Here is a 57,671-nt window from a genome sequence, read left to right as displayed (position 1 = left end):
TTGAAGCGATATTTTCCAAGTGTCAAACCACTATCTAAAAAAGAGAGATATCTACTTAAACAAACTCTGCCATTACTAAGTTATTTAAAAGGTTCATATTATATTGAAGTTGATGATTTTATGATGCTTCATCAATTCAGAGAGGGAATCTCTATTTATCATGTATTAGATACTGCAAAAACAGAATTTAAACTACCAACTACCAATAAATTTCTGGATATTAATATTTTGAAAAATATATATTTTTCAAATTTAATAGAGTCAATTGATATTATCAACTCTCAAGGACAATTTATGTTAAAGATTTTTAGTCCTGAAAAACAAATATATAGTTTTGAAGATACTAATATAGATGGACTTATTTTTAAGGCAATTAAGGGGCTGATGGAATCTAAATTAAGTTATAGCAGTATTGGTATAGGAAGAAGTAAAGTAGAGTCTTATGAAGATTTTTTGAATAAGCAAGGCAATGGTAGTGCATCTGTCTATTGCCAAGACAGTCTTGCTCAACATCTAGGGCTTGTACTTACCAAGGAGTGGGAAAAATGAATATTCAGCAATTTATACATGAAATAGTAATGACTATCCCTATAAGTCAACCTACGCAGATTGTTTATCAAGACGTGAACTTATATTTTGGGACTCTAGATTATTTCCGTTCCCAGAGAGTTGAAGAGGGGATAATTATTTTTTGGGAAGAACACAAATTGTTTGTCAGTCCTCTTTTCAATAAAAGAGATAAGATTTGTAGTCACTGTTTTTTGGAACACCGTAATCAATTTAAATTAGCTGATTCTTTTGGACAGGGAAATGAAGTTGTAGAGATTGATGGGAATAATTTATATGAAGAAAAGCTGCTTTATGTTATTTCTCAACTAATTCGGTTTAAATCCGAACCTCCTTTGTTTGATTACTTTGTCATTGATGATTATCAAATTTCCAGGCACCAGTTCTTTAGAATTACGAATTGTGATATTTGCATTTCTAATGATAAAAGATTTGACAACACCATCATTGACAGTAATCTTCAATGTCAGGCTTCTTCTTTACGGGAGAAATTAGGAGATTATTCTCGTTATATTCAACTAGATAATAAGGATACCGGACTTTTTAGGAGAGAATTAACAACCCTTTTAAAAAATGCAGTAACTGTTGAATTGCAGTACCCACTTTCTCAAAGTGAGATGATTTCAGGAATTGGGATTGATACTAGCTATAAGAAAGCCAGAGCAAAGGCGTTTTTGGAAGCCATGGAGCGGTATAGCGGAATAATCTCAAAGGGACAGAAACGTTTTCTTTTCTCTTTAAATGACCTTGGTAAAGAGGCAATGGATTACTTGAATCCAAATGAATATTTGCCTGTTCTTGGAAAAGAAAAGATAAATCGAGAAACAAAAATTCATTGGTTACCCGCTCATAACTATCAAACTCAGAAATCCACTTTAATACCTGAAGATTTTATCATTTACAAAACAGAGAGGAAACCTATAAGTCAAAAGTTAGTGAACATGAGTTCGAATGGACATGCTGTTGGGAATAGTTACAAAGAAGCTGTCATCTTTTCGCTTCTTGAAATGTACGAACGAGATTACTTTTTATTCCATTGGTATCAAAAGAGAGTTCCTAAAGAGGTCAATCAAGCAAGCATTTTCGATGCAGAGATAAACTACTACTTGATGTTGATCAAGAATTTAGGCTATGAGGTTTCAATTTATCAATTACTTTCCAGCAAAGTGATGAACATTTATTGGACATTTGCTCGTGGGCAAAATAGCAATAAATTTGCAACTTATTCAACAGCAGGGGCACATTTATTTGGAAAATCAGCCATTGTTTCAGCCCTAAAGGAGCTATATTTTGCACTCTATGCCTATGATCAAGATGTTGGGGATATTCAAGAAAAGGGCCATCGGATGCGTCCTCAGGATGTTACTACAGTGGCTGATCATGCAATCTATTACTCAGTAGAGGACAGAAGTCAGAACTTTGATTTCTTGAGGGAAGCAGAGATTATAGATTTTGAAGTTGAGAGTGACTATAGTATTGATATAGACACTTACTATTCAGTACTACTTGAGTTTACAAATCAAAAATTTGGAAATTTCTATATTGTAGAAAATACTCCGATTGGTTTAAAGGAAATTGGTTTATGCGAGGTGAAGGTTTTTGCTCCTGGGATGCAAGATATGAATTTTGGTTATGAAAATCTGTACATCAATTATCGAAGGATTCAAGTATCTAACTATCAGGAAATTCCAATACACCCCTTCCCCTAATATTCTAACTTAGAAAGGTAAAAAAATGAATTTAATTGAAATTGATAATTTAAGAAAGAGTTTTGGAACAAAGGATGTCTTGAAAGGACTGGATTTAGATTTAGAAACAGGGAAAGTCTACACTTTGCTTGGGAAAAATGGTGCAGGAAAGACAACTTTTATCAGTATTTTGCTCAGACTTATCAAGGAAGATGAGGGTCATGTGGCAACGAATCTAAATATCAAAAAAGAGGTTGGAGTTGTCTTTCAAGAGGATTATTTCCCAAAAGATATTACAGTTTCAGACTTAATTAAGCTACAGGCTTCATTTTTTCATAAGAAAGTTGATATTGATGAGCAACTGGAAAATATGGGATTGGAAAAGGAAAAAAATCAGAAAGCAGGGACACTCTCTGGTGGACAAAAAAGGAAGCTTTCCTTTTTATTAGCTATCTTACATGATCCTAAACTCTTGATTTTGGATGAGCCTACTGCAGGTATGGATTACGATAGCGTGGAAAAATTTGTACAGCAAATTAAAAAATTAAAAGCTGAAGGTAAGACGATTCTCTTAATTACGCATGACTTGTATCAAATTGAGTCATTCGCAGATTACATCTTGCTATTGAATGAAGGTATTTTTGAAGAAAACATTCTAGTTGATGATATGTTTGCAGAAGTACTGTATGAATTTCCAAGAGAAATGATAAAAAATGACGTTCCAAAAGAAAAGTTATTCTATGCAGATGGTCAAAGCATGGTTGTAAATACTTTCCACACTCAAGAATTGATTGCAGAGAATGGAATTATTAATTCAGAAAGCTTCAAACGTCGTAAGCAAGTCGTTGATATTTTCAAACGTATTTCATTTGTAGAAGGAGAAAAATAATGATTTCAATTGTACAACAGATAAAAAATAGCCTACAAAATAAGCGTTTTGTTATTTTTACTATTTTATTCCCGGTAGCATTTTACGTTTTTTTTATCAAGCAACTGAACTATGTAAATACAGAAGATAGTGGGATGATTGCTTTGTTTTCAGCTATGTTTGGAATTGCGGGAAGTGGCTTGAATACCTTTAGTCAAAAAGTTTCAAAAGAAAAAGGGTATTTCCGTATCATGGATAAAATCTCTCCATATTCTTACGCACACTATATGTTCGATAGTGTATTGGCGCAAACCATTTTAAATATTTTGATTTTATTCTTCATAACCTTGGCAGGGGTTTTAGCGGGGAATCTAAAAGTAACGGGTTCTTATCTTTCTATTGCTAGTTTATTACTCTATTTTGGTTTTTATTATATTGTAATTGGTTTTCTGTTGGGAACGATCTTTAATGACGAAACGCTGGCTTCTGCTTCCATGCCAATCTTTTTCGCCTTTATGATGTTGAATATTACACCAAATATCATGAGTGCAATGAAAATGCCAGGCATCATCGTAACAATCCAAAAATTCTTCCCTGGTTATTATTACAATGAGGTGCTTTTACATAAAACTGCTGAAAAGTTCTTACAAGCTTTTCTAGTGATTACGCTTTATTTTTTTATTGCTGGACTTGTGACAGTCATTGTAAATAAATTTTTACAAATAAATAAATAGGAGAGAGTAATGAGTAGACTTGCTGCAAATCAGTTATTTGCCCACTATGAGTGCTTGCATCATCAGCCAGAGCCAGGTTTTTCTGAGGAAAAAACAAAAAATTATGTAAAAGAGATTTTACGTAAAGCTAATCTTGAAAAAATTTCTGAAGGAAAATTAGGATTGATTTATCAATATAGAGGTCGAGAAGGGCAAGATAATCACTATGATCTAGCCTTTCGTTCAGAATTGGATGCTGTAGAAATTAACGAGAGTACTCAAATCTACTACCATGGGTGTGGGCATGATGCCCACACCAGCATTCAATTAGAACTTGCAACCTATGTAGCCAAAAACAAACCAAAATTAAATGTTCTGTTCATCTTTCAGGCTAGTGAGGAAAAGTACGGTGGCGCAAAAGAAGTTTGTAAATTTCTGAAAGAAAGTAAGATCTCAGTATCAAAAATTTATGCTCTCCATGTCACACCAGATTTATATTCTAATTATGTGTCAATTAAAAAGGGAGATGTTCTAGCAGCGGGGTTGAGTTGCCATTTAAAACTCTTATTAAAGGATAGTGGACATGTAAGCCATCAAGGAGAAAGAGCAGCAAATCTATTTGCTAAGTTGGTTTCATTGTCAGAGAAATTGAATGAACCGGATTTTCATTGCAAAATTACAAATTTTTCTTCCAATGGTTCTCACAATGTATCTCCAACAGAACTATCTTTTAATATTACTTTTAGAGGAAAAACTGCTGAAAAGTGCAAGCTTAAGCAGCAAACATTTTTGAAACAGTTGAATGTTGATTATCGAAATGAAGTCATTATGAACTATCCTGTGCTACACAATGATGCAAAGCTCTACAGCTGGGTTTATCGAAAATTGTCCCAAAGTAAAGTCATAAAGGTGCTGGAGACTCCCTTCTTATTTTCTTGTGATGACTTTTCATTTTATGGTAAGGAGCTGGATACAGAGACATGTTATTTCTTTATTGGTGCATATAACGAAGGGCATGCTATCCATTCACAGGAATTTGAGACTCCAAAAGCTACCTTGCTAAGAGGTTGGTATGTGATGATGTTATTGATTGAAAAGGAGAATGAACGAATCAATGGTTAAAAATATATATTATAGAAAAACAAACTTTCCAAATAGAGAATTTTCTAAGATTTTCCAAAAAGAGGTTTTTCAAACGTTACGCACTTATCAGTTTGAATACTCTCATTTAGTGGAACAGTTAGAATCGACCCATGAAACTGGAATCGAAGAACTAAATCAGGTGATTCAAGATTTTCCAGAAAGCAAAAATAAACAACAACTACTTAAATTTTCACATGATTTTTACAATAATCGCGGTGAGTTAGCCAATAAATATCATAAAATATCCTCACTGCTTCCGTCTAAACTGACCACTATCTTTGATTCTTATTTTGAATATCAAAGACAAACTGTCGAGAATGAAGACAAGGTTGAAAAGCTGGTTCATCAACAGTATCTAAATGAGAAACAGTTAATCATGGCAGGTTTATCTAAACATCCTGATTTTGTTAAAAATACGAAAATGATTGACCAAACTCTTTATCAAAAAATAAAAAAATTACTTAAAACAGATGTTGAAAAACACAATAAAAAGCAACGTCAAATGGATGTTTTTTTGTATAACTACTATACTCGCATCGCTACTAAAACAAGTCCACTAGGTTTATTGGGGACAACTGGTGTATACGGACGAGAGCCGTTTGATTTAAAGAAAAACATCGTTATGTCGGTGAATTCTTCTATTATTTTAAAACTATTTGATCGGATTTATCTAAATCCAAATTATCAGCCAAACTTAACATTTAAACTAAATGAGACTCTTATCCATAAAGATGGGAAATATTATATTACAGTATTTAATGATGTGGCAGGGAAAAGTCTCTATCGTAACCGCCAAGAATTAGTTACTCTTTCTGAAAATGAGAGTTTAAATGGGATTCTAACTCTATTTAAGGGCCAAAAAGTGTTAACAGGGCGCACTCTTCTGAAATACTTGTCACAAAATTCTCAAGAGGAATATCTACCAAAATTGTTGGAAAACAGTGTATTACTTCCAGCAGAACAGATTAATATTGTCGGAAAGCAAAGTATTTCAAAAGCCCTGCTTGAAAAATTAAAAGAGGTTTCCTCGGAATTATTCTCAGATGAGATTGCAATATTAGAAAAAGCAGTTGCCCTAGAAAATGAAGTATTTTCTTGGACGGCTTATGATCAATTGACGGAAGAAATTCACAATATTGTTCAAACTTACGGTATAGAAGGTTTTAATAAGTCTACTTACGTTTCAATTGATGCGGTTACATCGCAAAATGGCACTTATTTGGAAGAACAGGCCAAAGTTGTAAAAGAAAACCAGAGAATTATTGAAGACTTATCAAAATTTATTTCTATTTTTGATATTTCAACTCGTAGTAAATATCTAGCTTATGAAATGCTCAAAACAAATTACGGGGGAGAGTTTATTCCTCAAAATACGAGAGAAATAAGTAAATTTTTACGAGATTTGGCAGCAACACTTTTTCAAAGGGATGGCTATTGGATGGAATCTTTTGGATACTTAGGGACTTCCTACGACCATCAAATTGACAACCGGCTCTTGAAATTAAAGAAGAGTATAGTGCAGCAATTATTAGTACAAGATTTGGAAGATGGTTCGGATCTCTTGATTTCACATGAATTATTGAAAGATTCTACGACGCAATTAGAAAACCTAGTAGGTCAGAACCATAAGTCCCGTGGTTACTTTTTACAAGTGAGTCCAGAAAATAAAATTGTTTTCAACCATATCTATAAAGGCTATGGAGTCTATCGCAGAAGATTCAATCATTATCTTCCGACAGAAATGGAGCCTTATGGACTAGATGGAGAGTTAGTGGACATTCCGATGACGTTTGGCTTTAATGCAAATATTCGAGAAAGTACGGATAAAACCTTGCATTTGCCGTTGGGAGACTTGACTTTGACAAGTCCTAAACAGTTGACGTGGTTAGACTTGGGCTTTAGACTTTCAACAGGATCAAAAGAGATTGAAGTATTTGAGAAGACAACAGGAAATATTGTGTATCCGCATTTCTTAGGTAGTTTGATTACTGTTGCGCTTCCATCGTTAGTCGCAGTGTTTAATTCTATTACTCTTAATGATTCCATTTATTTTGATTTTGGGGAACTGTTATTAAGACAAAAGCTAGAAGAAAGTTCGCAAGAAAAGGTAGTATTACCTAGACTTTGCTTTGAAAATACAACTTTGATTTTATCTAGAAAAAAATGGTACCTCACTTGTAAGGCCCTACATGCGATTCTTGATAAAGATAGTTCAATGGGTAGAAAATGGCTAGAAGTAGTTGAATATTTTGAACAAGAAGGGTTACCGTTATCTTTCTTTATTAAAGATTTTTTTGAAAGCTACGATCAAGATTCAGAATTGTTAAAAACGAAACCACTCTACATTAATTTTGAATCTTTCTTGAGTTTTAAGGCTTTTGCTGGTTTGTTGAAAAAGAAGGATAAGATTTTAATTGAAGAAACTTTACCGGAATGTATTAATACGGAAACAGATACAATTATAGAATTGATTGTTGAAACAGATGACTAAGGAATTAGGAGGAAAACGTGGAATATAAATTATCAGTATTTATCAATAATTTGGCTTTTTCAAATATGTTAATCAGTAAAATATATTCTTTGCTAAATGAGAAAAGCATGAGCAATGTTTGGATAAAGAAATCTATTCAAAGAGGGCATCATATTGAATTATACAGTCAGAATCTAGCAGATTTGAAGGAACTAGAGAGTTTCTTAGCTGGAGCATTGGAAAACTATACACCTGTTAATATTGAAGAATCGAAATTGAAGAAACAAATTATGACTGTTTCAAGTGCTGAAAATACGGAAGCTAAATTAGATATACAGCCAGATGGAACACTATTGCTAGAAGAAATTGAGGCAGCTGCAGAAGAAAGTAGTCTGAGTTCTTTAGAAACAGAATTAGCTGTTGAAAAGAAGAAAATGGAGCTGATTCTCTATCTAGAAAAAATTGGCTTTTTCAATAAAAGTGAAAGCCAACAAAATATTCTATTGACAAAACTATTTCTGAATTTAGGACTGCTCTTTAATAATAATTTAAAAATGGGCTATCTATCAATGAAGTCCAACATTGTATTCTTTAATTTACAACTTAAAAACTTAAAGGATACAATGTCGCAAGAAAACTATGAACGTTATTACCAGTTAGTTAACTCCCTATCTTCAGACGAACAAAAGTTCATTCATGAAAAAATTGAAACCTTTCTAGCAGAAAACGAAGAATCTTATTTTAAAATATTTGTCGAAAAGCTTTACCAATTTTTCACCGATGAGTTGAAAAAGGGACACTTGTATTACCAAAACATGAGTGATGCAGAGAGCTTCCTTCAACAGGCGCGTGAGAGGGGGCAGTTAACAGAGTTCCATAAGAATTTCTTTACTAATCAAGAATTTTTATCACAACATTCATCACTTCCCTTTGTACTTTATCGATACACAGTTGATGTCCTCTATCAGGTTATGCCGCTACTAAACGTAAATCCGCTACGCAAACAAAAAATTACGAAAATGGTGTGTGACAAAGTTGAGACAGGTTACGGCATTACTTGGGAAGACAGTTATGCCATGATGCAAAAACTTTTTAAGAAGAAGGTATAGTAAATGCATATTCTAGTTGAAAATGGAGAAAAATATTTTTTCGATGGCACTCATTATAGAAAATTTGCCTCAAAAAATGCGGAAGTAAAACCACATAAAACAAATAATCAAAATCTCATCTATTCAGTGAAATCTCAAAATGTAAAATTTCCATCTCTTCATTTTGAGCTAGTGAATGTAGAAAACCTTGTTGAGATTCCTACATTAGATAAAAATGACTGTAAAAAAATAGTTGAATTCTTTGCCCAAAACATGTCAAAAATTTTTGACCAAGTAATGGCAGTTAGTCAAGAGTTAAATCAAATTGAAACTTCTACTTTTTCAGATGGGATTGATTCAACAAGCGGTAAATCAATAATAAAAGTATTAGCTGCTCAACTATTATGCTCCTATTTGAGAGAGCGAGGGATGAAAGTGCTAGTAAATTTTGAACAGCCTCCTGAAAGAAAAGGAATGTACGTAAAATTGAATTTTCTCAAAGGGAAAGACATTTATTGTGAGGTAGTACATGAAAACGAAATTAATTACCAATGATTCATTTTTTGATGAGAACCATTTGCAGATTTTGGAAGGTGGAAGGAAGTACGCTATCTTGGTGGTGGACCGTATCTTTTTCTTCACAAAGGAAGAGGGCTTTCTTGAGGACTTTTTATACACCGTTACTTTATATCAAGAGGCTAAAACAAAAAATTTACTGACCAGTATGTTTTCAGCAAAATACCAGAATAGTGAATCAGCAAAAAACTCGGCAAAAGCTCTCCTAGACCAACTTGTTTTTAAGACAGGACAGGTTGGGACATTAGATTTAGAACAACAAAAAGTATCTTATTTTCATATTAAAAAGAGGAGAAGTGCTCATACAAGAAGTCAGTTAGGATTTAACCAGCTATTGGCAAAAAAAGATATTGAGAGGTCAACTGGCTTTCGAGCAAAAACTATTGGAGACTTATCCAAGAATGCACAATGTTTTTTGGATACAACAGTGGCCTATCGTAAATTCTTTGATTTGGATTCAGATTATTTTCCAGGTGTAGGGATTGAATATGCTGTAACAGATAAATATATAGAGTGTGGTTATGGTCGTTCTTCATCATTTCAAGATTCGACCAACATTGCTCAGTTAGAAGCCATTGAGAGGTACTCCTCCCTGTATTATCCATACAAAACCAAGGATATATATGGGAAGTTTTCAGATTTACCAGATGCTGTTTATCCTGAGAAATTCATACTACCTTCCTCTGATAAAAATCCATTTATGCCTTATCGAAATAATTTGGAAATCTATTGGACAGAGGCAGAGTCTTTGAAAAAGAAGAAAACGGTATTGATTCCTGAACAATTAGCAGTATATGGCGATTCTTTCTTTAGAGATAAAAAGAAGCAACATCGCTTTATTTATGATAGTTCGAATGGTGTTGCTTTAGGAGGAACCTTTGAGGAAGCAATTCTGTATGGGATTTTGGAACTAATTGAGAGAGATAACTTTTTAACAACTTGGTATGGACGAATCCCAGTCGAAGAGGTAACAATAGAATCTCTGGGCTTGTCTGAGGATACTCTGAAGACAATTCGTTGTGCTCAACAAGATGGCTTTGATATCAGAGTTTTTGATATTTCAATGGAGTTAGGCGTTCCTTCCTTTTGGGCTTTGGTAAGAAGTTTGAAAGACCATAAGATGTATGCCTACACAGCAGCAGGAAGTAATCCTCTCCCTCACAAGGCAGCAGAATCAGCACTGTTAGAGGCGTTAGTTGGAATTAAAATTCACGATAATATCAATGCCGAATTTGGAATGAAGGTTCCTACCGAAGTTACTGAAATGGAAGACCATGTGAACTACTATTCTAGTAATCAGCACAAAACAGCATTCGATTTTTTAAAGGCATCTCATGTAACCGACTTATCACCACAAAAATATATTCAAGAAAATAATACAAAGTCATACTTGCGAGTATTGATTCAACGAGTACTAAAAAAATATGAAGATATTTACGTGGTCAATTTGACTTCAAAAGAAATGGAAGAACTTGGCATCTATACTGTGAAAGTAATTGTGCCAGGGTTACTCCCTATAACTTTTGGAGTACAAAATGAACGAGTTTCTATGAGTCGTATCAATCAAGAAAGGAGTAGGAGAGGTCTTGAGGAAGTGAGGCTAGTCAACCCATATCCCCATCCCTTCCCATAACAAAACATGAAAGAAATTGAAAAGTGGTTATCCTACCATATTTTTTGTCATAATCTGATGCACCACGACAGTATTATCTGCACTCTAAATAATTGGGCATCCAAAGAAGGGCTTACATGCTTTTTCTTCATTCGCTATTGGGAAGGTGGACCCCATATTCGTTTTCGGATAAAGACTGCAGAATCTTCCAATAAAGATTATTACCAAATCCTATCGGATTTATTAGACCCAGAACTCTCTAGTTCTAATGTAAATGTAACATTAACAAAAGAGCAATACTATAAGGGACATAAGTTAGACGGGGAAAAAATTCCGTTGAAAAATTTGCCTTGGTATAACAATAATTCTATTGTCTCAATACCGTATGTTCGAGAAAATGAGCGATACGGAGGCTATGAGGTAATAGAGAAAGCAGAGTCTGTTTTCTATCATTCTAGCCAATTAGTATCTACTATGTTGGAAGGCTGTATGAATTGTCACGTGATGATTCGAATGCTTTTTTACATCTATACTTATGAGCAAGTAAAGACAGCTATTACAGATAAGAAAATTGATTTTGACTTTGAACAATTTTATGCTAATTGTTTCTCTTATTGGAACAAATTGTATGACTTGAAGAATGAAAGTTATATTGCGGACATTATCACTTCCATAGAACATTCATTTGAAGGGAAAGAAGAAAAAATTAAGACAGTCTTCTCATTCATTAAACCAGAAATGAGGGATTCATTTATTACAAATTTAATTGAATATTTGGAGGAAGTCTATCAACTTAGAGGCAAGAAAATGATGCGGTCAGTTCTCTTTTCTCAGATGCACATGTTTGCAAACCGCCTTGGCATTCCTATTGAATATGAATGTGCCATCTATGGATACTATCACACGAAAACATCAACGGCAACTTCCCGGAAAGGAGTATAAATGAAAAAAGTATTGTTAAATGAAGAAATGTATTACACTCCTAATTTTGATTATGAGCAATTAAAAAATCGTCGAAAGAAATTTGCGACTAATCGTATTAATTGGTTTATGAACAATAGTCCAAAACAAGATTATCAATTTCCAAAAGATAATATTACAGACTTTGATAATAGGAAACAATATGATTACTACCAAGAAGATGTTAAAGAGGATCCAATTCGAAAATTATTTGAGAATCGACGGTCAACCCTTTTAAACTCTTTTGAGGGGAAATGGAATCGCGAAGAATTATTTGAGTTATTGACAATCGCTGTCGGCCCAAATCCACGAAAAAGGGTATATCATGGGGAGGATTTAATCCTAAGAAATTATCCTTCAGGAGGTGCGCTATTTCCAGTAAAACTCTATATTTTTGTCAAAGATGTTGAGGGAGTTGAAACAGGAGTTTATTACATCAGTCCTCAGTTGAAAAAATTAGTCAAAGTAGAAAATAAAAAAGAGATGATATGGGATAATCTCTTCCCGATGACTCTTTACAAACTAGATGCACTTAGTAACTCAACAGAAAAACTTAGTTTTGCTGTATTCATGGTAGTTGACTTTAAGGAATCATTTAAAAAATACGGTGAGTTGTCTGAGCGTTTAGCCTTCTTCGAAGCAGGACATGTCGGACAAAATCTGCAACTCGTTTCTAGCCACCTCAATAAAAAGTCACTTCCCGTTTGTGGTCTCTTTCCTGAAGAGGTTGAAAAACAAATTGGAATTCAAAACAGTGACACGGAATATTGTATCTATGGAATATTATTTGGATAAAAGGAAGGATAGAAAATATGCTTTTAAATCCATTTTTAACAGTCAACCATAAGCAAAGCACCTATTATTTTTCAGAGAAATATGCGCAAAAACAAAAACCATTTCTCACTTTGAAAACTACGAAAGGGCTGGATGAATTAGTAAAGAATAATCAGCTAAATCAAAAAATTAGCCAGCATCTCCAATATTCATTTGCGATTTCAGATAATCAAAAGGAATTCTTTTTCATACTGGAGGAGAACGTAGCACTTTGCTCTACGTTGGTCAATAAAACGATGTTAGCCAAGTTCTTAATGTTAAGATTACATGGTGCAACTATTGAACTACGAAACTATAGCCAGTTAGATTTAGAAGATTTAAAAAATATGCTTGAAGTACATTTAGGAACTGAAAGCCAGGTCGTTATTATTGTTTATGATAAAAATAGTCACCTTGAAGATATTCAGCCACTTACTAAGCGAGGCTTGGTTCTTCTCTTTGAAGTTTTTGACGGAGAATTATTAGGAGTTGGACCTTTTGTTGAAATGGATGCTGGTAAAATAGACTTAGGTTACTATCTGAAAGACAAAGCAATAAAAAAAAATGCTAAGAAAATAGAGGAGTACTGGGATCGGCCAATCGAAGAAGTGATATTAGATACCACACTCTCAGCAATTACAGATTATTTTTCTGACTATATTACAGCGTCTTCACCTTTTATGTATCGCAAAGTAGTATTGGGGCAAGATACACTTTATCTCTGCGAAAACTTTTTTTGTAATTAAATCTACAATGTAGTGACGATTGGATGCTAATTGCATTCTTCAAAATAACTCCAGACAGTGAGATGAGGAAAATCTTATTTTTCCTCTTTTTTCTGCCTCCTTTTACGAATAGAAAAGTAAGGAGGTGAAGATATGTATAACAAAGTCATTCTTATCGGTCGTTTGACGGCGGCTCCCGAGATGGTTAAGACCCCTTCGGATAAATCGGTCACTCACGTTACCCTAGCTGTCAATCGCCGTTTTAAATCTCAGGATGGCGAGCGTCAGGCCGACTTTGTCAATGTTGTCTTCTGGGGCAAGTTGGCTGAAAGCCTGGTCTCTTATGCAGGTAAGGGGAGTCTGGTTTCCCTAGATGGTGAAATCAGAACCCGCCATTATGAAAAAGACGGGCAAACCCGCTATGTGACTGAGGTCCTAGCCCAGTCCTTCCAACTGCTAGAAAGTCGAGCCCAGCGTGCCTTGCGGGAGAATCAAGGGACCAGCGACCTGGCCGATTTAGTTCTTGAAGAAGAAGAACTCCCTTTCTGATACCTCTATTTTTCTTTGTCCAACGTGAACCAAAAGTAATTTCCCACAATCATTCACGTGCTAATCATCGCCTGAGTTCGTCCATACTCGGGCGTTTTTTATTTAAAATGTCAGCCAAGCCCTAGCCAGAAAATGTTATAATGGAGGTAAATTAGGCCGAGGAGGCAAGGACATGCAAATTATTTTCAGCGACATTGATGGTACTCTTCTCAACCAAAATCATCAGGTAACTCCGGCAACGGCCCAGGCCATCAAGGCCTGCGTAGGTAAGGGACTCTATTTTGTGCCGGTATCTGCCCGTATGCCTGAGGCTATTCGCCCCATTATTGATAGCATTGGAATTCCCAGCCCCCTGATTGCCTACAACGGGGCTCTGATTCAAGCCCAGGATGGCACGATTGTTGATAGTAAGGTCATGGTCATGCCCGAGGTTCTCTCGGTTTGTCGCCTGGTGGAAGAATTGGGTCAGGATTTGGCTTGGAATATCTATAGCTACAAGGACTGGTACTCTTCCCAGCAGGCCCATGATTTGGTCCACAATGAAGAAGTGGTGGTTGGCTTAGAGTCGCAAATGGTAGATTTACAAGACCTAGCTGATCTCAAAGAGGCCCACAAGGTTCTGGTCATGTGTCCTCCAGCCAAGTCCGATGCCATCCTAGAAAAACTCAAGCAGTCCTATCCTGACCTGTCCATTGCCAAGTCCCTTCCTCATCTGATTGAAGTTATGGCGACAGGGATTGACAAGGGTCAGGCCGTCAAGACCCTGGTCGACTACTATCGTGTCCCAATAGCTGAGACCCTGGCCTTTGGCGATAACTACAATGATTTGGAGATGCTGGAAACCGTTGGGCAGGGCATCCTCATGGGTAATGCCCCTCAGGCCCTGCAGGAGCGAATCGGCAGGGTTACCTTGGACAATAATCACGATGGTATTGCCAAGGTTTTGGAGGAAGAGATTCTCCAAGCTTGAAGAGGCTACTGTCGATTTGTTGGCCACTCCGTTTAGCGATTCTTAATGACCAAACCCTAGAGTCTGCAGGACCTCTCTAGTCTCAATGAAAATCAAAAACTTTACCTGAGGTAGAGTTTTTTTCTTGACTAATTTTGACCAAATGATAGAATAGTAACTGTAGTTAGCACTCGGACGATTAGAGCGCTAAAAAATCTTTTGGAGGTAAGACAATGTTAAAACCATTAGGTGATCGGATTGTTGTAAAATTTGAAGAAGTAGAAGAGACCACAGCTAGCGGTTTCGTTTTGGCGGGTGCTTCCCACGAAGCTACTAAAACGGCGACTGTTTTGGCCGTTGGCCCTGGTTCAAGGACCCTGCATGGGGATTTGATTGCCCCAAGCGTAGCTCAAGGGGACAAGGTTCTGATCGAAAATGGCGCAGGTCTGGATGTCAAAGATGGAAACGATAAAGTTTCTATCGTCCGTGAAGCTGATATTTTAGCGATTCTTGGCTAATACTCAATGAAAATCAAAATTAACCGAGGCAACGAACCGAAGACAGTACTGGAGTACGGCAAGGTGAGTTAACGACAGTAAATTTTGATTTTCAAAGAGTATAAGGCCGCAAAGTCTCTAATAAAAAAAAGCCAGCCCTCTCTTGCTGGCTGACGAGAAATTTTTAGCTCAGCTGATTTGGTTAGGCTTGCTCGAAGGGAACTTTCCTTAGCTTGCTTTTGGGTCAAGAGATAAAGGCTCGAACTGAGCTTCTGGCCACTTTGACAAGCTAAGTAAAATTACAATAGATAAGAAAGATAGGTATAGATAAATGGCAAAAGATATTAAATTCTCAGCAGATGCCCGCTCTGCCATGGTGCGTGGGGTTGATGTTTTAGCAGATACGGTCAAGGTAACGCTTGGCCCTAAAGGTCGTAATGTTGTTTTGGAAAAATCCTTTGGCTCTCCATTGATTACCAACGATGGGGTCACTATCGCCAAGGAAATCGAATTGGAAGACCACTTTGAAAATATGGGAGCCAAACTGGTTTCAGAAGTTGCTTCTAAAACCAATGATATCGCTGGTGACGGTACCACAACCGCAACCGTCTTGACCCAAGCCATTGTCCGCGAAGGTTTGAAGAATGTCACAGCCGGTGCCAACCCAATCGGCATCCGTCGGGGAATCGAAAGAGCAGTTTCAACAGCTGTTGATGAACTCAAGGCTATCGCTCAACCCGTTGCTAATAAGGAAGCCATTGCTCAGGTCGCTGCCGTATCTTCTCGCTCCGAAAAGGTCGGTGAATACATCTCTGAAGCCATGGAAAAGGTTGGTAATGATGGGGTTATTACTATCGAAGAATCCCGTGGTATGGCAACTGAATTGGATGTTGTCGAAGGGATGCAATTCGACCGTGGCTACCTTTCTCAATACATGGTGACCGACAATGAAAAGATGGTCGCAGACCTAGACAATCCTTACATCTTGATTACAGATAAGAAGATTTCTAATATTCAAGATGTCCTCCCTCTCTTGGAAGAAGTGCTTAAGACCAGCCGTCCACTCTTGATTATTGCTGATGACGTTGCTGGTGAAGCCCTTCCAACCCTTGTTCTCAACAAGATTCGTGGTACCTTCAATGTCGTAGCCGTCAAGGCTCCTGGCTTTGGTGACCGTCGCAAGGCTATGTTGGAAGATATTGCTATTCTAACTGGTGGTACCGTGATTACCGAAGATCTTGGTTTGGAATTGAAAGATGCGACAATTGCTTCCCTCGGTCAAGCTGCTAAGATTACTATTGATAAAGATTCAACCGTTATCGTTGAAGGTGCTGGGTCAGCTGATACCATCGCTGAACGTGTCGCTGTCATCAAGTCGCAATTGGAAAGCACCACATCAGAATTTGACCGTGAAAAATTGCAAGAACGCCTAGCTAAATTGTCTGGTGGTGTTGCTGTCATCAAGGTAGGTGCTGCAACCGAAACCGAACTCAAGGAAATGAAACTCCGTATTGAAGATGCCCTCAATGCGACTCGTGCCGCTGTTGAAGAAGGTATCGTTGCCGGTGGTGGTACCGCTCTGGTTAATGTCATTGAAAAGGTTGCTGCCCTTGACTTGGATGGTGACCAAGCAACCGGTCGCAACATCGTCCTTCGTGCTTTGGAAGAACCTGTTCGCCAAATCGCTCGCAATGCTGGTTATGAAGGTTCAGTTATCATTGAAAAACTCAAAGCCAGCCAAGCAGGCACAGGGTTTAACGCTGCTGACGGTAGCTGGGTAGACATGGTTGAAGCTGGGATCATTGACCCCGTTAAGGTCAGCCGTTCAGCCCTGCAAAATGCCGCCTCTGTTGCCAGCTTGATTTTGACAACCGAAGCCGTCGTTGCCGACCATCCAGAAGAAAAAGCACCCGCAGCTCCAGCCATGGATCCTAGCATGATGGGTGGGATGATGTAAGAATATAAAGCCTTTCTAGCTAGCAGAGCTAGCTGAAAGCCTACGCTAGTCGCTATAGCGCACTAGCTATATTCTATACTAACTCAAAGGACAAAGTAAGGTCGACTTTGTCCTTTTTGTGTCGTAAGAAAAAAATTTCTAAAAGTTAAAAACTTTTGAAATTTAACGGCAAGCACGAGTGTGCCTCAGACTGAAGACAAAGTCGTTAGAAATTGATTTTCTAATGTCTTTTTTAGCTATCAAAGTTTTATAATAGATGTAAGAATAATCGGAGGTTGTCTCTATGTTTCACAAAGAAACCCCCAACTACAAAGGTGGTGAATAGACCTTGCTGTCTCTAGATGAACTTGTTCCTGAGGATCATTTACTGCGTCAAATTGATGAAACAATTGATTTCTCTTTTATCTATGACAAAGTCGAGACGACCTATAGTCAAGAAACAGGACGTCCTAGTTTAGATCCCGTTTTATTGGTCAAAATTCCTCTCATCCAGACCCTATTTGGTATCCGTTCTATGCGTCAAACCATCAAAGAAATTGACGTTAATATCGCTTATCGCTGGTTTTTGGGATTAGGTTTGGATGATAAAGTCCCTCACTTCACGACTTATGGCAAGAACTATTCCCGTCGTTTTGCGCCAGTTGGGCTTATCGAAGAAATTTTTGCTCCTATCCTTCAAGCCTGTCTAGATCAAGGCCTTATTGATACGAGCGAAATCTTCATAGACGGCACTCCTATCAAGGCAGCGGCTAACAGCCACAAGTATGTTAACCCAGAGGTGGCTGTCCAAGCTAAATTCATGTCAGAACAATTAGATAAGGAAATTGACCAAGACAGGAAAAAGCATGGGAAAAAGCTCCAAAATAAGAAAGTGTCGAAAACTGATTCAGAGAGTGGTTGGTTTCATAAAGGTGACCATAAGGAGGTTTTTGCCTACAATATCCAAGCGGGTTGTGATAAGTATGGTTGGGTATTAGGTTATACCGTGCAAGCTGGAAATACTCATGATAGCCAGGCCGATTTCTGAAGGCTGTCACTGCCAGTTTCCTAATTTTTTTTCGAAGCTGGCGGACTGAGCCTGGATGGTGATTTCTTCTCTGGTAAAGGGATGGACGAAGCTGAGTTTATGGGCGTGGAGCATGAGTCGCTTGGCAGGAATTTTGCTATAGAGGGGGTCGCCGATAATGGCATGGCCGTGGTGAGCCAGATGAACGCGAATTTGGTGGGTGCGACCAGTCTCCAGTTGGCAGTCGACTAGCGTGCAGGGACCCTTGGATCCGTTAAATTCTTTTAGCCTACGGATATGGGTGATGGCTTCTTGCCCCTTGTTGGTCACCAGTCGCTTCCTGCGGTCATGGCGGTCGCGACCAATCTTATCGCGGTAGGTGATGACTTTTTGGGCCAATCTTCCTTGAGCCAGGGCCCAGTATTGCCGAGAAATCTGCTTATCTTCCAATAGTCGGTTGAGAATGGGGAGGACAAAGGGATTTTTGGCAAAGAGAACTAGACCACTAGTCTCCTTATCCAGCCGATGAACCACGTAGCAGGTGTCGCCCACATAGGCTGAGACATGGTTGAGCAGGGCGATTTCATCAGGCTGATTGGCGTGGGTCTTCATGCCCTCAGGCTTATTGACGATGATGAGGTGCTGGTCCTCATAGAGGCAGTCCACTAAATTAGCCTGGCCCAGGAGAATCTTCTTTTTAGGATAGTTCTCGTCATCGAAAATCAGCTGAATAAGGTCACCCGCCCTCACCTGACTTTGCCAGTTGATGGCTTGATTGTTGACTAAGAGATGCTTCTTGGTTCTTAGAAAATGGCGGATTTTTCTGGGCACCAACCAGTGTTTTTCCAGCAGGTCCTTGACCGTACTTGTGGGAAAGGAAGGGGGCAGTTGAATGTGAAAGTCCATGCCTTCGATTTTAGCACAATTCAGGGTTTCTCTCTAGGTTTTTGAAAGAAACTTGCTATAATAAGGCTATGAAGTTTTTAGAAATGATCAAAGAAGGGGCTAAGAAGCTTGGCAACAAGCTTTTACGCTCACCTAAAAAAACGAAGCAGCCAAGGCCTCCTGAGAGGGCTTCTGCTGATAGTGATGAGCTGTCCCTGACCCAGAAGTTGGAGTCGGTTCCAGTACGTGAGTCTGCCTATCACCGCAGTCACGGGCCACATCATCAGAGCCATTTGGATAAGTTGGTTGAAAAATACCCCAAGCTGGCCTTCCTCAAGATTATCATTCCCGATAAACAGTCTTGGATTCGTCGCCTTTGGCGACGTTACAATATTGGTCGGATTCTAGCCATTGCGCTTGCCGGTTTTGTCCTCTTTACAGCGGCCTACCTCTTTTATTTGGCCAAGACGACCAATGTCTCAGATCTCCAGGATGCCCTCAAGTCCTCAACGGTTATCTATGACCGTAAGGGCAAGGAAGCTGGCACCCTCATGGGCAACAAGGGAACCTATGTTGAGTTAGACCAGATTTCCGATGATTTGGAGCATGCGGTTATTGCCACAGAAGACCGTACCTTCTACAAAAATCACGGGATTAACTATAAGCGTTTCTTCCTAGCCATTTTGACCGCTGGTCATTTTGGTGGGGGATCGACCATCACCCAGCAGTTGGCCAGAAATGCCTACCTCAGTCAGGAGCAGACGGTCACGCGGAAGGCCAAGGAGTTTTTCCTGGCCGTTGAACTCAATAAAAAATATTCCAAGAATCAAATTCTGACTATGTACCTCAATAATGCCTACTTTGGCAATGGGGTCTGGGGGGTCGAAGATGCCAGTCAGAAATACTTTGGAACCTCGGCAGCCAATTTGACTACCGATGAGGCAGCAACCTTGGCTGGTATGCTCAAGGGACCTGGTATCTATAATCCTCTCTACTCAACAGAAAATGCGACCAACCGTCGTAATACAGTCCTCCAGAATATGGTCAATGCAGGCTACCTCAAGGAGGCGGATGCCAGATCTTTCAAGGCGGTTGACATGGCCAGCCGTCTCCAGGATACCTATACTGGTAAGGATGAGAAGTATAATTATCCCTCTTATTTTGATGCGGTCGTCAACGAGGCTATCAATAAATATGGGATTTCAGAGAAAGACATTCTCAACAATGGCTATAAGATCTATACCGAATTAGATCCAAACTACCAAGAGGGCATGCAGACGGTCTATGCCAATACCTCCCTCTTTCCGACTTCACCGACCGATGGGAGCTCAGCCCAGTCGGCCAGCGTGGCCATTGATCCTTCAACTGGTGGCGTTCGTAGTCTGGTTGGTCGTCTCAATTCAACGGACAATCCGACCTTTCGTTCCTATAACTATGCGACCCAGTCTTCTCGCAGTCCAGGTTCGACCATTAAACCCCTAGTGGTCTATTCACCAGCTGTAACCGAAGGCTATGATATTGATGAAGACCTACCAAATACGGTCCAAGACTACGATGGTTATGCTCCTTCCAACTATGGAGGCATAGAATCTGAAAAGGTCCCTATGTATCAGGCTCTGGCCAATTCTTATAATATTCCGGCCGTCTATCTCCTCCATGAAATGGGCGTGGACACGGCCTTTGATTATGGTAAGAAATTTGGTCTAAACATGGATAAGGTACCTAAGAATCTTGGTGTTGCCTTGGGAGGTAGTGTCACCACCAACCCTCTGGAAATGGCCCAAGCCTATTCTACCTTTGCTAATGGTGGGGTCATGAATGAAGCACACCTCATTACCAAAATTGAAACGGCCTCAGGAAAACCTGTGGCAGAGTACAAAAAGGCTTCCTCTCGTGTCATCAGCAAGTCGGTCAGCGATAAGATGACCAGCATGATGCTGGGAACCTTCTCCAACGGGACAGCTGTCAGCGCCAATGCCTATGGCTATACCATGGCCGGTAAGACAGGAACCACCGAAACCAGCTTTAATGAAGATTTAATCGGTGATGAGTGGGTTATTGGTTACACCCCTGATGTGGTCATTGCTCAGTGGATGGGCTTTGAGCACACCGATGAAAATCACTACATCATTGATAATTACGGGGCTTCGGACAATGTCTTTAGTCAGACGGCCAGCTACATTCTCCCCTACACCAAGGGAACAGAATTTACCCAGAAGAATGCCTATGCTTCCGATGGCCAAAATCTGACCTACGATGCCAATAATGAGGATAGCAACAGTAATTCTGACGAATCCAAGGGCATCATTGATAAGATTCAGGATGCCGCTGATGATGCCAAGAAGAAGGTTGATAAGGCTGTGGATGATTCAGGAATACTGGACAAGGCCAAGGAAGCCTGGGATACCATCAAGGGTTGGTTCGAGTGAGCACTTTGATTAGGAAGGATTCCATAAGACTTACCTAAAAATAAGCTTGCCTACTGTTCGGCTAAATACATCACATAAGGAAAGCCGGGACTTGGGAATTTTCTCTATCCTAGCTTTTTTAGCTCAAAATGGTAGTGGAACGGCCGAAGACAGAAAAATCATAGTAGAACTTGAACCTAACTGCAAAAAAATAGTGGGGGATTTCATTTCTTGTATCAGGAGAAGTCCCCAACTTGCCTGCCGGCTTAATTCATGGTAAAATAGTTGAGATTAAAAGGGAGGCAGCTATGGCACAAAAGAAAGCTAGCCTGGCCTGCTCGGAATGTGGCTCACGTAACTATTCGATTAGCGTGGGGGCCACACCAAAACCGACACGCTTGGAAGTCAATAAATATTGTAAATACTGTAAGAAATATACCCTGCACAAGGAAACCCGCTAGCCGTCTAGCAGAAAGAGAGAGAATCGTGAAATTTTTAGCTGGAATTTTTCAAATCCTAGAACAGACCAATTGGCCTACACCCAGACAACGTTGGAAAGATTTCTTTGCCATCTTGGAATATACTCTATTCTTTACGGTAATCATCTTCGTCTTTGACTGGGCCCTGCGCCTAGGAGTTAATTACCTCCTACAAAATGTCAACCTACCATTTAAATAGCATGAGAAAAGCCTAGCAAGTCGACTTGCTAAGCTTTTTTACTAGAATAGAATTTGTGAGAGAGGAGCTGATTTGACTTGATAAAAATCAATCTAGCCCAGGTAAGAAACCAAGCCCAAAGGTCTACCAGACCACTTGAACCCGAGAATGTGGCAAGCTTCATTCTTCTCATCAAGAACAGCAAAGTGAGTAACGATGCGACATGGAGTAAAAACTGTCAATATTACAGTTTTTATGAAGTTAGTCAGGGATATAGAAAACTACAATCGTAGTTTTCGTAGTCACTCTAATGAAAAACCATAGAGTGACTTTATCCGTGGGATAGTTTTGATTTTTGAAGACTATTTGTCCTTATCAGTAAGGGTCTTGAGCCCTTCTTCCAGCATTTCCATAACCAGCAAGGTCTCATGGTCCTTGACCAATTTAGGGGCTCCTTCTGCCAAGGTCTCATAGAGAGCCTGATAGTAGAGACTATAATCACCGACCTGGGAGACCACTTTTTCTTGGTGGTACTGTCCTTCTTGGTCCAGATAGGTTAAAACTCCATAATCCTCTGGTCGGTCTAGGCCGAAGTCCGCATGGTCTGGAAGATAAAAATGTTTGAGGTCCTCTTCCTGTCGGTCCTTCTTGGCCTTGATAAAGGTCCCCTGCTTACCATAGAGGGCAAAACTAGGACGGGACTCTAGCCTAAAGTAGCTGGATTTGACCGATACCTTGCAAATCCCGTAATAAAGATCAAGGTCGAAATAATCATTCATCCGATTGGCTCCCAAAAGCTGGCGCACATCATAATGAACCTTGTCGGGTTGTCCAAAGAGGGAAACTACCTGGTCAAGGGTGTGGCAGGCATGGGTGTAGAGAAAGCTTTCTTCTGGTTTGAAGGACTGACTAGCCTGGGGAACCTGGGGCCGAAAGTAGTCAAAATGCATTTCCATCTCTAGCAGGTCCCCTAATCGACCACTAGCTAGGACCTTTTGCACCGTCAAGAAGTCCGAGTCAAAGCGCCGATTTTGATAAGCTTGGATGATTAACCCCTTGGTCTTGGCCAAATCAAAGAGTTCTTGAGCCTGTGATAGTGTGTCCGTAAAAGGTTTTTCAACGAGGACATTTTTGCCGGCCTCTAGGCAGACCTTGGCTAGGTCGTAATGGGCAGACTGGGGCGTGCAGATGGCCACCAGACTAATTTCTGTGTCCGTAAGGATGTCCTCCAGACGGTGGGTGTAGTGAATGCCCTCCAATTCTGGCCAGCTAGACTGAGAGCGTTGATAAATCATTTTTACTCGAATCTTGTCTGCTAGTTTTCTCACAAAGGGCAGATGATAACGATTGGTGCTTTTGCCGTTGCCGATATAGGCCATAGTCAACATAGGTAAATCTCCTTTCTGGTGGGGAGGGCTAGTTCTCCTAACTATTAAAGCCCAAAGCCCTCGGATAAATTCTAGAATGGCTGGCTCTAAGCCCTCTATTTTTATAATGTTACAGGCTAATTAAAAAGACTTGCAGGTGTTAGGTGAGAGTAAAGTTTTTTAGCTAGCCAGACGCTTAATCCATCAAGCTATTGCGATTTTAAGAAAAATTCCCTGAGACTTTGGTCTTAAGGAATCTTGTCTTTTATCCAACTTGGAAACCATTAGTTCCTGACTTACTATCATCAGAATCATCACCATAGGGGTCTTTGGCATAGTCTTCTAGGTCCTTGTAATTCTTTTGCACCTTGGAGCGAATATTTTTTGCTTTGGATTTAGACATAGAGCGATAAGTTTCTTTGTAGTATGGTTCAGAACCATCGTAGTAAACGAAGGTCAACTCATCACCGTCTCTAAAGTATCTCACCTTGTAGCTATCTAAGTTTTCTGATTTTTCAGGCTTGGCAGGTGAATACATGTAGGCATAGTCATCGTCGGTTCGATGCGATGCCGTATGTTTTTGCTTGTTAACGGTCAGGGTTCTAGTAGGATGTTCGTAGGAAGAGAAGGATACAGCCTGGCTTCCCCCTTCGAAGTAATTGTAGAGAACAAAATTTCCGTCCTTATTTGAGAGGTAGTAGTTAAAACTAATTTGGCTGTTTTCGCTATCAGAACGGGTATCCTTGTCATACTTAAATTTGCCATTGTTAAAGTAAGGCTCCCAGTCCCCATCTTTATAGTAGGCGGATTCTTTTAGTTCCCAGTCCCCATCAGCTAGCTTGCTGACCACTTGCTTTTGAGAATGGTGACCCCAGAAGCCAAAGCCCAAGAAAGCCAAGGCGATGACCACCATGATACCAATATTGAGCCAGAGAGGTAGTCCCTTCTTGCCATCTTTCTTTTTAAAGGCTTGCCCCATTTTTTTGAAGGCCGACGGCTTTTTAGCTTGAGGGACAACTACCCCTGTTAGTGAAGCCTGATTTTGAAGTGAAGGGCTAGCGGGAGCGGGGTTAGGCACACCAGCATTTGGAGCGCTAGGTGCAACTGGCCTCGCACTAGGAACTGGATTGCCAGCTGCGACCTGACCGGGAGCCGAAGTTGGTGCTTGACCAGGAACCGAAGCTTGGACCTGGCTAGAGCTTGAACCTGGTGCTCGAGGTGCTTGGCTAGGGGCAATTTCCTGAGCAACTGGTTTGGGCCCTTCCTGGACCTGAGCTTGATTCACAGGATTAGGACTAGGTTTAAATTCACCAGCTGCGAGTGCTTTTTGATAGTCCTCCTGTGAAGGTTGACGTCCTTGCGTCAGCTCAAAAAACTCTATCCATTCTTTTTCATTCATCATAACAATGGTCTCCTCAATTAAATTTTCTCCTAAAAAGAGTTAGATAGCATTAGTATATCACTTTTTAATAAATTTTAAAAATTAGGGGAAAATTCTTTTCAAGTAGGAGAAATGTGCTATAATAGTGGGGAAGCAAAGCCCAAGGAAGGCTTTTTTATATGCGTTTAAAACTAAAAAACGAAAGCAGGTAGTAAGATGTTAGATTCATTTGATAAGGGCTGGTTTGTTTTGCAAACTTATTCAGGTTATGAAAACAAGGTTAAGGAGAACCTCCTCCAACGGGCTCAGACCTATAATATGACTGAAAATATTCTACGGGTGGAAATTCCAACCCAAACGGTTAATGTGGAGAAGAATGGTAAAACTAAGGAAGTGGAAGAAAATCGCTTCCCAGGTTATGTTTTGGTTGAAATGGTCATGACCGATGATGCTTGGTTTGTCGTTCGGAATACCCCTAATGTTACTGGTTTCGTAGGATCTCACGGAAATCGTTCCAAACCAACCCCACTCTTGGAAGAAGAAATTCGTCAAATCCTAGTTTCAATGGGACAAACGGTCGAAGTCTTTGATACCAATATCAAGGTCGGCGATGTGGTGCAAATCATTGATGGTGCCTTTATGGGACAAGAAGGCCGCGTTATCGAAATCGAAAATAACAAGGTCAAAATCATGATCAACATGTTCGGCTCCGAAACCGCAGCCGAAGTCGAACTCTATCAAATTGCAGAGATCAACTAAGATACAAAGCCGTTAAGCACTTCAAAGAAAATTAGGAATTCTGACGAAGGCGACGAAGCGCCTAGGAAGAATTATCTATTTTCAAAGAAGTGTAGGCGTGTTCAATTGAACAGTTTCACTAAGTGCTAAAGCACTTGTTCAACTACGAAATTTTCTATGGAAAATTTCTAGTTCACTTACTAGTTAATGGGCACCTCTAAATACTCAATAAAATTGCGATTTTGTCGTTACAATTGTTGCTAAATCAACACTTTAATTTAAAAGTTTGGGGTTTTTAGAGGTGCCCTAATATTGGTTGGTATCATCGACCAACCAATATTAACATCGCAATTGAGCAGATTCCCTTAGCATTAACACGCTTAATCAACTAAGATATCACGGACAAAGTCACTCTATAATTTCTTTTTAGAGTGACTACGAAAACTTCTGTAGAAAATTTGGGTCTGGTCGCTACGTCGATGAGACACAAGGTAGGAACCCCAAAAATTCAGAATAAAAACGAGCTTAGGATTCAATCCTAGGCTCATTTTTTATGGTCTATTTGTACATATAGTTTCTGGTCATGGGCATGGTTGACTTAGTTTCACCTTTGGAAAGAAGGTATTGAACCACATCAATATTACCCGCTTCAAAGGAGCCAGCACAGGCTTGCAGGTAGAGGTCCCACATACGAATGAAGCGTTCGTCATGGAGTTTACGGACTTCAGGCAAGGCCTTGTGGAAGTTTTCCGTCCAGATTTCCAGGGTCTTTTGATAGTGGCGCCGTAGAAACTCTATATCAGCAACTTGCAGACCAGCATCAGAAATGTAGTCTAAATTTTCAGTTAGACGGGGGATATAGCCACCAGGGAAGATATACTTATTAATCCAACCATTATAGCCATTGCCGTGATTGCCTCCCGCTTGACCAGAAATCCCGTGAATCAGGGCAAGGCCATCATCCTTGAGGTAGTTAAAGACGGTTTCAAAATATTGGCCCAGATTTTCTTTCCCCACATGCTCAAACATACCGACACTAGTGATGTAGTCGTAGGGACCCTCTTTAATATCGCGGTAATCCTTAAGAATAACCTTGGCCCGACCTTTCAAGCCTTTTTCCTTAATCTTTTGGTTCACGAAGTTGGCCTGTTCTTCACTGAGGGTAATTCCCGCAACATTCAATCCGTATTCCTCACAGGCCGTCAGCATGAGGGTCCCCCAACCGCAACCAATATCTAAGAGAGTCTTTCCAGGCTGAGGATTGAGTTTCTTGATGATGTGGTGAATCTTATTGTTCTGCGCCTCTTCAAGGCTGTCATCATCGTGCTCAAAGTAGGCACAAGAATAGGTTGCTGTCTTATCCAACCAAAGGCGGTAGAAGTCATTACCAATATCGTAGTGGCTTTGAACATCTGACTTACTGTCCTCCTTAGTGTGGGATTGCTTGGGCAAGAAGCGGGTAAACTTACTGTTTTTAAGAAAACTATCAGAAGCCCGATAGGCCGAGACAATCAGCTCTTGAATCGAACCTTCAATTTCGATATCACCATCCATGACCGCTTCTCCTAAAACAATGGAAGCATTTTTGGAAAGGTCAGCGACAGAAATCTTCTTATTAAATTTTATTTTAACCCGGGGATTGTCGCCGTTATAAACCTCAGTCTTACCGTTGGGGTAGGTGACCTGCAAGGGAATATCAAACGAGTTTTTTATGAGTTGTTTTACAATTAAATTATCCATCATGAGAGCAATAACCTCCTAATCATGATAGCTCCATTATAGTCCTCTTAAAATTCGATGGTAAATGATTGAATTGGGCTTTGGACAGAAACAAGCAATCTGTCCAATTCATTTTTGGAGCTCCTGCTTAAGTAGACTTTCCTCCCCAAAATTTGCATCCTTCCTCCAATTGGTCTATGATAGTAAAAAAGTAAAAGTGAGGTACTGCCATGTCAAATTTTGCTGAAGCTGTCCAAGCCTTTGAAGAAATTACTGCTCAAGAGGCTAGAGAGCGGATTGATTCTAAGGAAAAATTCATTCTCTTTGTCGGTCGGCCAACCTGCCCTTTCTGCCGTCGTTTTGCGCCTAAGTTGGCCCAAGTTGTTGAAGATACAGGAGCTAAGGTTGCCTATCTTCACAGCGAGGATATGAGCCAGATCGATGACATCAATGCCTTGCGTAAGCGCTACGGTATCGCAACCGTCCCAGGCCTCCTAGTCGCTCAAAACGGTTCCGTCAAGGTAGTCTGCGATTCTTCCTTAGATCCTGAAGATATTAAAGATTTTATTGCTTAAGTGCATACTCTGGACGATTGGGCTAAAAAAGTAAATTTTTAATCCCAATGAAGCATACGAAAAGGCTCATTAGCGGTTCAATTGGCTAATGGGCCTTTTGTCTTTTAGTTTACTTCTGGAAAGAGCTTTTCAACGACCTTGGTGGTGATGACTTGACCAGGTCCCTTGGCACAATAGGTGTGCATATACATGAGGGGGTTAAAGTTGAGCTCAATACAGGTGGCATTCCTAGCCTCCTTAGTGTAAGGCAGGCTGTAGTCTGGGATAATTAAGTCCACCCCGCAGACCCAGGCTCCCATGGCCTTGGTCATCTGAGCCGCCAGTTCCAAGTAAGAAGGGTGCATCTCTTCGGTCATGTCAATGGAATCTCCACCAGTTGAGATATTGGAATTTTCTCTCAGATTGACACGAACATCCTTGTCAGGAATAGAGTCTAAACCGTAGCCCTGCTGGTCCAGCATCAGTCGTTCAATCTCTCCTAACTGAATTTTTTCTAGGGGAGAGCGGTGGCCAGTTCCTCGCAGAGGGCTGGCATTTTTTTGCGCAACCAGTTGGGAAATGGTAGACTTGCCATCGCCAACAACATTAGCCGCCTGACGCTCGACCACTCCCAGGGTCTCGCCATCCAGGACGAAGAAACGATACTCAGTCCCTGGGATAAATTCCTCAATCAAAACACTCTCATCCTCAGCAAAGGCCAGCTCCAGAGCCTTTTGGTAGTCTACCCGACTGGCCCCTTCCTTGAAAATGGAAATACCTAGTCCAAAATTAGTGGACTTGGGTTTGATGACAATGGCCTTGGTGGCAAAGTTAGGGTAGGCGCTCAGGGCTTCTTCCAGCTGGTTAAATTCAGCCCCTGCAGGGACAGGGAAGCCGGCCTTTTGCAAGATTTTCTTGGTGACGGTTTTATTTTCCATAGCCAGGGGAACGATAAAATTATCCTTGGCTGTCATATTACCATCTTTGACATATTCGATATGGTCACCCACCGAGAGCTTCAAGAATTGGTCGGACTCATCTAAGATTTCCAAGTTGATGCCCTTTTGGATGACATCAAACATAATCAGCTGGGTCGAGAGCTCCATGCCTTCAAAGCCCTTGAGGGCATAAGAAGCCTGCCAGGCCAAGTCACTAAAGGCTTTTCCCTGCTGATGGCCAAAGACTTCCAGCGATCCATCCTTGATTTCCTTGATTAGACGCCCACCAATAGTCAAGCTGGGGTCAGCCAGCTGTTTCTCCAGCTTATCAACCAACTGACTATAGTAGCTAGGGACTTGGAAGTGCCTAATCAGCTCTCGCATAGCTGAGATGATTGATGAACTATCGGCCTCCCCTGGTAGTTTAGCCAAAGGATGGGCTCTAGCAACTTGCTCATTAAGTTCCTCAGCACTTTGCAACTCTTGGTTAACGACTTGGGGATCATCCAACCAGAGCAGAGCAAGGGCCAGAAGGTGAACCGTGTCCAAGGTCTCCTGGGCGATGCCCTGTTGGTCAAAGGGGTCAATGTCAAAGCAACGAAATTCTAAGTAGGTGATGCCTTGGCTAAGATAATCCCGACTCCGTTTAGCTCCCCGCAGGCGAACTGGGGAGTAGAATTCTTTTTCGGCAATGAGACGACCATCGGCCACACAGGCCTCAATATCGGTGATGTACTGCTCCAAGCTGCTGTAGGACACTTTGACAGAATCATGATTGACATAGCCTAGAGAGCTGTTGCGAATAGAGCGAAGGGGACCGTCCAATTCTTGGTCAAAAAATCCTTTTTCAGCAAGAGGAGTAGCCCCGTAGAGGTAGGTTAGAAGCCAGCGGTATTTGATAAAGTTTTGGGCTAACTTAAGATAGAGGTCATTTTTAAAGGCAGCTAAGTCTTCATAGTCACTTTGCTGGAAGAGCTGGGTCAGTAGCTCCTCTCCCAGACCAAAATTATAATGGATGCCTGAGATGGTCTGCAGGCGCTTGCCATAGACCTTAGCCAGATGCTGACGATAGCGACGCTCGAAGTCGTCCTCCAGTTGGGCAATGACAATCTCTTCTTCTGAGACCTGGGGTGGCATGGACAGGGGCCAAAGGTAGTCCTCCTTGTTTAAGCTACGACCGGCAACATCGGCAATCCCAGTTAGAAAACGTCGGGCTTCTTTGGTTGAACTAGCAATAGGCGTAATCAGTTCAATCTGAGGCTCGCTGTAGTCGGTCTGGATATAAGGATGGAAATTGCGGGAGCCCAGTTTTTCGGGATGGGGTTTTTGGGATAAACGGTTAGTCTGGCGATCAATCCGCAAACTTTCGTGTTCGAGACCAAAAGTCCCCTGAAGAATTGGCAGGCTGGTGGGGCTATCTTGTAAGAGCTGGTCGACGGTCATAAAATCTCCTTTACTTGCAGTGACTTATCAGAAAAAAAGTCAATCTTATCTCCACTATACAACGAAAAACCTTGACTTTCAAACTTTGGCTATAAATTGGTCATAATTTTTCCTTATGATAAAAGAGAAAATACTAGAATTTTAAAAACGTTCGGAATTTACCTATAAAATGAAGCAGAATAAAACCATTCCTTCATCTTTAGCCGATTTTATTGGTCAAATCTTGAAAAAAAGTCAGAAATTTCCTATAATAAGATGTTGTAGAAAGCTGATAGGTGAGAGTCCTATCGTCTATTTTCTAGAAAGGTGGAAGGGCGCTATTTCAGCCCTTCCAAAGTAATGATATGACATCAGTAGTAGTCGTTGGAACCCAGTGGGGAGACGAAGGTAAAGGTAAAATTACAGACTTTTTGAGCCAAGATGCTGAAGTGATTGCCCGTTATCAGGGTGGTGACAATGCTGGCCATACCATCGTTATTGATGGTAAGAAGTTCAAGCTCCACCTGATTCCTTCAGGTATCTTTTTCCCAGAGAAAATTTCTGTGATTGGTAATGGCGTTGTCATCAATCCTAAGTCCTTGGTGACTGAGCTGGATTATCTGCACAAGGAAGGCGTGGCCACCGACAGCCTGCGAATTTCTGATCGGGCTCATGTCATTCTCCCCTATCATATTAAATTGGACCAGCTTCAAGAAGCAGCCAAGGGCGACAATAAAATCGGTACGACCAATAAGGGTATCGGCCCTGCCTATATGGACAAGGCGGCCCGTGTTGGCATTCGGATTGCTGACCTCTTGGACAAGGACATCTTTGCCCAACGCCTGAGGGCCAATCTGGCTGAAAAGAATCGCCTTTTTGAAAAGATGTACGAATGTCAGCCCCTAAGCTTCGATGATATTTTTGAGGAATACTATCAGTACGGCCAAGCCATCAAGGATTATGTGACCGATACCTCGGTCATCCTTAATGATGCTCTGGATGCCGGCAAGCGGGTCCTCTTTGAAGGGGCCCAAGGGGTTATGTTGGACATTGACCAAGGAACCTATCCTTTTGTAACCTCCTCCAATCCAGTTGCTGGTGGGGTAACAATCGGTTCTGGCGTCGGCCCAAGTAAGATTAATAAGGTTGTCGGGGTCTGCAAGGCCTATACCAGTCGGGTTGGCGATGGACCATTCCCAACGGAACTCAATGATGAGACGGGGGATCGTATCCGTGAAGTTGGTCATGAGTATGGAACGACAACGGGTCGTCCCCGCCGTGTCGGTTGGTTTGACTCGGTAGTCATGCGCCACAGCCGTCGGGTTTCAGGGATTACCAATCTCTCCCTCAATTCTATTGATGTTCTCTCAGGCCTGCCAACCATTAAAATTTGTGTCGCCTATGATTTAGATGGCAAACGCATTGACCACTATCCAGCTAGCTTGGAACAGCTCAAGCGCTGCAAGCCAATCTATGAAGAGCTGCCAGGCTGGCAAGAAGACATCACCGGTTGTCGTAGCTTGGATGAACTGCCAGAGGCTGCCCGCAATTATGTTCGCCGAGTTGGTGAGCTAGTTGGTGTCCGCATCTCAACCTTCTCGGTCGGACCAGACCGCGACCAAACCAATATCCTCGATAGCGTTTGGGCTAATATTTAAAATTAAAGAAGGTCCTTAGACGTGATTTCTAAGGGCTTTTTTCTGTGCTTAATTTTATGGACACTTACTGCTAAGACAAAAAAATTGACAGTCCTACCTAAAACTTTTAAAATGACAACTGTAAGAGAAATAGTAACACGTTCAGCGGAGATAATCTCCAAGCTGACAAGGAGGATCATATGAAAATTGCAGTTGTCGCAGCAAACGGGAAGGTTTCCCAATTAGTGATTGAAGAAGCCCTTAAGCGTGGCCACGAAATTGTGGGCTTTTCCCGCAGTCAAAACCGTTCCAAAGCAGAAAACTTTATTCAAAAGGATATTATGGCCATGACCAAGGAAGACCTAGCTGGATTTGATGCTGTGGTCGATGGTTTCGGTGCTTTCACCCCAGAAACCCTCTCACTTCATACCAAGACTTCCCAACACCTGGCAGACCTTTTGTCTGGCAGTCAGACCCGTTTGATCATTGTTGGTGGGGCAGGTAGCCTCTATATGACACCAGACCACGACTTACAACTCTGGCAAACCCCTGATTTTCCAGAAGCCTTCCGACCTTTGGCTAAGGCTCAGGCAGATGAATTAGCCGAATTGCGCAAGCGTAGTGATGTCAACTGGACCTTCATTAGTCCGGCTGCTGATTTCCAAGCGGATGCTCCAGCGACAGGTGCCTATCTTCTTGGTGGAGAAGAATTCTTTGTCAATGACCAAAATGAAAGTGTCATCAGCTATGCTGATTATGCCAGGGCTCTAGTAGATGTCTTGGAATCTGGGGACCATATGCAAGAGCGCATCAGCCTCATTCGTAAATAATTGTTTAGGAAGTGAGAGGGCAGTGCCCCTTGAAAGGAAAATCATGAAATTAATCTACATCTGGGATGCCTACTGTGCTGGTGTTATGGTTTTGACAGTCTCCTGGTCCCCTTTGTTAAAAAGCATCCAGAATTAGAATTGGAAGTCATTTCAGGCGGTCTCTTTAATCAAGGAGCTCCCCTAGCTGCCTTTCCTGGAATGAATCAGGCCAACCAGCAAATTAGCCAGCTTTACGGTGTGGAATTTGGCCCGGCCTACCAAAAACTCTTGGAAGAGGGAAGCTTTGTTCCCCGTTCCCTGGATTCGGCCTTGGGCTATGCCCTCCTGCGAGACCAACTTCCTCAAGATAAGTGGCTACCTCTGGCTCAGGACTTGCAGAAGGCCTTCTATCTGGACGGTAGAGACCTAGGGAATCCTGAACTTTACCGCGAGTTAGTCAACCAATACGGACACGATGGGGAACAACTGAGCCAGGCCTTGGTCCATGCCCAGACTAATGCCAGCAACCATCCAGATTTCATCAAGGCTCGTGCCTTGGGTGTCCAATCCTTTCCAACACTGATTTTGGAAAAAGACGGTCGCTACTATAATATGCGCACAGGCCAGGATAGTCTAGAGGGTCTTGAACAGGCCCTGACCGCCGTCCAGTCTCTTTAGTTCTGTACACAAAAAATCCTCACCTTGAAGCTGGGGATTTTTTAGTTATCGCAAGTTTCTTTTCTCCTTACCGCTTAGCCATGGTGACAAAGGTGAACTTGTCAGGGCGGTAGCTGATGGTGCCATATTGGAAGAGTTGACCATTGGAGAGGTAGGTTAGGCTAGTGACGACAGCCACCATATTGAAATTACCCAAATCCATATTGTCCTTTTCCTCCTGGGTGGCATAGCGGAAGGAAATTTCACGGCGGGAATGGGTAATCTTCAAGCCCAATTGATTTTCTAGATACTGATAGATAGAGTTTTCAGCGATTTCCTTATTGAGGTAGGGTACCACTCGACGATCAAAGTAGGAGAGCTCGAATTCGATGCGCTCGCCACCAATGACCCGACTGCGGCCAACCCGGTAGAAGTCAACACTATCATCCACCTTGAAAATGTCCATAATTTCTTGCTCACCCTGGATGATATAGAGATTGTCAAGCTGGGTCTTGATGTCCAAGTGTTCATCTCGATTGAGCTCATTGGAAGTCTTGATCTCGGAAAGGTAGTTATTTTTGGTGCGTCCATGCTCCATGACAATAGAATTGCGCCCCCGCATCTTTTGGATATAGCCGTCCAACTCCAGAAGCGAGAGGGCCTTGCGGATGGTATCCTTGGAGTAACCATAGACCTCCATCAGTTCATTTTCAGTTGGCAACTCTTGGTTGGCTTGGAGTTTGCCTTCCTCAATTTGCTTTTTGATGTCCTCGTAGACCTGCTTATACTTGCTCATCATATCGTATTTTCCTTTAGTTTTATAGGATAATTCTACCATAAATTCTTACTTTAAGCCAGTTTTATACGTATCATTCATAAAAAAACCAAAAAGAATTACGTAAAACTATTGACAAAGGAAATCGTTTCCACTATAATTAAGGCTGTAAAAATGATAAGCAAACTCACTGAGCCTGGCCTTGGGAGGCTGGCTCAGAATAATGGAGGACATTATATGGGAAAACGTAAGAGTGGTGTCTTGATGCACATCACATCCTTGGCTGGTGACAGAGGTATTGGCTCCTTTGGCCAGGCAGCCTTCGATTTTGTGGATTTCTTGGTCGAGACCAAGCAGACCTATTGGCAGATTCTGCCTCTAACAACGACCAGCTATGGCGATTCACCTTACCAATCATTCTCGGCCGTGGCAGGAAATACAAATTTAATTGATTTGGATCTCTTGGTAGAAGATGGTTGGCTGAAGGCAGCAGACCTTGAAGCGGTTGACTTTGGGGATAACCCAGCTAGTGTTAATTACGGTCATCTCTTTGATGTTCGTCGCCCCCTCTTGGAAAAGGCAGTCAAGGCTTTCTTACTTGATAAAAATGCCCAAGCAGCCCTAGCCAAATTTGAAGCTGATAACCAATCTTGGTTGGCTAATTATGCAGACTTCATGGCCTTCAAGGAACACTTCAACCTCAAGGCCCTCCAAGAGTGGGACGATAAGAAAGCCATCCAGCGTGACAAGGCGACTTTAGAGAAGCTTCGCAAGAAATTAGTTGATGTCATCGCCTACCACAAGGTGACCCAATTCTTCTTCTTCCAGCAATGGCGGGCCCTTAAGGCCTATGCCAATAAGGCAGGCATCGAAATCATTGGCGACATGCCGATCTATGTCTCTGCTGATAGTGTGGAAATGTGGACCCAGCCCCAGCTCTTTAAGGCCGATAAAAATCGCAAACCACTCTATGTCGCAGGTGTCCCTGCCGACGAATTCAGCGATGAAGGTCAGTACTGGGGCAACCCAATCTACGATTGGAAGGCCCACAAGAAGTCTGGCTATGCTTGGTGGATTTACCGCATGCAAGAAGCCCTCAAGCTCTACGATGTCATTCGGATTGACCACTTCAAAGGTTTCTCTGATTTTTGGCAGGTTGATGCCAGCCATGATACCGCTAAATATGGCACCTGGCAGCCAGGCCCTGGCTATGACCTCTTTGCAGCTATTAAAAAGGCTCTGGGTGACCTACCAATTATCGCTGAAAACCTTGGTTATATTGATGAGAAGGCTGAAAAGCTCTTGGCGGATACGGCCTTCCCTGGTATGAAGATTTTGGAATTTGGTCTCCAAGGACCAGATCCACTCAATCTAGACCTACCTCACTTCTACACCAGTCATTCGGTGGCCTATACAGGCACCCATGATAATGAAGTGGTGCGGGGCTGGTATCAAGGCTTGAGTCAGGAAGCAAGAACTTACACCGATACCTACACCCATCGTGCGGCAGGTGAATCGGTCAGTCAGGCTTTACTAAGAACCCTCTATGCATCCGTTAGTGATGTTGCCATCGCTACCATGCAGGATGTTCTAGATTTACCAGCCTCCAGTCGGATGAATACGCCAAATACCGTTGGAACCAACTGGCAGTGGCGGATGACGGCTGACCAATTGACCGATGATAAGAAGGAATTTTTAAAAGCAATCACGAAAACCTATCACAGAGGATAAGAAAATGAGTTTTACACAGTATATAGAAGATAAAAAAGGAACTAAGTTAGCAGATTTGGACAACAAGACCATTTATTTGGGCCTCATGGACTACGTTAAGGAAAAAGCTCAAGGTCTTGCTAAAAATACTGGTAAACGCAAGGTTTACTACATTTCAGCAGAGTTCTTGATTGGGAAACTGCTCTCTAACAACCTGATTAACCTAGGTATCTACAAGACGACCAAGGATGAACTGGCAGCAGCTGGCAAGGACATTGCCCAAATTGAAGATGAAGAACTGGAACCATCACTAGGAAATGGTGGTCTGGGCCGTTTGGCTTCATGTTTTATTGACTCCATCTCAACTCTGGGTATCAATGGGGAAGGTGTCGGCCTTAACTACCACTGTGGTCTCTTCAAACAAGTCTTCCGCAACAATCAACAAGAAGCTGAGGCCAACTACTGGATCGAAGATGATTCTTGGCTGGTACCAACCGACATCAGTTATGACGTGCCTTTCAAGGATTTCACCCTCAAGTCACGTCTAGACCGGATTGACGTTCTCGGCTACCACAAAGACACCAAGAACTACCTCAATCTCTTTGACATTGACGGCTTGGACTACGGTTTGATTAAAGATGGGATCACCTTTGACAAGACCCAAATTCAAAAGAACCTGACCCTCTTCCTCTATCCAGATGATTCTGATAAGACTGGGGAACTTTTGCGGATTTACCAACAATACTTCATGGTTTCCAATGCCGCTCAACTCTTGATTGATGAAGCCTTGGAACGTGGTTCTAATCTCCATGACTTGGCGGATTATGCCTATGTGCAAATCAATGATACCCACCCTTCTATGGTCATTCCTGAGCTTATCCGTCTCTTGACTGAAAAGCATGGTTTCGACTTTGAAGAAGCGGTTGCTGTGGTTTCTAAGATGGTGGGCTATACCAACCATACCATTTTGGCCGAAGCCTTGGAAAAATGGCCTCTGGACTACCTCAATGAAGTTGTCCCTCACTTGGTTGTCATCATCGAAAAATTGGCTGCCCTCATTCGTGAGAAATATGCTAACCCAGCTGTGCAAATCATTGATGGAGACAAGCGGGTTCATATGGCCCACATGGACATCCATTTTTCAACTAGTGTTAATGGGGTGGCTGCCCTGCACACGGAAATCCTCAAGAACAGTGAGCTCAAGGATTTCTATGAGCTTTACCCAGAGAAATTCAACAACAAAACCAATGGGATTACCTTCCGTCGCTGGTTGGAATTTGCTAACCAAGATTTGGCAGCCTACCTCAAGGAAATCATTGGTGACAGCTATCTGACTGATGCCACTAAGTTGGAAAAACTCTTGGCCTTCGCTGATGACCCAGCTGTCCAAAAACGCTTGGCTGAGATTAAATTCAACAATAAATTGGCCCTCAAACGCTACCTTAAGGAAAACAAGGGCATTGACTTGGATGAAAATTCGATCATTGACACCCAAATTAAACGTTTCCACGAGTACAAGCGTCAACAAATGAACGCCCTATATGTTATTCACAAGTATCTGGAAATCAAGCGTGGCAAGCTACCAGAAAAGAAAATCACAGTTATCTTTGGTGGTAAGGCAGCGCCTGCCTATGTCATTGCTCAGGATGTTATCCACCTCATCCTCAGCCTGTCTGAGTTGATTAACAATGACCCTGAGGTTAGCCCTTATCTCAATGTCTTCTTGGTAGAAAACTACAATGTCACCGTAGCGGAACACCTGATTCCAGCGACCGATATTTCCGAGCAAATTTCCCTTGCTTCTAAGGAAGCTTCAGGAACTGGTAACATGAAGTTCATGCTCAATGGTGCCCTGACCTTGGGAACCATGGACGGTGCTAATGTCGAAATTGCCGAGTTAGCTGGTAAGGACAATATCTACAGCTTTGGTAAGGATTCTGACACCATCATTGACCTCTATGCCAAGGGTGGCTATGTTGCTAAGGACCACTATGATGGCGACCAAGACATCAAGGAAGCCGTGGACTTCATTGTTAGTCCTGAGCTCAAGGCTGTTGGTAATGAGGAACGCCTCAGTCGCCTACACAATGAACTGATTGCTAAAGACTGGTTCATGACCCTGATTGACCTCAAGGACTACATTGCTACCAAGGAACAAATGTTGACGGACTACCAAGACCAAGCGGCTTGGAACCGCAAGGTCATCAATAACATTGCCAAGGCTGGCTTCTTCTCATCTGACCGAACCATCGCTCAGTACAATGAGGACATCTGGCACAGCCACTAATCATCGATAAGAGCTCGGGGGAGTGAATCAATCAAGCTAGAAGTTTAAGCTTCTAGCTTTTTTATGACTTCAAGCCGGTTTTTCCTGTAAGGAAAAACAAGAAAACCACCAGCTAAGCTGGTGGTAGACAAGGCTTCTAGCTTTCTTTGAATTTCAAACCATTCAGCCTATAAATTTTGCGTGGTCTTAGTTTGCCAAAAAAGCACCAGTTTTTAAATAATAATACAGGGATAGCGTGATACTTTCGCCAAAGTGGAATTCTTAGCAACAAACACAGTTGTTGCTAAGAACGGATTTTTTGAGACCGAGGCTCAAAAAATAGCAATGAAACTCCATCAGGAGTTTGCTTGCGTCCGCACTTTTAAACGAAAGTATCAAAACTATCAATTTTGATTTCAAATGAACATGACCATACTTTTTTTTAAAGAGTTTTTATTTGATTTCGGAAAAAAACCAAAATAGTGAAAAGAATTCCGTAAAACCTATTGACACTCGAAAACGTTTACAGTATAATTAAAGCATGCTAAAGAGAGCGATTTCAATTTGAAATGGTTAACTTTGGAAAGGAGACTGGAGATGAATTTACTAAGCTTGAATGTTCACGCTTGGATGGAAGACCATCAAGAGCAGAAGCTTGAGTATCTGGCGGACACCATCGCAGCCAAAGATTATGATCTCATTGCCCTGCAAGAGGTCAATCAGACGATTGCAGCTCCGATAGTTGATGGAGAGATTAGAAAAGATAATTATGGACAAGTCCTCTTGGAACTGCTCAAGCAGCGAGGGGTGAACGATTATTCTTATCATTGGTCGACCTCGCATATTGGCTATGACATCTATGATGAGGGTTTGGCTCTCTTGAGTCGCTATCCAGTCCTTGAATCTGAAGGCTTCTACACGTCCAAGAGTCAGGATATTCACACCATTGATTCTCGGAAGATTGTCCGCCTCAAGGTGGATGTTCAAGGACAGGCTCTGGAAGTTTATTCCTGCCACATGAATCTGCCGACTAGTCAAACAGAAAGTCAGGTTGATAATCTGCAGCGATTAGTGGGGCATACTGATTTTGAGGGGCTCAAGATTTTCATGGGTGACTTCAACACAGATGCCCTAGGCAATCCTCAGGCCTACCAGACGATTTTGGATCAGGGCCTCCTAGATACTTATCAGATGGCTCAGGAAAAGGATTCTGGTGTGACGGTTTGTAAGTCCATCGATGGTTGGAAGGGCCAGAGTCAAGACAAACGTTTGGACTATGTCTTTGTCAACCGTGAGCTTCCGGTGAAATCCAGTCGGGTCATCTTCAACGGCCAAAATCAGGAAGTCGTTTCTGACCACTTTGGCTTGGAAGTGGCCCTGTCGCTCTAATCTAAGTGAATACGGGCGGAAAGCTTGGAAAATAAATTTTGTAACTGAACCCGCCCTAGAGGCTGTGTAAAAAAGACCAATCTCCTAGAAAATCAGGATTTTCTATCGATTGTCTATTTTTACTTGGCCTCTTACGGGCTTGGTATCTTATATATAAAGGAGTAGCTTTAAATGAAAAACCTTAAAAGCTTAGCTAGCTTCGAATTTTGGCAAAAATTCGGGAAATGTTTGATGGTGGTTATCGCTGTCATGCCTGCTGCAGGTTTGATGATTTCTATCGGTAACTCACTTGCCTTGATTGCCCCTACAAACACAACTTGGGTGCAAATCACTAACTTGATTGCCCAACTTGGTTGGGGCTTTCTGAACAACCTTCACTTGCTCTTTGCCCTGGCTATCGGTGGTAGCTGGGCTAAGGAAAAAGCTGGTGGTGCTTTCGCCGCAGGTATTTCCTTCATCTTGATTAACCTGATTACTGGTAACTTCTACGGGGTTCAAGTAGCAGATGTTAACGATGCGACCAGCAAGGCTGTGGTTCACAATATTTTCGGTGGAACCATGCGGGTTGCGGACTACTTTGTCAATGTCCTCAACCAACCAGCCCTTAACATGGGGGTATTCGTTGGTATTATCGCTGGTTTCGTTGGTGCGACTGCCTACAACAAATACTATAACTACCGTAAATTGCCAGATATCTTGACCTTCTTTAATGGTAAACGTTTCGTACCATTCGTTGTTATTTTGCGTTCTACGATTGTTGGTTTGATTATGGCTATCTTCTGGCCACTGGTTCAATCTGCTATTAACGGCTTTGGTCAATGGTTGGCCAACTCACAAAATACAGCACCAATCCTGGCACCATTCCTCTATGGTACCTTGGAACGTCTGCTCTTGCCATTTGGTCTTCACCACATGTTGACCATCCCAATGAACTACACCCAACTTGGTGGTACCTACTTTATCCAAACAGGTGCCCAAGCCGGTAAAGCTATGTTGGGACAAGACCCACTCTGGTTAGCCTGGGTAACTGACTTGATTCACCTTAAAGCGGGTGACCCAAGTAAATACCATCACACTTACCAATACACCTTGCAACACTGGACTCCAGCTCGTTTCAAGGTTGGTCAAATGATTGGTTCTTCTGGTATCTTGATGGGTATGACTGTTGCTATGTACCGTAATGTTGACCCTGACAAGAAGAAAAAATACAAATCAATGTTCATCTCAGCAGCGGCTGCAACCTTCCTAACAGGGGTTACAGAACCACTTGAATACATGTTCATGTTCGCAGCTGTTCCACTTTATGTCGTTTACGCTATCATCCAAGGTTGTGCCTTCGCAATGGCTGATATTGTTCACCTGCGTGTTCACTCCTTCGGTAATATCGAACTCTTGACTCGTACCCCAATGGCTATTCGAGCTGGTTTGGGTATTGATGTCATCAACTTTGTTTGGGTAACGATTCTCTTTGGTTTAATTACCTACTTCATTGCCAACTTCATGATTCAAAAGATGAATCTTGCTACCGCTGGACGTAATGGTAACTACGATAGTGAAGAAGTTGACGAAGCTATCCATGCCAACAACGGCGATGCTAATACCTCTGTTGACTCTCAAATCGTACAAATCATCAACCTTCTTGGTGGTCAAGACAACATTGATGATGTTGATGCCTGCATGACCCGTCTGCGTGTCACCGTTAAGGATGCCGAACTGGTTGGCGGCGAAAATGACTGGAAGAAGGCTGGTGCCCTTGGCCTGGTTGTCAAAGGCCACGGTGTTCAAGCTGTTTACGGTCCTAAGGCAGATGGTCTGAAATCCGATATTCAAGACCTGCTGGACTCAGGTGCTTGTATCCCTGTTGTTGATTTCTCTAAGAAAGAAGAAGTCGCTGCCCCTGAAAATACCTTCAAGGGCATCACAGAAAATGTGCTCTCTGTTGCTGATGGGGAAATTATCCCAATCGACCAAGTGAATGATCCTGTCTTCTCTGGTAAGATGATGGGAGATGGTTTCGCTGTCAACCCAAGCGATGGCAATGTTTACTCACCAGTTGCTGGTGTTGTGACCAGCGTCTTCCCTACCAAACACGCTTACGGTCTCCTGACTGACGAAGGTTTGGAAGTCTTGGTTCATATTGGTATTGATACCGTTAGCCTCAACGGCATTCCATTCTCACCTAAGGTGACCGATGGTCAACGCGTTGAAGCCGGTGACCTCCTAGCTGTGGTTGACTTGGATGCCCTGGATGCGGCTGGTAAGGAAAAATCTATCATCGTTGTCTTCACCAATGCTGCTGAAGTTAAGTCTGTTACCCTAGAAAATACTGGTAAACAGCCAGCTAAGACTTTAGCTGCCAAGGTTGAAATCTAAGGAAAAGTCTCACGAAGCCAACTAGAATAGTTGACCTCAAAGACGAAATAGGAAAGAATGTTAAAGAGGTTGGGTTCGCCCAACCTCTTTTGATGCAAAAAAATTAGGGGAGTATGTACGGAAAATAATAAGCTTGATTTTACCTAACTATATTCCCAAACGAGTTAGTAGATGACTGAAATCCAAAAAGTTAGAAAGCTTTATAAGGAATGCCCAAGCCAGTTCTTAGCTTGGCCAAGTGACATCCTTTTCAGATTTTGATAGAATAGTAGGGCTGAAATCGCCCTGACAAGAGGGCTTACGAGGAGAAAATCAATGACGGATGTTCCGATTAAGTATCGTCTGATTAAAAAAGAAAAACACACAGGAGCCCGGCTGGGTGAGATTATCACCCCCCACGGGACCTTTTCAACGCCCATGTTTATGCCAGTCGGAACCCAGGCAACCGTTAAAACCCAGTCACCCGAGGAACTCAAGGAAATGGGTTCTGGAATTATTTTAGCCAATACCTACCATCTCTGGTTGCGACCAGGTGATGATCTAGTAGCTGAGGCTGGTGGTCTTCACAAGTTCATGAATTGGGATCAGGCCATCCTGACTGATAGTGGGGGCTTCCAGGTCTATTCCTTGGCCGACAGTCGCAATATCACCGAAGAAGGAGTAACCTTTAAGAACCACCTCAATGGTGCCAAGATGTTCCTCTCGCCAGAGAAAGCTATCTCCATTCAGAACAATCTGGGCTCCGACATCATGATGTCCTTCGATGAATGTCCTCAGTTCTATCAACCTTATGACTATGTTAAAAAGTCCATTGAACGGACCAGTCGCTGGGCTGAACGGGGTCTCAAGGCCCACCGTCGTCCCCAGGACCAGGGGCTCTTTGGTATTGTTCAGGGAGCTGGCTATGAAGATCTCCGTCGTCAATCAGCTGCTGACTTGGTCAGCATGGACTTTCCTGGCTATTCCATCGGTGGCCTGGCTGTCGGTGAGAGTCATGAGGAAATGAATGCGGTTCTGGACTTCACCACCCCGCTTCTACCAGAGAATAAGCCTCGCTACCTCATGGGGGTCGGTGCTCCCGATAGTTTGATTGATGGCGTTATTCGGGGGATTGATATGTTCGATTGTGTCTTGCCAACTCGGATTGCTAGAAATGGCACCTGCATGACCAGTCAAGGTCGTCTAGTGGTCAAGAATGCTGCTTTCGCTAGGGACTTTGGTCCTCTGGATCCAGTTTGTGATTGTTACACCTGCCGTAACTATAGCCGGGCCTATATCCGTCACTTGCTCAAGGCGGATGAAACTTTTGGCCTACGCTTGACCAGCTACCATAATCTCTATTTCTTGGTTAATCTTATGAATAAGGTCCGTCAGGCCATCTTGGATGACAATCTTCTAGAATTCCGCCAAGATTTCCTTGAGCGCTATGGCTATGGTAAAAATAGCCGCAATTTCTAAATACAGGCTCCTCGAAAAGAGGAGTTTTATTTTGGGTTTTTGTCAACCTGTAATGATAAAGAGGTTGACAAGAAACTCCTAGTCTGCTAGGATAGGAAAAAAGGGCTTCTAATACTCAATAAAAACCCGTGGTGCTAGTTCACAATAAAATAGCTCAGATTATAGGTTAGTATAATTTGTTCTAGCATTAGCTGAATCCCAGCTAGACCTCTGGCTCATGTATGCTCGATTCCAAACAAACTACAGAGCTCGGAAAAGCGTGTCTCAATGGTTCTACGCATGGCTAGTAACTTCCAGTTGTTGTGTTCAGTTGAACCCTGCATATTTTGTCGCCAAGGTGTCCATAAGTGATAGCCCCTCTTGTTTAGTTCCTCTTTAAGGGACTGACTAAGGTAACCTAAATCTCCTAGAATAAACGGTTGCCTACAGTTTTCAAGTAATTCATCAACAGCTCTGATATCATGAACAGAGGCTGGCGTGACAACATAGTTCAAAATATAGCCCGATAAAGTCACTAACATGTGAACTTTAAAGCCATAAAACCACATCTGCTTGGAAGCATTGTAGCCAATATCCGCTAACCCATTGAGTATTTTGACCCTATGATTGCGAACGGGTTGACAAAGAGGCAAGGGAAAGCTATCAATAATGACAATGGAATCTGCTGGTATTTGTTGGTTCAGGCCTTGTCGAATCAACTGAATGAGCCAAATCAGATTTTGGGATCGACGATTGAAGCGACTTCTTTTGAGTCTCTTTTCCAAGCAAAATAGATGACACATCTGGTAAAAGTGATGTTGTGACTTAATTCCCAGTTCTGCTTGTAGGACAAGTAAGGTTAAGAGGGACTCATCGGAGACATGAGCTAATTTGACATTATGTCGGTGCTTAATAGCTTCTGGACAATAGTTTTGATAGAACCAATGACAAATTTTGGACAATTGCTTCACCTTATATTGTAAGTGATGACAATTAGCGGTATACTGTAAGTGGCTCATTTGGACAACCTCCTGTTTGATTTTTGCACTTACAGTATAGTCCAATTGGGCTTTTTTCGTAACTTTTTAACTAGCACCACGGGTAATAAAAATCAAAAATGGCCAAGGCAACGAACTGTAGGTAGCTCAAAAGGTCTGGGAGACCTTTTGAGGTTGGAAATAGGGAAAGTGAGTTAACGATGGATAGTTTTGATTTTTGAAGAGTATAAGAACTCGGATTGGCCTTCCTATTGACAGTCAAAGAGTTGCTGAAATTGAGATTGAAGGCTATAACTGACGCTTTAAAGTCATTCCAATGACTAAGCGAGGAGGGAAACATGAAAACCAAAGATATCGTTGCTGTAGCCATGATTACCACCCTCTTGGTGGTTCTCAGCTATATTCCAGCTATTCCGCTGGGCTTTATCCCAGTCCCCATTGTCCTGCAAAATTTAGGTGTTATGCTGGCTGGCTGTCTTTTAGGTGGAAAAAAAGGCAGTCTCTCCGTGCTTCTTCTCTTTCTGGTTGGTCTAGTCATCCCTGCCTTTTCAGGCTTTTCTACAACGATAAAGGTCTTCATTGGGCCTACGGCGGGCTATGTCTGGGCCTGGCTCTTTGTCCCACTTTTGATAGATTGGGGATTGTCTGGCTTGCAAAAAAAGACACCCCTCAAGGTCTTTGCTATTATCTGGTTGGCAGGGGTCCTCTTTGTTGACCTGCTTGGTGGCCTATATTTAGCGGTTTATAGTGGTATGCCCCTCTTTGCAGCAGTCGTCTCTAGTAGTCTAGCTTTTATTCCAGGAGATAGCCTCAAGGTCTTGCTGGCCAGTCTTATTTACGGTCGTTTTCATAAAATTTCAGAAAAAAATTAGGGATAGAAGAGCCCTTCAAGAGGGACTTGAGGGGACCAGAGTACTTCGGTGCCTCTTTTTTGCATTGACAAGGCTTGCCAAGCGTAATAAAATAGTAGTATTCATAATTTTTTGACAAGAAATGCGATAAAGGAGCATAGTGTGAAAACAAGAAAAGAACTCAAAGAGCAAGCCAAAACAGCCTTGCGTGGGAATTGGCCTTGGGCTGTTGGTGTCCTCTTGGTACCAACCCTAGCCCTTAGCCTAGTTTTTGGTATTCTACTGGGCGTTATTGACTTAGTCTGGAAGGCAGCGACAGCGGACTTTACAGTCTCGTCAAATATTGTTCTGATTTTTATTGTCATGGCCTTTTTAATGCTGGTCCTATTTACCTTCTTTGCTTCAATCGGGATTGGTACAGGTGCGACCTACGCCTACCTTGAATTGATTCGGGGACGCAAGCAATCCTTTAGGGAGGCTGCGACCTACGCCTTTAAGGAACAGCGCTTTGACAGTATTTTTGGTGTCGTCCTTATGACCGTCATCTATAGCCTCCTTTGGACAATTCTCTTGATTGTACCAGGGTTCATGAAAGCTATGGCTTATTCGCAAGGGCTTTTTATTCTCAAGGATGATATGGAGGCAGACAAGGGGATTACAACGACCTCTGCCATTACAAAGAGTAAGCTGATGATGGAAGGCCACAAGAAGGATTATTTCCTCCTTTGCCTAAGTTTCTTGGGCTGGGCCTTAATCCCCCTTGCTCTTTGTGGGGGAGCAGTCGCTCTCTTGCTTAACCATCAGAATGGCTGGGCAAGTCTTTGTCTAATACTCTATATGCTGGGCTTGTATATCTTAGTTGTTTATCAAGCCACAACCCAGGCTGCTTTTTATCAAGACCTCTTGGCTCAAGAGCAGCCTAAAGAAATAGCTGAGCTAGAAGATAAATTGGCCCATGCCAAGGTCGAGGCTGACGAGGCTATGGCGGATTACAACGACCGAATTGCTGAACGCAAGGCTGATAAGAAGAAGGCCCACGATGAAAAGATGGCCAAGAAGCTTAAGGCTAAGCAAGAACGCGAAGATAAGCGTCGGGAAAAGGTAGCCCAGAAACGTCAAGAGCGTGAGGAAAAAGAAGCTAAGAATCCTAAGAAAAAGGCTAAGAAGACAGCTAAGGCCAAGGATGTCGCAAAGAAATCTTCTGACACTAAGACGACCGATAAGTCAGCAAAAGAATCTACAAAGGCTAAGTCCAGGGCCAAAAAGGTGTCTCAAAAAGTTGACCAGCCGGCAGACAAGACGAAGGAGTCTGAGGCTGAAAAAACCAAAGAGACTGCTAAAAAACCAGAAACTAAGGGGACTAAGAGCAACCATTCCAGCTCTAAGAAACCAAAGTCTAAATCCAAAAAGAAAAAAGGGAAGAAACGTCGCTAAGATACTTCCCTAGGCTAGGTGGCTTGCTTTAAAGTAGGCCTAGTTGCTCTATCTAATGACAAAAACAGGTAAGGCTGGAAGTGTTTTCCAGTCTTTTGCTTTGGTCTCGTCTAAGGAATTATCAGCTTGCTTATGCTATAATTAAAGGACTGATTGACCTAAGCCTGCTTGGTTTTGGCTGATTTTTGAAGGAAGCGATTTAATCTCCAAAATCAGTTCAAGTCCAGTCTAGGTCAATCTTCAAGAAAAATAGGAGTCAGTTATGTCAGAACTATTTAAAAAATTGATGGAACAGATTGAAATGCCGCTTGAGATGAGACAGTCTCAGGCCTTTTCATCTGCTGACATCAAAGAGGTTAAGGTCCATGCCCTCAGTCGGCATTGGGACTTTCATTTCAGTTTTGAGCAAATTCTGCCCATCAAGCTCTACCAAGAGCTAGCTTATCGTCTGGTTTCAAGTTTTAAGGAGGCAGACATCAAGGCGACATTTACGATTGAGGCCCAGACCATCGATTTTTCTGATTCTGACCTGCTTCAGGCCTACTATGCAGAGAGCTTTAATCACGCTCTCTGCTCTAGCGCCAGTTTTCGCTCGACCTTCTCTCATTTAAATGTCTCCTACGACCAGGCCAAGGAGCAAATGCTCATCCATGCCCCAGCTTTTTTGGATAATGACCATTTTCGGCAAAACCACCTTCCCAAGCTGGAGCAACAATTTGCCCAATTTGGCTTTGGTCAGGTCGCCTTTGCCATTGAAGCAGATGAAGGCATGACCCAGGAGGCAAGGCAATCCTTTGAGAGCGGTCGTGATAAGAAAATTGAACAAGCCCAAGAAGAGAATGCTCAGGCTGTCGCTTCCTTGGAAGCTTCCATGCCTGCTCAAGAAGAGTCAGCTCCTGCCCCCAAGTTTGACTACAAGGAGCGAGCCGCCAAGCGACAAGCCGGCTTTGAAAAGGCAGAAATCACGCCCATGGTTGACATTGAGACCGAGGAAAACCGAATCGTCTTTGAAGGCATGGTTTTCGATGTTGAGCGGCGGACAACAAGAACGGGTCGCCACATCATCAGCTTTAAGATGACCGACTATACTTCTTCCTTTGCCATGCAGAAGTGGGCCAAGGACGATAATGACCTTAAAAAGTACGACATGATTGCTAAAGGAGCCTGGCTCCGAGTACGCGGGAATATTGAAAATAATCAATGGACCAAGACTTTGACCATGAATGTTCAGGACGTCAAGGAAATCGTCCACAAGGCGCGAAAAGACCTCATGCCTGAAGGGCAAAAGCGGGTTGAATTTCACGCCCATACCAATATGTCTACCATGGATGCCCTGCCAACGGTTGAAGAGCTGATTGATAAGGCGGCCAGCTGGGGCCATCCAGCCATCGCCATCACGGACCACGCCAATGTCCAGAGCTTTCCCCACGGCTACCATCGAGCTAAGAAGGCTGGTATCAAGGCCATCTTTGGTCTGGAGGCCAATATCGTTGAGGACAGGGTGCCTATCACCTATAATGAAGTCCCTATGGACCTCCACGAGGCCACCTATGTTGTCTTTGACGTGGAAACAACGGGGCTGTCAGCTGTCAATAATTCTCTAATTCAGATTGCGGCTTCTAAGATGCACAAGGGCAATATCATTGACCAGTTTGATGAGTTTATCAACCCTGGTCATCCTTTGAGCCAGTTCACGACGGATCTGACGGGGATTACTGACAACCACCTCAAAGATGCCAAGCCCCTCTTGCAGGTTCTTGAGGAATTCCAAGAATTTTGTCAGGATACGGTTCTGGTTGCCCACAATGCTACCTTTGATGTGGGCTTTATGAATGCCAACTATGAACGGCACGACCTGCCCCTCATTAGCCAACCAGTCATTGATACCCTGGAATTTGCCCGCAACCTCTATCCTGAGTACAAGCGGCATGGCCTGGGCCCTTTGACTAAGCGCTTCCAAGTCGCCTTGGACCACCACCACATGGCCAACTACGATGCTGAGGCAACGGGTCGCCTCCTCTTCATCTTTATCAAGGAGGCTAGGGAAAATCGTGGCATTACTGATCTTGCCGACCTCAATACCAAGCTGGTTTCTGAGGATTCTTACAAGAAGGCTCGGGTCAAGCATGCCACCATCTATGTGCAAAATCAGACTGGTCTCAAAAATATTTTCAAGCTGGTCAGCCTCTCCAATGTCAAATACTTTGAAGGCGTGGCTCGGATTCCAAGGACGGTCTTGGATCAGTACCGAGAAGGCCTGCTTTTGGGCTCAGCCTGTTCTGAAGGCGAAGTCTTTGATGCGGTCCTCTCTCATGGCCTTGATAAGGCCCTAGAGGTAGCCAAGTACTACGATTTTATTGAGGTCATGCCACCAGCTATCTATCGTCCCTTGATTGCCCGTGAATTGATTAAAAATGAAGAGGGGATTGAGCAGGTTATCAAAGACCTGATTGAGGTTGGGCGGAGACTCAATAAGCCAGTCCTAGCGACAGGCGATGTCCATTACCTGGAGCCCGAAGACCAGCTCTATCGGGAAATTATTGTTCGCAGTCTGGGTCCCGGTGCCCTTATCAACCGACCTATTGGTCGGGGCGAGGGTGCCCAGCCAGCTCCTCTGCCTGATGCCCATTTCCGCACCACCAATGAAATGCTGGATGACTTTGCCTTCTTGGGGGAAGATTTGGCCTATGAAATCGTTGTGACCAATACACAAAAATTTGCGGAGCAATTTGAAGAAGTGGAAGTGGTCAAGACCGACCTCTACACCCCTTATATTGACAAGGCCGAAGAAACGGTCGCTGAGAAGACCTATGCCAGAGCCTTTGAAATCTATGGCAATCCCCTGCCGGATATTATTGACCGCCGGATTGAAAAGGAGCTGACATCTATCTTGGGAAATGGCTTCGCCGTGATTTATCTGGCCTCCCAGATGCTGGTTGACCGCTCCAATAAGCGGGGTTATCTGGTAGGGTCACGGGGTTCCGTTGGCTCTAGCTTCGTAGCCACCATGATTGGGATTACTGAAGTAAATCCTATGCCTCCCCACTATGTCTGTCCTGAATGTCAGTATTCGGAATTTATCGCCGATGGTTCGGTCGGGTCAGGATTTGACTTGCCAGACAAGGATTGTCCTAACTGTGGCCACAAGTTGACCAAGGACGGTCACGATATTCCCTTTGAAACCTTCCTTGGTTTTGACGGGGATAAGGTTCCCGATATTGACCTCAACTTCTCTGGAGATGATCAGCCCTCAGCCCACTTGGATGTTCGTGACATCTTCGGTGAGGAATACGCCTTTCGGGCGGGAACCGTTGGTACGGTTGCTGAAAAGACAGCCTACGGTTTCGTCAAGGGCTACGAGCGGGACTACAATAAGTTCTACCGAGAAGCGGAAGTCGACCGCCTGGCCATGGGCTCTGCTGGGGTCAAGCGGACAACTGGCCAACACCCAGGGGGGATTGTTGTTATCCCCAATTATATGGATGTCTACGACTTCACCCCCGTCCAGTATCCGGCGGATGATACCAGTGCCGAGTGGCAGACCACCCACTTTAACTTCCACGATATCGACGAGAACGTCCTCAAGCTTGATATTCTGGGTCATGATGACCCCACCATGATTCGTAAGCTCCAAGACCTATCAGGCATTGACCCTAGTCAGATTCCTGCTGACGATCCTGATGTCATGAAGCTCTTCTCGGGTACCGATGTTTTGGGCGTGACCGAGGAGCAGATTGGCACACCGACAGGTATGCTGGGGATTCCAGAATTTGGGACCAATTTTGTTCGTGGCATGGTTAATGAAACCCATCCAACAACCTTTGCGGAATTGCTCCAACTTTCAGGACTCTCCCATGGTACCGACGTTTGGCTGGGCAATGCTCAGGACCTGATTAAGGAAGGAATTGCCACCCTGAAGACCGTTATCGGCTGTCGGGATGACATCATGGTCTATCTTATGCACGCAGGTCTAGAACCCAAGATGGCTTTCATCATTATGGAACGGGTGCGTAAGGGCATGTGGCTCAAGATTCCCGAGGAAGAACGCAATGGCTATATTCAGGCTATGCGAGATAATAATGTCCCTGACTGGTATATCGAATCCTGTGGAAAGATTAAGTACATGTTCCCTAAAGCTCACGCAGCAGCCTATGTCATGATGGCCTTGCGCGTGGCCTATTTCAAGGTTCACCACCCTATCTATTACTACTGTGCCTACTTCTCTATCCGAGCCAAGGCCTTTGAGCTCAAGACCATGAGTGCAGGCCTAGATGCTGTCAAGGCGCGTATGGAAGATATTGCCAGCAAACGCAAGAACAACGAAGCTTCCAACGTTGAAATTGATCTATATACCACCTTGGAAATTGTCAACGAAATGTTGGAGCGGGGCTACAAATTTGGTCAGCTAGACCTCTACAACAGTGAGGCCAGTGAGTTTAAAATCGAAGGTGATACCCTGATCCCTCCTTTCGTTGCTATGGATGGTCTAGGTGAAAATGTTGCCAAGCAAATTGTTGCCAGCCGGGCGGACGGTGAGTTCCTGTCCAAGACAGAACTGCGCAAACGCGGAGGCGTTTCAGCTACCCTCGTTGAAAAAATGGATGACATGGGTATCCTAGGTAATATGCCAGAAGATAACCAACTCAGCCTATTCGACGATTTCTTCTGATAGCAAAAGCTATCTGAAATAGAGCTAGAAAATCAATGGCTCTGCCTGGAACTCAGCAATCTGGGTGCTATAGCCTCTCTTGCTATGTCACCTAACCTAAGAATTGAACTCGCCTACACCACGGTGGAAAAAGATAAATCCGTCTTGAAGCTTGATTAGCTTCTACGACTGATTTCCTATTTTCCTTTGTGGTGCTTAACGGCTCCGTATCTTATCGAAAGGAAAACTATGGAATTAATGATTAAATGGGACGACCAGTCCAAAGACGAACATTTCGACTACCGCTTAGAGTTCTCTGGTAAGCAGGCCTTGCTAGCGACCGTGGCCCTTTGTGGAACTGTATTGTTGGGCAAGGCCCTGTTCTCAAAAAAATAGGTAACCTCATAAATTTATCAAAACAGTTAGCTTGTGCTAGCTGTTTTTTGCCTCTTAAGGGTTCCCGTAAGGAAGCGATAAATGACAATTCTATGGTCTCAAAGTTAACCTCTCAAGCCCTGTTCAACCATGCAGGCATTTTTGGGCAATTTTTCTGAAGTTGAATTTCTTGCTCGCTTAAGCTTTTAGTGTTACAATGATGCGGTTAGGTCACATTGGTAGGAAAGAATGACAAAATAATTTAGGTGGTCCTGCGCTGGGAAGCCCTTGGCTTGAGTCAGTAGCAACCACTAAGTTTACCAATAAGGAGATCGCATTATGACAGAATTCAAAAATTCTGCCGTCAAAAGTATGGTGGTTATGCGTAAGGCCTTCCGCACCATTGATAGTAGAGTTTCCGCGACATTCCGTGACTTTGATTTAACACCTGCTCAGTTTAGTGTTTTGGATGTTCTCCATGCTAAGGGTCCCATGAGAATTGGGGACCTCATCGCTAGTATCTTATCGACATCTGGAAACATGACCATTGTCATCAAAAATATGGAAAAAAATGGTTGGGTCAAACGGACGGTCAGTAAAAAAGACCACCGGGCCTATATCATTTCCATTACTGACAAGGGGCGTAAGCTCATCAAAAAAGCCCTGCCAGCTCATATTGAAGCGGTAGAAGAGGCCTTTGATGTTTTGACGCAAGCTGAACAGGAAGAACTCATTGAGCTCTTGAAAAAATTTAGAACCCTTGCGGATAAGGACTGAGCATATTTTTGGACAGGCCTTTAATTTGCTGCTATTATTACTACATAGTGATAAATAAAAAGGAATTATGATGTCATTCGTTACTACTATTAAAAACCTATTTACAAAGGAAGAAAAAACTATGAAAAATATTCTCTTTATCGTCGGCTCTTTGCGCGAGGGCTCCTTCAACCACCAAATGGCAGAGCAAGCCGAGCAAGTTTTGGCTGGAAAAGCAAATGTTTCCTACCTTGATTGGGGACAAGTTCCCATCTTGAACCAAGACCTGGAAACCCCAGTCTTGCCAGCAGTTCAAGCTGTTCGTGATGCTGTCGAAGCGGCAGATGCTATCTGGATTTTCTCACCCGTTTACAACTTCTCAATCCCAGGTTCTGTCAAGAACCTCTTGGACTGGTTGTCCCGTGCTAAAGATTTGTCAGATACAACTGGTAAATCAGCCATTGACTCCAAGGTCACAACTGTTTCCCTCGTAGCTAACGGTGGTACCGACCAAGCAGCAGAAATCTACCGCCACCTCCTGCCATTCATTCGGACCAACTTCGTTGATGAGGTAACCACCTCTCGTGTCAACGATTCCGCTTGGGCTGATGGCAAATTCGTCGCTGACGAAGCAACCCTTGCCCAACTCCAAAAGCAAGCAGAAGCATTTTTGGCAGCTACAGCTGAATAATAATAAGATTAAAGCATAAGAAACTCCTCAGGCTCAGAATAAGCTTGAGGAGTTTTCGTTTGGTCGGGCTACTGGGACTTTTCCAGAGCTAGGACTTTTTATAATTTTAGAAGGTTACCTTCCATTTAATTAATGGGTGAGCAGTTGCATAAGGAAGGTAAAGAGGACGGCGATAAGGTTGTTAAAGACATGGAGGCTGTAGCCAAATTCAATCCGCTTATTCATCATGGTTACAAAACCAATCGCAAGGCCCATGCCCCCATAGATAATCCAGAGACCTGGAGATAGGAGGTTGGAAGGGCTGCTATAGAGGTGGATAAAACCAAAGAGGATGGATGTGACAATCCAGCCCAGCCATTTTTGCCAACCCTCAAAGCCAAAGAGCTTTTCAAAGAGGCACTTGCGGAAAATAGCTTCTTCAAAAATCGGGGCAAAGACACAAGCAAAGACAAAATAGAGATAGATGGGCATACCTAGGTTATCAATGGCAGCCTGATTAGCAGAGGTGCTTGTGTTACTCATCAGCATCAGCAAGATACCGCCGATAGACTTAATGGCAAAAAGGATAGGGACACCTAAGCCGACATATAGACCATACATGCCCCAGCGAATCTTCTTAAAGTTGAGTGGTTCTTTTAATAGCCAAAGGAGGAACCAAGCTAGAGCAGCAAAGGCAGTCAAGCCCAGACTAGCGATGATGGCAGTACCAGTATTTGATAAATCCTTTTTGATGACAAATAAAGCCTGAGCGAAGAAATCAAGTGCAAGGAATGCAAAGGCAAGAGCAATCCATTTAAGTTTATTTAGTAGGGTTTTCATGAGACCCCTCCAATCCAATTTCTTAATCCAGCGTAGCCGGCAACTGCCTACTAGTTTAACGAAAGTGAGGGAAGAAAGCAAGGGAGCTAGAAATTTTCCTGCAAATTTTAAGAAGAGAAAAATCAAGATTTTACCCTCCTGAGAAATCTTACGGAGATTGAAAAAATAGTGATTCAACCTATTTTTACAGGAGTCAGGGAAAACCGAATAAAAATTAACAGAACTTTTACGTAATTTTTGCAATATCTTAACATTCTAATCAAAAACCTGTTGGAATCCTTAATCAAGAAAAGTATAAGTGATAGTATAACAAACATAAAAATGAAAGGACGAACTATATGGAATCAAATGTATTTGATAAATTTGAATCTGTTCAAACCATAGATTTGTCTAAACAAATCGGTGGAAGTATCGTTATTGGTTATGATTGGGGACTGAGCCTAGCTCGAGCATTTGGAAATCTTTATAAAGGTGGATTTTCAGGAGGAGGAGGAGGTGGTGGGAGCTTCGGCGGTCGCTGATGCACCTACCAATGAGTTTATCTTAAATTAAATAGGAGAAACAGATAAAGTCCTGAGTAATCAATTTTCTAATACTCTTGGGTAAGATACTTCTCCCTGATAATTAAAGAAAGTCAATACTAGTATGAGATTCGTAAATCTTCTGGCATGGCCGAAACAGAAGGGAAAGTATCTGATGGCAAAGATATTAAATCAACCAGTTCTTTATAGTTTTGAGACAGTAAGTTCTAAAAGATTATCAAAGATTCAAGGAGATGGCTCCAAAAGGTTAACTGAGCTTGGCCACGAAGAGATTTCACTAGGTAAAGACCCAGCTAAGTTTTATCCACCGGTGGTAGGAATTTGGCCGCCATTTCCCTATTATTAATTAAATTTTGATAGCTAATGAAAAGGAGACAATTATGATAAATTTAGATACAAAAGTATTTGCAGACTTTAAGACAGTAGATAAGACAAACTTGTCAGAGTTTCAGGGGGGGCCGAATTGTTGGTAGAACGCTATATGGTGGTTATCTAGATGATGGTGTCTATCGTGGCAATGGAATTGGAGTTTTGAGAGCAAGACCCTACTTATCAGGAGAAGCTATTACTATCCCAGTCGTTACAGCCGTATAAAATCGATTGAAAGGTTAAAGGAGAAGAAAAGTTATGGATACATTAGCATTAGACAATTTTGAAGCAGCCAATATGAGCGACCTCTCTGAAGTTCAAGGTGGTACGAATCCGACTCGATGTGTAGTGGGAATAGCAGGAGAAGGCGTACAATCTGGGATTGCTGGTGCAGCTGCACTGGGTGCGGTAGGTCTTGCAGTAGGAGGTCCTGTTGGTGCATATGGAGGAGCTCATTTAGGCTTCTTCCTAGGATTTATTGGGGGCTCGTTGAAAGGAACAGCAGATTACTGCTTTTAGTAGATGGATGAAATTTTACTAGAGAAAGAATCTGCTCAAGGCCACTAGTTTAATACTTTTAGAAGAAGGAAATATGATGAATACAGTAGCATTAGACAATTTTGAAGCAGCCAATATGAGTGAACTTTCTGAGGTTCAAGGAGGCTTTTCTTGGCAAGACGCCATTTCCTGTAGCTGTTGCAACACTATATCCCCCTTTAGGTGCAGCTCTTGGTGTTTATGCATTATGGGGAACTATAAAACCACAGGGCATATTAAGCTAGAAATCATATTTTTTAGATAAACAAGCTCCCCCTAGAGATTTAGTCCTAGAGGGAGTTTTCAATGTTATTTTTTATCAGCCACTCCTTTCAAATAATCTTTTCTCTTAGGAAAGAGCAGGGTCAAAACCAGCATAGCGACCATGAAAGGAATCCAAATCTTGTAGATGGAGATGTAGGCATCGGTCATGGTACTTGGGGTGTAGGTATGGAGAGTTTTGAGGTTGTTGGTCACCATAGAGATGAAGACCGAGACGGCCAGAACAGAGCCAATTTGCCGAACGACGCCTAGAACACTTTGGGACGAGGTCAGAAGCTCCCCTTGCAGGCTCGAGGCAGCTAGGACATTGACTGGACCAGCGATAGTCCCAAAGCCAATACCAAGAATAACCGTAGCAGCAGTCATTTCCCAAGTCTTGGCGGGGTCAACGGTGACTAGCAAAATGTAGGCAATCAGAATACTACCCAAACCGACTAAGACCAAAATCCGTGGGCCCAGTTTATTGATGAGCAGACTACCCAGGCCGCCAAAGATAAAGACGATGATGGACATGGGTAGCAAAATCAGAGCGGCATCAAGCTCCGTCTTACCCTGCATATTGGTGAAAAAGGTCGGCAGGATGACGAGGACACCAACGTAGAAGAATTGCACAACTGTGGCAATGAAGGTGGAAGCTGAAAATTCACGGAATTTAAAGAGTTCCAGCTTAATCATTGGGTGCTTAATCCGTCTTTCTAGGAAGATAAAGGCGATGAGAGCCAGCAGGAAGACGGCAAAACAGCTCAGACTCTTGCCATTCCAGAAGCCCCAGTCCCGCACCTTGATGATGCCTAGGGAAACAGCGAATAGACTAATCATAGACAGGAGACTGCCTACCCAGTCAATCTTGGTTGGGATTCGTTCTTCGCCTTGGAAGTGATAGCAGAAAAGAACGATAAGAAAGGCCAACAGGACAATGGGCAGATTGACAAAGAAAATCCAGTGCCAGGATAGGCTGTCCGTCAGCAAACCACCCAGGGTAGGACCAATAGCGGCAGCGCCACCTTGGGTCAGACCAAGAGCAGCGACCACCTTGACCCGGTCCTTGACCGACCAGGTTGAAATACCTAGGGTATTACCGACAGGTAGGAGAATAGCAGCTCCGAAGCTAGCGATGAGGCGCCCCGCTAAAAGCCAGTTAAAGTCGGCTGAAAAGCCTGAAATCAGACTACCACCGCCAAATAGAATCAAACCCAGGACGAAGAAACGCCCTTTACCAAAGATATCGGCCAACTTACTCAAGGGAATAGTAAAGCTGGCAAAGATGATGGTATAAACATTGATAGCCCAAGATAGCTTGTCAAGGCTGATACTAAAGCTGTTCTGGATAGCTGGGATGGTAATATTCATGATGGTGGTATCCAGTGTTACCAAAAAGACACCCAGACACATGGCTAGGGTCAGTAACATCTTTTTTGTTTTTGTCATAGTGACCTCCTTTTTATAAAACATGAGTTAATACTCATATTTATTTTGTATTATAATCCTGTCCGAGAAGCTTGTCAAGATAAAAATGAGTTTTTGCTCATATTTATTTGAGATTTATCCCAATTATTCGCTCATGTGCTATAATTAGATTAATTTTTACAATAGAGGGAATAAGCGATGGCAGAAAAGAAGGTCCGCTCTCCTCGGCAGGAGAGAAGCATTGAAAAGCGGGAAAAGATTTTAAAGACGGCCAAGGATCTGTTTTCAGAAAAGGTCTATTTTAATGTGACAACCAATGAAATTGCCAAGACTGCAGGCCTTTCTGTGGGGACTCTCTATTCCTATTTTGCCAGCAAAGAAGATATTCTGACCAGCCTGCTAGAACGCTATAATCAGGCCTTTGTTGATCGGGTCTTTGATGAATTGAGTAGCTGGGAATCTCTGGAACTATTCAAGCAAGCTCCTAAAGACTGGCTGAACAGGTTGATTGACCAGCTCTTGCAAACCGAGGATAAGAAGTTCCATGCTCAAGTGGAAATGTTGGCCTATGCTGTACCTGAGGCCCAGACTCTTCTGGAAGAGCACAATGAAAAAATGAAAGCTCTAACCTACCAGTGTTTCTTGGATTATCAAGAGAA

General features: G+C 42.6%; 47 protein-coding genes and 4 pseudogenes (2 of these 51 running past the window's edge). 42 read left to right on the top strand and 9 right to left on the bottom strand.

Translation table 11 applies throughout. The annotated features are described in order from the left end of the window. The 17 genes and pseudogenes from DYE66_RS00810 to DYE66_RS00730 all read left to right on the top strand — a co-directional run. Nucleotides 1-549: the 3' portion of a hypothetical protein gene (locus DYE66_RS00810; RefSeq protein WP_002998687.1), read on the top strand. The gene continues 228 nt to the left of window position 1, outside the view; the window shows 549 of its 777 coding nt (coding positions 229-777); its start codon lies off the left edge, out of view; the stop codon is at nucleotides 547-549. Beyond that, nucleotides 546-2,276: a YcaO-like family protein gene (locus DYE66_RS00805; RefSeq protein WP_002998585.1), complete on the top strand. Its 1,731-nt coding sequence runs from the start codon at nucleotides 546-548 to the stop codon at nucleotides 2,274-2,276. The genes DYE66_RS00810 and DYE66_RS00805 overlap by 4 nt, the downstream gene beginning before the upstream one ends. A gap of 25 nt (nucleotides 2,277-2,301) precedes the next feature. Beyond that, nucleotides 2,302-3,144: an ABC transporter ATP-binding protein gene (locus DYE66_RS00800; RefSeq protein WP_002998840.1), complete on the top strand. Its 843-nt coding sequence runs from the start codon at nucleotides 2,302-2,304 to the stop codon at nucleotides 3,142-3,144. After that, nucleotides 3,144-3,857 (top strand): ABC transporter permease, encoded by a 714-nt coding sequence (locus DYE66_RS00795; protein WP_115324780.1) that lies wholly within the window; start codon nucleotides 3,144-3,146, stop codon nucleotides 3,855-3,857. The genes DYE66_RS00800 and DYE66_RS00795 overlap by 1 nt, the downstream gene beginning before the upstream one ends. A gap of 9 nt (nucleotides 3,858-3,866) precedes the next feature. Beyond that, nucleotides 3,867-4,958, top strand: coding sequence for a M20/M25/M40 family metallo-hydrolase (locus tag DYE66_RS00790; RefSeq protein WP_115324778.1), 1,092 nt, complete (start codon nucleotides 3,867-3,869; stop codon nucleotides 4,956-4,958). Beyond that, nucleotides 4,951-7,470 (top strand): lantibiotic dehydratase, encoded by a 2,520-nt coding sequence (locus DYE66_RS00785; protein WP_002998771.1) that lies wholly within the window; start codon nucleotides 4,951-4,953, stop codon nucleotides 7,468-7,470. The genes DYE66_RS00790 and DYE66_RS00785 overlap by 8 nt, the downstream gene beginning before the upstream one ends. A 17-nt stretch (nucleotides 7,471-7,487) precedes the next feature. After that, nucleotides 7,488-8,558 carry a hypothetical protein gene (locus DYE66_RS00780; protein WP_002998788.1) on the top strand — a complete coding sequence of 357 codons (1,071 nt, stop codon included), beginning with the start codon at nucleotides 7,488-7,490 and terminating at the stop codon, nucleotides 8,556-8,558. A gap of 3 nt (nucleotides 8,559-8,561) precedes the next feature. Next, nucleotides 8,562-9,092 (top strand): hypothetical protein, encoded by a 531-nt coding sequence (locus DYE66_RS00775; RefSeq protein ID WP_019782222.1) that lies wholly within the window; start codon nucleotides 8,562-8,564, stop codon nucleotides 9,090-9,092. Next, entirely contained in the window at nucleotides 9,067-10,746 is a 1,680-nt protein-coding gene (locus tag DYE66_RS00770) for a YcaO-like family protein (RefSeq protein WP_115324776.1), read from the top strand. The genes DYE66_RS00775 and DYE66_RS00770 overlap by 26 nt, the downstream gene beginning before the upstream one ends. Nucleotides 10,747-10,752: 6 nt before the next feature. Then, the gene (locus DYE66_RS00765) at nucleotides 10,753-11,667 is read left to right on the top strand and encodes a lantibiotic dehydratase C-terminal domain-containing protein (RefSeq protein WP_002998884.1); all 915 of its coding nucleotides are present in this window, start codon (nucleotides 10,753-10,755) and stop codon (nucleotides 11,665-11,667) included. Then, nucleotides 11,668-12,480, top strand: a complete 813-nt coding sequence (locus tag DYE66_RS00760; RefSeq protein ID WP_002998779.1) for a SagB/ThcOx family dehydrogenase — start codon at nucleotides 11,668-11,670, stop codon at nucleotides 12,478-12,480. Nucleotides 12,481-12,497: 17 nt separating this feature from the next. After that, complete coding sequence (locus DYE66_RS00755; protein ID WP_115324774.1) at nucleotides 12,498-13,244, top strand: hypothetical protein; 747 nt, start codon at nucleotides 12,498-12,500, stop codon at nucleotides 13,242-13,244. Between the two features lie 132 nt (nucleotides 13,245-13,376). Then, nucleotides 13,377-13,772, top strand: coding sequence for a single-stranded DNA-binding protein (locus tag DYE66_RS00750; protein WP_002998842.1), 396 nt, complete (start codon nucleotides 13,377-13,379; stop codon nucleotides 13,770-13,772). Nucleotides 13,773-13,944: 172 nt separating this feature from the next. After that, nucleotides 13,945-14,742, top strand: coding sequence for a Cof-type HAD-IIB family hydrolase (locus DYE66_RS00745; RefSeq protein ID WP_002998609.1), 798 nt, complete (start codon nucleotides 13,945-13,947; stop codon nucleotides 14,740-14,742). 212 nt (nucleotides 14,743-14,954) lie between these two features. Beyond that, nucleotides 14,955-15,239, top strand: a complete 285-nt coding sequence (groES, locus tag DYE66_RS00740; protein WP_002998881.1) for a co-chaperone GroES — start codon at nucleotides 14,955-14,957, stop codon at nucleotides 15,237-15,239. Nucleotides 15,240-15,549: 310 nt separating this feature from the next. Further along, entirely contained in the window at nucleotides 15,550-17,175 is a 1,626-nt protein-coding gene (gene groL, locus DYE66_RS00735; RefSeq protein ID WP_002998969.1) for a chaperonin GroEL, read from the top strand. 328 nt (nucleotides 17,176-17,503) lie between these two features. Continuing rightward, a pseudogene (locus tag DYE66_RS00730) lies at nucleotides 17,504-18,193 on the top strand (transposase); the annotation flags it as partial. 15 nt (nucleotides 18,194-18,208) lie between these two features. On the opposite strand, the gene DYE66_RS00725 reads toward DYE66_RS00730, so the two are convergent. Further along, nucleotides 18,209-19,087 carry an RluA family pseudouridine synthase gene (locus tag DYE66_RS00725; RefSeq protein ID WP_115324772.1) on the bottom strand — a complete coding sequence of 293 codons (879 nt, stop codon included), beginning with the start codon at nucleotides 19,085-19,087 and terminating at the stop codon, nucleotides 18,209-18,211. A gap of 68 nt (nucleotides 19,088-19,155) precedes the next feature. Between DYE66_RS00725 and pbp2a the strand changes: the two genes are divergently transcribed. From pbp2a to secE, 3 genes are all read left to right on the top strand, one after another. Beyond that, nucleotides 19,156-21,495, top strand: a complete 2,340-nt coding sequence (gene pbp2a / locus DYE66_RS00720; protein ID WP_044123825.1) for a penicillin-binding protein PBP2A — start codon at nucleotides 19,156-19,158, stop codon at nucleotides 21,493-21,495. A gap of 287 nt (nucleotides 21,496-21,782) precedes the next feature. Next, nucleotides 21,783-21,935 carry a 50S ribosomal protein L33 gene (gene rpmG / locus DYE66_RS00715; RefSeq protein WP_044123839.1) on the top strand — a complete coding sequence of 51 codons (153 nt, stop codon included), beginning with the start codon at nucleotides 21,783-21,785 and terminating at the stop codon, nucleotides 21,933-21,935. A 25-nt stretch (nucleotides 21,936-21,960) separates the two neighbouring features. Beyond that, nucleotides 21,961-22,152 (top strand): preprotein translocase subunit SecE, encoded by a 192-nt coding sequence (secE, locus tag DYE66_RS00710; RefSeq protein ID WP_002998921.1) that lies wholly within the window; start codon nucleotides 21,961-21,963, stop codon nucleotides 22,150-22,152. A 341-nt stretch (nucleotides 22,153-22,493) separates the two neighbouring features. On the opposite strand, the gene DYE66_RS00705 is transcribed toward secE, so the two are convergent. Together DYE66_RS00705 and DYE66_RS00700 are read right to left on the bottom strand one after the other, a co-directional pair. Beyond that, entirely contained in the window at nucleotides 22,494-23,519 is a 1,026-nt protein-coding gene (locus tag DYE66_RS00705) for a Gfo/Idh/MocA family oxidoreductase (protein WP_002998907.1), read from the bottom strand. Between the two features lie 244 nt (nucleotides 23,520-23,763). Beyond that, a complete protein-coding gene (locus tag DYE66_RS00700) occupies nucleotides 23,764-24,900 on the bottom strand; it encodes a hypothetical protein (protein WP_002998659.1) in 1,137 nt (378 codons plus the stop codon). Between the two features lie 195 nt (nucleotides 24,901-25,095). Between DYE66_RS00700 and nusG the strand changes: the two genes are divergently transcribed. Continuing rightward, nucleotides 25,096-25,638: a transcription termination/antitermination protein NusG gene (gene nusG / locus DYE66_RS00695; RefSeq protein ID WP_002998945.1), complete on the top strand. Its 543-nt coding sequence runs from the start codon at nucleotides 25,096-25,098 to the stop codon at nucleotides 25,636-25,638. Nucleotides 25,639-26,175: 537 nt separating this feature from the next. Here nusG and DYE66_RS00690 read toward each other — a convergent pair. Further along, nucleotides 26,176-27,360 (bottom strand): SAM-dependent methyltransferase, encoded by a 1,185-nt coding sequence (locus DYE66_RS00690; protein ID WP_002998613.1) that lies wholly within the window; start codon nucleotides 27,358-27,360, stop codon nucleotides 26,176-26,178. A 206-nt stretch (nucleotides 27,361-27,566) separates the two neighbouring features. Here DYE66_RS00690 and DYE66_RS00685 point away from each other — a divergent pair, with 206 nt between their 5' ends. Then, the gene (locus DYE66_RS00685) at nucleotides 27,567-27,911 is read left to right on the top strand and encodes a DUF6568 family protein (protein ID WP_002998723.1); all 345 of its coding nucleotides are present in this window, start codon (nucleotides 27,567-27,569) and stop codon (nucleotides 27,909-27,911) included. Nucleotides 27,912-28,015: 104 nt separating this feature from the next. On the opposite strand, the gene gshAB is transcribed toward DYE66_RS00685, so the two are convergent. Next, the gene (gene gshAB, locus DYE66_RS00680) at nucleotides 28,016-30,271 is read right to left on the bottom strand and encodes a bifunctional glutamate--cysteine ligase GshA/glutathione synthetase GshB (protein WP_002998618.1); all 2,256 of its coding nucleotides are present in this window, start codon (nucleotides 30,269-30,271) and stop codon (nucleotides 28,016-28,018) included. 344 nt (nucleotides 30,272-30,615) lie between these two features. Here gshAB and DYE66_RS00675 point away from each other — a divergent pair, with 344 nt between their 5' ends. The 3 genes from DYE66_RS00675 to DYE66_RS00665 all read left to right on the top strand — a co-directional run bounded on the left by DYE66_RS00675 (nucleotide 30,616) and on the right by DYE66_RS00665 (nucleotide 33,374). After that, nucleotides 30,616-31,908, top strand: coding sequence for an adenylosuccinate synthase (locus DYE66_RS00675; protein ID WP_002998662.1), 1,293 nt, complete (start codon nucleotides 30,616-30,618; stop codon nucleotides 31,906-31,908). Between the two features lie 179 nt (nucleotides 31,909-32,087). Next, complete coding sequence (locus tag DYE66_RS00670; protein ID WP_002998635.1) at nucleotides 32,088-32,717, top strand: NAD(P)-dependent oxidoreductase; 630 nt, start codon at nucleotides 32,088-32,090, stop codon at nucleotides 32,715-32,717. 138 nt (nucleotides 32,718-32,855) lie between these two features. Next, complete coding sequence (locus DYE66_RS00665; RefSeq protein ID WP_002998601.1) at nucleotides 32,856-33,374, top strand: thioredoxin domain-containing protein; 519 nt, start codon at nucleotides 32,856-32,858, stop codon at nucleotides 33,372-33,374. A gap of 67 nt (nucleotides 33,375-33,441) precedes the next feature. On the opposite strand, the gene DYE66_RS00660 is transcribed toward DYE66_RS00665, so the two are convergent. Further along, nucleotides 33,442-34,152, bottom strand: a complete 711-nt coding sequence (locus tag DYE66_RS00660; RefSeq protein WP_002998990.1) for a UTRA domain-containing protein — start codon at nucleotides 34,150-34,152, stop codon at nucleotides 33,442-33,444. A gap of 213 nt (nucleotides 34,153-34,365) precedes the next feature. On the opposite strand from DYE66_RS00660, the gene malQ reads away from it, so the two are divergent. The 5 genes from malQ (at nucleotide 34,366) to tgt (ending at nucleotide 43,324) form a co-directional block, all read left to right on the top strand. Further along, nucleotides 34,366-35,859: a 4-alpha-glucanotransferase gene (malQ, locus tag DYE66_RS00655; RefSeq protein ID WP_002998774.1), complete on the top strand. Its 1,494-nt coding sequence runs from the start codon at nucleotides 34,366-34,368 to the stop codon at nucleotides 35,857-35,859. A 4-nt stretch (nucleotides 35,860-35,863) separates the two neighbouring features. Next, nucleotides 35,864-38,125, top strand: coding sequence for a glycogen/starch/alpha-glucan family phosphorylase (gene glgP / locus DYE66_RS00650; RefSeq protein ID WP_002998707.1), 2,262 nt, complete (start codon nucleotides 35,864-35,866; stop codon nucleotides 38,123-38,125). A gap of 576 nt (nucleotides 38,126-38,701) precedes the next feature. Beyond that, nucleotides 38,702-39,493: an endonuclease/exonuclease/phosphatase family protein gene (locus DYE66_RS00645; protein WP_002998978.1), complete on the top strand. Its 792-nt coding sequence runs from the start codon at nucleotides 38,702-38,704 to the stop codon at nucleotides 39,491-39,493. A gap of 171 nt (nucleotides 39,494-39,664) precedes the next feature. Further along, on the top strand, nucleotides 39,665-41,866 hold the full coding sequence (locus DYE66_RS00640) for a PTS transporter subunit IIBC (RefSeq protein ID WP_002998598.1): 2,202 nt from the start codon (nucleotides 39,665-39,667) through the stop codon (nucleotides 41,864-41,866). Between the two features lie 315 nt (nucleotides 41,867-42,181). Beyond that, nucleotides 42,182-43,324: a tRNA guanosine(34) transglycosylase Tgt gene (tgt, locus tag DYE66_RS00635; RefSeq protein ID WP_002998856.1), complete on the top strand. Its 1,143-nt coding sequence runs from the start codon at nucleotides 42,182-42,184 to the stop codon at nucleotides 43,322-43,324. Nucleotides 43,325-43,458: 134 nt separating this feature from the next. On the opposite strand, the pseudogene DYE66_RS00630 reads toward tgt, so the two are convergent. Next, nucleotides 43,459-44,322: pseudogene (locus DYE66_RS00630) on the bottom strand (IS982 family transposase). A gap of 317 nt (nucleotides 44,323-44,639) precedes the next feature. Here DYE66_RS00630 and DYE66_RS00625 point away from each other — a divergent pair. The 6 genes from DYE66_RS00625 to DYE66_RS00605 all read left to right on the top strand — a co-directional run bounded on the left by DYE66_RS00625 (nucleotide 44,640) and on the right by DYE66_RS00605 (nucleotide 53,056). Beyond that, nucleotides 44,640-45,173, top strand: coding sequence for a biotin transporter BioY (locus DYE66_RS00625; RefSeq protein WP_002998587.1), 534 nt, complete (start codon nucleotides 44,640-44,642; stop codon nucleotides 45,171-45,173). A gap of 141 nt (nucleotides 45,174-45,314) precedes the next feature. Continuing rightward, nucleotides 45,315-46,586, top strand: coding sequence for a DUF975 family protein (locus tag DYE66_RS00620; protein ID WP_002998677.1), 1,272 nt, complete (start codon nucleotides 45,315-45,317; stop codon nucleotides 46,584-46,586). Between the two features lie 262 nt (nucleotides 46,587-46,848). Beyond that, entirely contained in the window at nucleotides 46,849-51,255 is a 4,407-nt protein-coding gene (locus tag DYE66_RS00615; protein ID WP_002998966.1) for a PolC-type DNA polymerase III, read from the top strand. 228 nt (nucleotides 51,256-51,483) lie between these two features. Further along, nucleotides 51,484-51,630 carry a hypothetical protein gene (locus tag DYE66_RS10795; protein WP_002998737.1) on the top strand — a complete coding sequence of 49 codons (147 nt, stop codon included), beginning with the start codon at nucleotides 51,484-51,486 and terminating at the stop codon, nucleotides 51,628-51,630. Between the two features lie 318 nt (nucleotides 51,631-51,948). Further along, nucleotides 51,949-52,386, top strand: coding sequence for a MarR family winged helix-turn-helix transcriptional regulator (locus tag DYE66_RS00610; RefSeq protein ID WP_002998791.1), 438 nt, complete (start codon nucleotides 51,949-51,951; stop codon nucleotides 52,384-52,386). Between the two features lie 121 nt (nucleotides 52,387-52,507). Then, nucleotides 52,508-53,056 (top strand): NADPH-dependent FMN reductase, encoded by a 549-nt coding sequence (locus DYE66_RS00605; protein ID WP_002998901.1) that lies wholly within the window; start codon nucleotides 52,508-52,510, stop codon nucleotides 53,054-53,056. Between the two features lie 129 nt (nucleotides 53,057-53,185). Here the strand turns inward: DYE66_RS00605 and DYE66_RS00600 are convergent, their stop codons facing one another. After that, nucleotides 53,186-53,875: a CPBP family intramembrane glutamic endopeptidase gene (locus tag DYE66_RS00600; RefSeq protein ID WP_044123837.1), complete on the bottom strand. Its 690-nt coding sequence runs from the start codon at nucleotides 53,873-53,875 to the stop codon at nucleotides 53,186-53,188. Nucleotides 53,876-54,213: 338 nt separating this feature from the next. Here DYE66_RS00600 and DYE66_RS00595 point away from each other — a divergent pair, with 338 nt between their 5' ends. From DYE66_RS00595 to DYE66_RS00575, 5 genes and pseudogenes are all read left to right on the top strand, one after another. Then, nucleotides 54,214-54,396, top strand: coding sequence for a hypothetical protein (locus DYE66_RS00595; protein WP_002998942.1), 183 nt, complete (start codon nucleotides 54,214-54,216; stop codon nucleotides 54,394-54,396). 124 nt (nucleotides 54,397-54,520) lie between these two features. Then, on the top strand, nucleotides 54,521-54,763 hold the full coding sequence (locus tag DYE66_RS00590) for a hypothetical protein (RefSeq protein ID WP_002962872.1): 243 nt from the start codon (nucleotides 54,521-54,523) through the stop codon (nucleotides 54,761-54,763). Nucleotides 54,764-54,797: 34 nt separating this feature from the next. Continuing rightward, nucleotides 54,798-55,011 (top strand): annotated as a pseudogene (locus DYE66_RS00585) (hypothetical protein). A gap of 33 nt (nucleotides 55,012-55,044) precedes the next feature. Continuing rightward, on the top strand, nucleotides 55,045-55,305 hold the full coding sequence (locus DYE66_RS00580; RefSeq protein ID WP_002998850.1) for a Blp family class II bacteriocin: 261 nt from the start codon (nucleotides 55,045-55,047) through the stop codon (nucleotides 55,303-55,305). A 76-nt stretch (nucleotides 55,306-55,381) separates the two neighbouring features. Next, a pseudogene (locus tag DYE66_RS00575) lies at nucleotides 55,382-55,568 on the top strand (hypothetical protein). Nucleotides 55,569-55,632: 64 nt separating this feature from the next. Here DYE66_RS00575 and DYE66_RS00570 read toward each other — a convergent pair. Then, nucleotides 55,633-57,033, bottom strand: coding sequence for an MFS transporter (locus tag DYE66_RS00570; protein ID WP_115324768.1), 1,401 nt, complete (start codon nucleotides 57,031-57,033; stop codon nucleotides 55,633-55,635). A 177-nt stretch (nucleotides 57,034-57,210) separates the two neighbouring features. On the opposite strand from DYE66_RS00570, the gene DYE66_RS00565 reads away from it, so the two are divergent. Then, nucleotides 57,211-57,671: the 5' portion of a TetR/AcrR family transcriptional regulator gene (locus DYE66_RS00565; RefSeq protein ID WP_002998628.1), read on the top strand. It continues 169 nt past the right edge of the window; 461 of the gene's 630 nt are visible here — the first part of the coding sequence; its start codon is at nucleotides 57,211-57,213; the stop codon falls past the right edge of the window.

This window comes from Streptococcus downei MFe28, from assembly GCF_900459175.1.
In the GTDB taxonomy this organism is placed as follows: Bacteria; Bacillota; Bacilli; order Lactobacillales; family Streptococcaceae; genus Streptococcus; species Streptococcus downei.
The sequence above is the reverse complement of the archived record's forward strand: the minus strand, read 5'-3'. Positions and strand labels throughout refer to the sequence as shown.

Bases quoted from the DNA above. Each gene is read 5' to 3' on its own strand.
- DYE66_RS00705 (WP_002998907.1), bottom strand. From the start codon at position 23,519: ATGTTGACTATGGCCTATATCGGCAACGGCAAAAGCACCAATCGTTAT.
- DYE66_RS00795 (WP_115324780.1), top strand. From the start codon at position 3,144: ATGATTTCAATTGTACAACAGATAAAAAATAGCCTACAAAATAAGCGT.
- DYE66_RS00700 (WP_002998659.1), bottom strand. From the start codon at position 24,900: ATGATGAATGAAAAAGAATGGATAGAGTTTTTTGAGCTGACGCAAGGA.
- DYE66_RS00605 (WP_002998901.1), top strand. From the start codon at position 52,508: ATGAAAAATATTCTCTTTATCGTCGGCTCTTTGCGCGAGGGCTCCTTC.
- nusG (WP_002998945.1), top strand. From the start codon at position 25,096: ATGTTAGATTCATTTGATAAGGGCTGGTTTGTTTTGCAAACTTATTCA.
- DYE66_RS00675 (WP_002998662.1), top strand. From the start codon at position 30,616: ATGACATCAGTAGTAGTCGTTGGAACCCAGTGGGGAGACGAAGGTAAA.
- malQ (WP_002998774.1), top strand. From the start codon at position 34,366: ATGGGAAAACGTAAGAGTGGTGTCTTGATGCACATCACATCCTTGGCT.
- DYE66_RS00640 (WP_002998598.1), top strand. From the start codon at position 39,665: ATGAAAAACCTTAAAAGCTTAGCTAGCTTCGAATTTTGGCAAAAATTC.
- DYE66_RS00755 (WP_115324774.1), top strand. From the start codon at position 12,498: ATGCTTTTAAATCCATTTTTAACAGTCAACCATAAGCAAAGCACCTAT.
- DYE66_RS00775 (WP_019782222.1), top strand. From the start codon at position 8,562: ATGCATATTCTAGTTGAAAATGGAGAAAAATATTTTTTCGATGGCACT.
- DYE66_RS00770 (WP_115324776.1), top strand. From the start codon at position 9,067: ATGAAAACGAAATTAATTACCAATGATTCATTTTTTGATGAGAACCAT.
- DYE66_RS00765 (WP_002998884.1), top strand. From the start codon at position 10,753: ATGAAAGAAATTGAAAAGTGGTTATCCTACCATATTTTTTGTCATAAT.
- DYE66_RS00615 (WP_002998966.1), top strand. From the start codon at position 46,849: ATGTCAGAACTATTTAAAAAATTGATGGAACAGATTGAAATGCCGCTT.
- DYE66_RS00625 (WP_002998587.1), top strand. From the start codon at position 44,640: ATGAAAACCAAAGATATCGTTGCTGTAGCCATGATTACCACCCTCTTG.
- DYE66_RS00590 (WP_002962872.1), top strand. From the start codon at position 54,521: ATGAGATTCGTAAATCTTCTGGCATGGCCGAAACAGAAGGGAAAGTAT.
- DYE66_RS00595 (WP_002998942.1), top strand. From the start codon at position 54,214: ATGGAATCAAATGTATTTGATAAATTTGAATCTGTTCAAACCATAGAT.
- DYE66_RS00785 (WP_002998771.1), top strand. From the start codon at position 4,951: ATGGTTAAAAATATATATTATAGAAAAACAAACTTTCCAAATAGAGAA.
- glgP (WP_002998707.1), top strand. From the start codon at position 35,864: ATGAGTTTTACACAGTATATAGAAGATAAAAAAGGAACTAAGTTAGCA.
- DYE66_RS00685 (WP_002998723.1), top strand. From the start codon at position 27,567: ATGTCAAATTTTGCTGAAGCTGTCCAAGCCTTTGAAGAAATTACTGCT.
- DYE66_RS00750 (WP_002998842.1), top strand. From the start codon at position 13,377: ATGTATAACAAAGTCATTCTTATCGGTCGTTTGACGGCGGCTCCCGAG.
- DYE66_RS00610 (WP_002998791.1), top strand. From the start codon at position 51,949: ATGACAGAATTCAAAAATTCTGCCGTCAAAAGTATGGTGGTTATGCGT.
- DYE66_RS10795 (WP_002998737.1), top strand. From the start codon at position 51,484: ATGGAATTAATGATTAAATGGGACGACCAGTCCAAAGACGAACATTTC.
- DYE66_RS00570 (WP_115324768.1), bottom strand. From the start codon at position 57,033: ATGACAAAAACAAAAAAGATGTTACTGACCCTAGCCATGTGTCTGGGT.
- DYE66_RS00805 (WP_002998585.1), top strand. From the start codon at position 546: ATGAATATTCAGCAATTTATACATGAAATAGTAATGACTATCCCTATA.
- DYE66_RS00745 (WP_002998609.1), top strand. From the start codon at position 13,945: ATGCAAATTATTTTCAGCGACATTGATGGTACTCTTCTCAACCAAAAT.
- rpmG (WP_044123839.1), top strand. From the start codon at position 21,783: ATGGCACAAAAGAAAGCTAGCCTGGCCTGCTCGGAATGTGGCTCACGT.
- tgt (WP_002998856.1), top strand. From the start codon at position 42,182: ATGACGGATGTTCCGATTAAGTATCGTCTGATTAAAAAAGAAAAACAC.
- DYE66_RS00725 (WP_115324772.1), bottom strand. From the start codon at position 19,087: ATGGACTTTCACATTCAACTGCCCCCTTCCTTTCCCACAAGTACGGTC.
- DYE66_RS00600 (WP_044123837.1), bottom strand. From the start codon at position 53,875: ATGAAAACCCTACTAAATAAACTTAAATGGATTGCTCTTGCCTTTGCA.
- groES (WP_002998881.1), top strand. From the start codon at position 14,955: ATGTTAAAACCATTAGGTGATCGGATTGTTGTAAAATTTGAAGAAGTA.
- DYE66_RS00670 (WP_002998635.1), top strand. From the start codon at position 32,088: ATGAAAATTGCAGTTGTCGCAGCAAACGGGAAGGTTTCCCAATTAGTG.
- gshAB (WP_002998618.1), bottom strand. From the start codon at position 30,271: ATGACCGTCGACCAGCTCTTACAAGATAGCCCCACCAGCCTGCCAATT.
- DYE66_RS00660 (WP_002998990.1), bottom strand. From the start codon at position 34,152: ATGATGAGCAAGTATAAGCAGGTCTACGAGGACATCAAAAAGCAAATT.
- DYE66_RS00580 (WP_002998850.1), top strand. From the start codon at position 55,045: ATGGATACATTAGCATTAGACAATTTTGAAGCAGCCAATATGAGCGAC.
- DYE66_RS00790 (WP_115324778.1), top strand. From the start codon at position 3,867: ATGAGTAGACTTGCTGCAAATCAGTTATTTGCCCACTATGAGTGCTTG.
- DYE66_RS00645 (WP_002998978.1), top strand. From the start codon at position 38,702: ATGAATTTACTAAGCTTGAATGTTCACGCTTGGATGGAAGACCATCAA.
- groL (WP_002998969.1), top strand. From the start codon at position 15,550: ATGGCAAAAGATATTAAATTCTCAGCAGATGCCCGCTCTGCCATGGTG.
- pbp2a (WP_044123825.1), top strand. From the start codon at position 19,156: ATGAAGTTTTTAGAAATGATCAAAGAAGGGGCTAAGAAGCTTGGCAAC.
- DYE66_RS00800 (WP_002998840.1), top strand. From the start codon at position 2,302: ATGAATTTAATTGAAATTGATAATTTAAGAAAGAGTTTTGGAACAAAG.
- DYE66_RS00760 (WP_002998779.1), top strand. From the start codon at position 11,668: ATGAAAAAAGTATTGTTAAATGAAGAAATGTATTACACTCCTAATTTT.
- DYE66_RS00690 (WP_002998613.1), bottom strand. From the start codon at position 27,360: ATGATGGATAATTTAATTGTAAAACAACTCATAAAAAACTCGTTTGAT.